Origin of the sequence: Rosenbergiella collisarenosi, from assembly GCF_018494085.1 — a bacterium.
GTDB classification, from domain to species: domain Bacteria; phylum Pseudomonadota; class Gammaproteobacteria; order Enterobacterales; family Enterobacteriaceae; genus Rosenbergiella; species Rosenbergiella collisarenosi.
The window spans coordinates 341,263-396,677 of sequence record NZ_JABBFP010000002.1 but is presented as its reverse complement, the minus strand read 5'-3'; the positions used below and the strand labels follow the sequence as shown (position 1 = coordinate 396,677).

Here is a 55,415-nt window from a genome sequence, read left to right as displayed (position 1 = left end):
ATCCAAGGCTTTACGGATCGTCGTTGAAACGAAGCCTTCAACATTGCTGATAGCAAATTTTAAGTCCTGAGTGCCGTCGGTGTTTCTAGCGGGAAGAGCAACATCTATTCCGCAGGCTGTGAAAGTAACTTTCTCGCCCCCTTCGGTAGTTGCCGTAATATCTTCATAACCCTGGCAAAGGTAATAAACGTCATTACCAATATTAATTTGAAGAGTATTGATCAGCACCTCTGGGCCGGATGATGCATACAGACGATTGAGTATTGTCATGCCAGAGGCCACTCCCGATTGATAGCGATATCGATAATATCTGAACCAATAAGTAACTCAGGGTAGTTGCCCCAATCCACCGGTGGTAGAGGTCTTTCCCACAGCTCAATGTTTGCAGAAAAACGCCAGTACAAACCTCCTTCTGGGGTCGGTCCCTCATAAATATCAGTGAAACGGCAAAGGTAGTTTTTTTTACCGATCGGCGTGAGAAGCGGCATGTTAAACCATAGAGCACCATCCTTGATCACATCCCTAAACCAAGCCTCGAAAACTTGCGCTTGTTTGTCGTCAAAGAGCCACTGAATATCCGTTGCGGATGGCGTAGACGTAAACACTCTCCGTTGCCGCGCTCGCCCAGAAGTTAAATTGGTCCTTCTAAGTGGGGATACTGGCTTAAGTCCAAATCCATCTTTGAGTGGGCACGGGAGATATTTGGTTGGGTAAAAAATATTACTGTTCATGGCCATTACCCAATTTTCCTTCCTGTTTTATAGTTACCGGTTAGCGCTTTATGAACCTTCCCTTCTCCAGACGATAAGTCACGGGTAACCATGTTGTACCCATCTCTCGCGCCTTGTTGCGCCGCTTTTTGTACTAACTGAATGGTTGCATCGGAGGGATTTCCGTTTATCCCAATATGGATAGTAGGAGAATAAGAGGTTCCGCCCCCGCTCTGACTCGCGACACGTTCCAGCGTGGCATCGAGTTTCGCCGATGTCTGTGCTGTGGTAACCCTTTCCCCTTTCTGTAAAAGCCAAGTACCTGTTTCTGGTACCGAGTCAATACCATCATGCGCCATACCATGCAGCGAAGAACCGATCGCAGTCATAAACACCCCCGCACCCGCGGCGGCGGCAGTCGCCTGAGCTGGGGCAACCGCAGGACCAACATAGGGAACGCCAATCCAAGATGTGAACGCACTCAGCGCAGCCATTGCAACCTGAGCCGCAGCATACTGTAATAATGCCGATCCCATAGACTGCAAAAACGTGGCCGCAAAATCTTTAACGTTAAGCTTTCCGGTTTCGGCCCACTGCGTAATCATGTCCGTCAAATTACTAAATGTCTGCGCACCGACTTGCTGCATATTGGAATATAGATCTGCAGAGGCATTAATCTGGTCGCTTAGTCCAGACATAAACCCTGCAGTTCCGTTATTTCTCAACGCGTCGACATTGTTGTAATAATCAGTCTGTATTTTCAGTTGTTCTTCTAAGGAATCAGAAAGCGCTTTTGTCTTCTGATCGTAAAGGTCCTTGTCGATATCGCCAGAGTCATACTGGCTCTGTAGGTCAGTTTGACGCCCGGCGAAATCCTGCCTGATAGAGGCTAATTGTCGGAGCCTATCGCGCTGATCGCTACTGCTATAAGCTCCAATGAAGTCTGCATCTAGTCCCTGTCTTTTCGCCTCGTTCTCTTTGTGAAGGGAACTCACGTACTCGAGCGCTTTAGCATTATCTTCATTGGCTTTTTTTACAGCATTTAGATGATCAACCTCGGCAGCTAATGACTGTAATCGTTTTTGCTGCAAAGCATTTAGCCCTGCAAGTTTCCCAGTCGATAAATCAAAAGCTAATTTTTGCTGTTCGGTTACTACTGCTGATTTTTTCCCGGTAGTATCAATGAGCGCAATCTGCTTGAGGTAAGCTTGCTCGGTACTGGAGAATGAGTTATCCAGTTTTAGTGCTGCGTGGTCAACCTTAGGCTTTGGTGGTTTTGGTGGCTTTTTGTTTTGATTGCTTTCATCCTTACCCAGACCATAGGGATTATCTGAGCTATTCCCGACTCCCATCTGCTCAAGCAAATTTTGCAATCCCTTAGCAGCATTTGCTGCTTGGTTCGCATCTTTAATTTTCCCAGTTAAAGCATTTAAAAAATTAAGCCTACTCTTTAACCTCTTAGCCTCATCAGTGTCGCCATTACCAGTTATATCAAGGAGTTGAACCCTCTGTGAAACCTGCCCTTTATCTGTATCGTCAATTTTTCCAGATAGCGCTGCCATCCTTTGCCCTGTAAGTTGGGCTATGTTTCCCAGACCGGCTGCGACCTTTGAAACAAAATTCGCCAAATCTAAGGCACCGCTAACTAAATTAGACATTCCTTGTAATGTGGCAGGATTGGTTAATACGCTCTGGATATTGCTGAGTGATTCATTAATAGGTGTAAGGTCAATTTGACCTAGTGCGACAACAAATCTGTTTTTAAATCCATCAATGCTATCCCCCCAATCCTGAAACACCTTATTAACTGCTACCAGTTTTTCTATATCAGCATCGTCAGGTGCGATTCCTAAGTCAGTTGCTTTATTTTTTAAATCATCTAAACCCTTTGCCCCATCATTTAATAGTGGCATCAATTTGGTAAGATCATTACCAAGGCTTTCATATATATTGGTCTTTTGCGCTACATTCATCCCATCCATTGCTTTTGCAATAGCAAGCAGTTGCTTGTCTGGACTTAGTTCCTGTAATTTTTTGGCGGATAAGCCTAGAGTATCTAAAGCTTGGGCTGCTTCACCTGACTTATTGAGTACAGCATCACCTATTTTGTCGTTTAAATCCTTAAAAATATCTGCAATATTATCACCGGAAAGCCCCGCTTTTTCTGCTGCATACTGCCACTGTATGAGAGCTGAGGTAGATATACCCAAAGATTTAGCCCAGCGATCTGTTTCGGTCACATGATCAGAGGTAGACTTGATAAGTGATAATGCTGCAACTCCCGCTGTTACGGTTGATGCCGCTAAAGCAGCACCTGCAGCAAGTGTTGATTTACCCAGTGATACTAATGACCCTCGTAGAGAAGAAGCGTTAGTATCAGATTTAACCATGGAATCTGAAATTTTATCTAATTCACTTTTAAGTTTCTTATAATATTCGGGAGAAATTTGACCAGAATTAAGAAGCGAAGATAGTGTTTTTTGTTGGTCTGCTACCTTTTCAAATGCAACAGAGGTAGGATCGAGTTCGGCCCTTAATTGCTTAAACTTTACTGCCAAAGCTTGATTATCTGCTTGGTTCTTTCTCTCAGACTTAGCTAAATCTTCAAGAGCTTTAGCTGCATTTTCAACGTCAGTTGTAAGTTGGATGTATTCATTAGTAGTTATGGCATTACTTTTGAAAAGCTCTTTTATTGCTTTTTGCTTCTCAGCTAGACCATTGAAGGAGTTGCTGGATTGATCTACTATTTTAAGTAAGGTAGAAAATCTATCTTTTTGGCTTTCTGTAGCTTTAGATAAAGTTTCTTGAACTTTTACCGCATCCTTGACTGCAAATTCGTTATCCGACATGGCTTTGGTTGCTAAACCAATGTCATTAATAACAGCTGACCTCCATTTAGCAGAGCTTTTTTCAGCCTTATCCATCCCACTGGTAAAACCACCAGTCGATGCGATTAAATCTATCGTTAGCGTTCCTAATGATCGGCCAGCCATTATCTCACTCCAATAAAAAACCCGCCGAAGCGGGTTGATTCAATCTGCGTACTTATAAAATGTTGTTGCGTTTCCATCGACCCTGAATATCGCAGACCTAATTCCTGGGCCCTTTATAACTGCAACGTAGGTGTAATCGTCTGGAAGCTTTAATCCCAATATTTCATTATTATCACAGCGATATGCTGCGATTTTATATTGCTTTCCGAAGTTATCAATTCCGTCTGTCCCATTATATAAACGGCACCCTATACTCTCTTTATTTCTTATCTTGATTAATACAGTGTGATTTCTCCCAACATAGACAACATCACCATTAGGATACCTTAGCTCAGAGACATTATCGTCAGCTAAAACTAAAGCAGGAAAGAGCAAAGTGATTAATAAAAAAAATTTTTTCATAGTATTCTCCGTGATTAGGCGGAGCAATCGTAAGCAATGGCGCATGAAATAGATAGTATGAAAAATAAATTAAGCCCAATGTCTCTTCGCTTCCTCTAGTGATAGCTCTTCCTTTTCCTTGTCGCCGCCAATATGAGGAGCAAAGTCAGTTAAGGAAAACGCGGGTGTCTTTTTATCTCGGTTGATATTTGCGATAACCGACGACACGAGCGCCGCTCCCCACTCAGTCCGCATAACTGGATTAAGCCCACCATACTTCTGGCGGTACAATATCCACATCTGATATTCGGTAACCGACATTCGTTCCTGAGCTTCTGCAATGGTGCGGCCCCCAATGCCGTTCATGACGAGCTCACACCATATTTCATCTTCTGCAGTTAGCTTTTTGTCTTTCCCAGCTCATTGACCTCACTAATTGCGATCAACAAAGCCACTGTCAAATTACCATCGAGAGCGCCGCGCTCTGGGTCAGCTTCGCCAGTAATATCTTCGGCAGTAAAAACTGGATGGCCTTTTTCATCACAGATCGAGGCTGCAATGCGGCCAGCCACATTATCCACTTTGCCATTACTGGACAGAATATCTGATTTGGCAGAGTGGTAACCAAGAGGACGGATATAAACGGTTGCTACAATATCGTTCTCGCCCTGCTTCCAAGTAATTTCTTTCTCTACTGGACGGCCGGTGAACGCCCCTGTTTCTTTTAAGCTATCAAGAGTCAGTTTCATGAATTTATCCTAAGCCCGAGCGCTCGGGCATTTGTTAAGCTGATTTAGTGAGCCAAGAACCTTTACCAGTACGCTGGATACTTGCAGAGGTTGTTACTACAGCGTTCGCCTGGAAATCGAAGGGGAAATCTGCCGGGTAACCTTGGAAAACATAAAATGTACGATCAGTCGGGTAGATAATCCCGCCAATAGAGTTATTGGCATCTGCCGCGGCAACCGTTGGCAGTGATGTGCCGTCTGCCCACGCCACAATCCACGTTAATGGCGTGTCGTCATCGGCCTCAGCCAGTTGACTCAACATAATGTGGCTTTTATTTTTAGGATCAGCATTCAGCGTTACTGTCGCTTGGCCGGGTGTTTTCAAACCTTTTTTGTAAGTTCGAGAATCACGCTCAGATAAGCAAGTGTCTTCAATTTGGTCTGCTGGGTTCCCACCGGGTGTAAAACCGGTAATACATTCAATTTCTGTGATCACGCCAGCGCTGAGAACTAAAAGCTGTGTCCCCTGGGTTAATACAGACATAGAGATTTCTCCAATAAAAAACCCGCCGCAGCGGGTTGTGTAAGAGTGAAGTGAAATTAACGATGAACAAGCCAATCAATATCGAATGAATAGCGGTACTTCTTAGTTTCACTGTCCATAGTTTGCTGTCCCCACCGAACGACATACGCGACACCTTCAAGTGCATCGCGAATTGCGCTGGCCACGGCCAAAACTTCAGAGTCGCTATTAGCATAAACATCGATCTGTATACTAAAGCGGTCAATGTCAGGACGATTGCCTAAATAGTTTTCAGGCTCTCCACCCACGTTCTGCCATACTACGTAGGGGTAAACCACGTTGTCATAGTGCTGACCAAAGGGATAGAGCCTGACTGGTGAGGTTCCTAATAACTGCTTAACCGTTGCGTCTTTACTGCAGACCGCAAATATTGGGGCAATCATGGGTCAACTCCCTTTTTCTGTGCTCGTTTAATCGCGCGATCGATACCTTTTTCATACTCTGTGGTAAAGGTTGAAATAACCTCATTAACACTCGATTCGATGGCCGGGCGCATAATCGGCTGAGCTTTCATTTTCTCGGTACCAAACTCAAGTAATCGCCAGTGCGGTGTGGGTGCGTTCATCCCCTTATCAGGATGATTTTTCAGTACCGCGCCGTGCAATACGCCGACTCTGAAACCAAGGTTACCAGTACGCTTAAATAATCTACCGTTCCAGCGTAAAGCGATGTTATCGGCAATGCTACGACCCGTGTGAGGATCATCGGCACGTAACGCATTACTTCTTGCTTTGGCAGCAATAACGTTAGCAGCCTTACGCAGCGCAGCTCTTCCGCTTTTTCTGCGTAAGTCGTCCGATATCTCGCTAAGTTTACCCTTTAGCGCTGCAAGCCCCTCGATTTTAAGTTGAACGCCATCAGCCATCACTCACGCCCTCCTTTATCGCCAAGGTGAGGTATTCGATGCCGCTTTCTGGGTCAGGAAGTGCACCAATAATGTCGTAAATTTTACCGCGGTAAACAATACGGTCTTTATTGGTGATATCGGAACGATAACGAAGCGTGATACGCCCTGTTACTTCACTCTGCTCTGATTGCGCAGCGATAAACTCACGCACAGAAGAAGGCACGACTTCCGCCCAGAGTTTAGCCACTGAACTAAACCCTCTGGTGATTGCCCCCGTTTCAGGGTTTTGAGTTTCAATAAATCGCTGTAGCTCAACGCGGTGACGAAGTTTTCCAGCGTTCATCTAGCGATCTCCTAAGAGCCTTTGGCCGTGAAGATAGCCTTGTTGAGCTGCTTCCGAGGAAGCTTTTCGGATCTGAGCAATTTGCTCTTCTTTCGGCTGACCATTTAAGTAAACCTGAACACGATTCGGTTCGTCTTCCACTACGTCAGAATCATCGATTAACAGGGCTATTAGTTGCTGGTTGGATTCAGCCAGTTCCAGTATTGCCTTTGTCTGAGCTTGCTGGGCTTTCGTCTGTTCGTTTATCGCTAGAATTAGCGCTTCGACCATGGAGTCGTTCATTAGCTAACCTCATCATTTCTTTAACCCACGCGCGGCGGCGCTCACAACCTGCACAAGCCATGAGCTACACTCCGTAAATACGATAGGGTTGGAGTAGTGAATCAACAGCGAGATCGACGGCTGAAGAGCTACCATTGGTGATAACGGCTTCTCTGTTTGCGTACCAGTGCCCCACCAGCATAAGCATTGCAGTTTCAATATCAGCATCATAGAGAAGGCGAAACGGCTCACTCAGATAGTTAACATCGTCTGCTGAGTTAAATAGCTTCCTGCGAGTGTAGGTTTCGACATAACGAGAGGCTGCCTTTATTCTTGCCGAGATCCATGCGTCTTCGTCAGTATCACTACCATCGATTCGGCAATGCAGTTTCACCTGCTCAACTGTCAGCATCATCGACCGCCTTTTTGCCGCGAACACGTTGTGATGGTTTCGTTAGGGAGTCATTCTGGCTATCAATCTCGACCTTTTTGCTCACCGCTAACGTTGCGTAGCCGAGTAAAACGAGCTCACGTCCACGCTGCTCGGTAACTGTGAATGATTCACCTTCAGCGATAACGTCACCTGCTACTAACAGTGGTTTTTTCGCTAGTAGTTTCATAGAACCTCGCTTGAAAGGCGGCAGACTGCCGCCTATCTATCATTACTTCCCGGATGAATCACCAGAAGCTGCCGGCACGGTGAAGTCACCGTAAATGAATGCTTCAGGGCGCTTCACTGCAAGAGCCAAACGTTCTTCGCAGCGAATCGAGATCATGTTTTTCTCGAAGTCGTCGGAGTTTTCGGTGGAGATAACGACATTCGCATCTTCACGGTCGAACAGTTGCGCTGCGGCGTTAAATGCGCCGGTTAGGAACTTCCCTTGGAAAGCCGCGGCCTCTGTGGCGACAACAGGTAAGCCCCATAACGTTGGTCCGGTTAACGCGGAAGGATTAGCCAGAATGTAGCGGCCTAAACTGTCTTTAGTCAGTTCTATTTTCGCCCAATCAATAAAGTGCAGCACATGACCCGAGGCAGGGAAACGAGCAAGCTGAGCTTGTAACATAGCAAGACGCAGATCATCGATACCGTTCTGACTCGCAACGGTAAATTGTGCCGCAAACTTAGAGGCTTGCGGGACGATACCTTTTAAGTGCGCGCCAGTACCGTCACCGAACAGAATCTCTTGCTCTTCAACATACTTCAGCCCGTACTGCATCTCAGCATCGACAGTGGACTGTAACTGCGCAAAATCATCAAGGATCTGCTTAGATGCTTTAAACATATGGGCGATGGTGGTAACTGGCGTAATCTGTGTTGCAAACTGGATGTCGCTGTACGGCTTAGTCGTTCCCTCTGGTACAACTGCCGCCTTATTAGTAAAACCAGTTTGTTGAACCCAGAAGATAGCCGGTGCGCTGGTACGTCCCGGAGCGATAAGGTCTCGAATGAAGAGACGCTGTTTAGGTGCAGTGTCGATACCAGGCAAGCGTTGCGGCTGGACAACATCCTTCGCGACGTCAGTAGACAACAGTGCTGCGTTGATCGGGACACTAACCCGCTTTCCGCCTTCGATACTTGCTGCAAACGCCTTAAGTGCCTCAGAGCTAATGACTGTCTGACCAACTGTCTGGACAACTTGCTGCGCGTTTGCAAGTGGCATCTGAGCCACATGCTGCTCTAAATCACCGACTGATGCCTTAAGCGTTTTTAATGCTTCGTTCAGCGCATTATGTTCGGTAGCCAGTTTATCCACCGACTCTTTAGTTTGTGCAGATAACTGCCCAGAGTTTTTCGCTTCGTTAAGTGCTTCCTCAGCTTTTTTACTATAGGTGCCCGATACTTCATCGAGTTTCGCAGAGACTTGTTTTAATAGATCGTTAACTTCAGACATAAATTTTCCTTAATTGCCGAACGCGGCGATCGCGTTTTTGAGTTGAGCAAGATTTTCAGGGTTAATGTTTTCGGCAGCGCTCGGCGTACCCGTTTTATCAGAAGTAGCGCTCGGCATACTTCCTGTTAAGGCTTTAAGTAATTTTCTGCGTTCAGATCGCGGCGTATCAGATTTTGCGAGTAACGCATCAATCTTGCGCAGTGCTGCACTCGGGCTATCGTCTCCATCGGAGATCTCATCGGCAGATAACAATCGGTCAGCAAAACCTTTCTCAACTGCATCGCTGCCGCCGATATAGGTCTCTTCGTCCATCATGTTGGCAATATCCTGATTGCTTAGGCCAGTGCGGGCAGAATAGATATCGGCCATTGCTTGGTCGAAAGGCTCCATGTCGCTCGCAGCTTGAGATAAGTCATGCCGGTTACCCATAGCAATGACCCAGCAATTGTGGATCATCAGGAAAGCCCCTCGCCCAATTTGAATATCGTCACCAGCCATAGCGATCACCGATGCAGCGGAGGCGGCTAGCCCCAACACCTTTACGGTGACTTTTCCTTGGTATTCGCGAAGCAGGTTGTAGATAGCTAACCCCTCGAACATGTCGCCACCGGGTGAATTGATATTTACCGTAACATCGGCCCCACCAAGCGAGCGCAGTGCGCCAGAGATACGGCTAGCTGTGACACCGTCCCCCCAGTAATCAGCACCAATCACATCGAAGATTGAAATACTGTTGTCATCAGTATTGGCAGCTTTAATCGAACCATCCCAGCGCGCCAAGGTTGCAGCCGGAAGATCACGATTTTTAAGCGCAGCAGGTCGCCCCACCGGTGCAGCCGGTAGGCTTTTTATTTTCATGGGGTTCGCTCCTATGCCGCTTTAGTCAGCGGTGATTGCTCGAAGGGTATATCTGGAAAGAGATAACTGTGTAGTGACTTAATTTGTTTTGCCTGAGCTGCCTGGCTGTTCTGCTTGAGATCTTCCAATGGCGTTAAGTTAAGCTGCACAGTGTAAATATCGCCACCTTCAATTGGCGGTAGGTTTTCTAGTCGGCGCACGTCGTTTCGTGACATCCACCCATTTTGAAGGGCCGTAGTGTAGTAGGCAGAGCGCCCTGCACTATCAGCACGCAATAAACCTTCTACTGAAAACTCGGCAAACAAATCATCGTCACTATCTAAGAGGCAGCGGGAGATTTCTTGCTCAATATTTACTAGCATCGGGCGCAGTGTATTGGTGAGAAATTGTAGGTTCATACCTTCAACACTCGATGCCCAGCTACTCTGTTTATCAGCGTGGCCAACCATAAATGGGGGAACTCTGAACCAGCGACATATCTCCTCAATACTGAATGACCTAGACTCAAGCATTTGTGCGGCTTCAGGATTCATCGTGACGTTTTGGTACTTCAGCCCGCCCTCTAAAACCATAATCTTTCCTGCATTGCGCGATCCGGTAAAGGCTTGCATGTAGCCTCTAAGCCGTTCTCTCTGCTCATCATTCAAAGGCGTTTCTGCAGACAGAAAACCGGAGCTTTGCAAACCGTTCTCGAAAATTTTAGCGGCTGACTCTTCAACAGCCATTGCCGAGCCGATAACATCTTTACCAGCCATCATCGGCATCATGCCGCAGACACCATCTAAACCAAATCCGCGGATATGCATGATGTTTTTTACGGGGATGACACGCTGCCCTGAGGACTCGGTATAGGTATACTGCAGTGAACCATCGTCAAGACGCTTAACCACCATATTCTGTGGCAACAACGGGACAAGGGAGACCAACTTAGCGCCGATCATTTTCTTTTCGATGAAAGCGTTACCTCTTAAACACAGGCTAGCGACTAACATCAGCATAAACCGTGATGGTGTCATTTCTAAATTTGGTCGCCTACATAAGATCTTGTAAGCAGGATGATTGATAGCAACTTTACGCGAGCCATCAGCCTCTCGCTGGTAAATCTTTAACGGTAATGTTGATATTGATTCGCTGAGCAGTCGCACGCAGGCCCATACTGCAGAAAGATGGATAGCCTTCTCAGCCGATACAACTTTACCACTACTACTCCGCCCCATCCATTCTTGCCAAAATGTACCGGTGGTTAACTCGATAGGAACCCCCAGCCAGTTCAGCAGCGCGCTTTTTACTTTTCCGGGCTGTTTATGTATTTTCATCAGAAACCTATCATTATCGGGTTATCAAAAAATCCGCTGAGATCAGGCTTATCGTCCCCGCCGTTCAGTATCAAACGGCTTAATCCTGTAAACATGGCCACAGGGCCGTCGATTTTAGCTTCCGGAGTCGACTTATTCGGGAACACGTTGTCGTTTTTATCTGTCTTCGCAGTCACATTGCTCATCATCCAATTCATCACTGGGTGATTATCGTGATGAATCTTCCCGGCAAATGTCAGCGCTTCAACTTCCTTCATCGCTTCTGAGAGGTTACGAACCGTCTGAGCAACTTCTACCATTGGTACGCCTTCCTCCGCCATCGATAGACTAAATTGCACGGCACCCCATGGGTCAAACCCAACCTCACGAAGATTTTCGCCAGCAAGCCAAACAATCAGGTCCTCTTTAATCACTGCATGATCCACAACGTCACCGTCGGTAAGAATCAATGCGCCGGTTTCACTCCAGTTACGATAGAGTTCAGCCATCTGTCGAGAGCACCGATCTAGACGCCCTTCCGGTAGCCAAAATTTAAAATCAGCGTGAACGTGTCCATCGGGTGATCGCCACGTTTTAACGGCTGCGCAAATATCAATTTTGTTTGCCAAGTCCACGCCGACCCACAGTGGATAGGATTTCAATTCATGTTCTGGGGCAAGAGGCGGGCATGCCTCCCACTTCATAATATCCATCCAGGTTGTTTCTGCCGTTACCCAGATGTTTAAATGCTTAGTTAAAAAGTTATTACGAGCTGAAAACTGTTCGCGTGCTTTTTTTGCCAGCCTACGCATATCATCCCAGCGCTTACACACACCTAGCCCTGGGTTAGCTTTAGGCCATACGGTTTCATCGAAAGGGTCATCATCTTCGTCTAGCGTGTAGATAATCCCGAAAAATGAGTCATCATCTACCAGTCCGCTAAGGACTTTGGTTGCGTAGTCTCTGATTTCGTAACAGATCCCCTCTTTATTAAATCCTGATGTAGTGATTCCGAACAATAATGGCTGAGAACGGGCACCAGTAGCCGTTTCAAGAACGTCCCACACAGCCCGTGTTTTGTGTGCGTGTAGCTCATCAACAATCGCGCAGTGAATATTCAAGCCATCGAGGTTATTTGCATCACTGGACAATGGTTCAAACTTGGAGGCAGTGCGTTCTTGGAATATCGCCAGTTTATTGAAGTCAAAGAGTCGGCCAAGTGCTGCCTTTGACTGCTTTATCATGTTTATTGCATCGTTGAATACAATACGGGCCTGATCGCGCGTCGTCGCCGCTGAATATACCTCGGCACCACCTTCACCGTCTGCGCCGGCCATATAGAGCCCAATACCGGATGAGAGCGTAGATTTTGCATTTTTACGAGCAACTTCGCTGTAAGCGGTGCGAAAGCGACGAACCATTACCGGTTTACCTCGCTCGTTTACCACTTGTTTTCCTGTTTGCTCGTTAATCAGCGGCGTAATAAAGCCGAAAATATTGACCAGAATAAAAATATGCCAGTCCATCAGGTCTATGGGTTTTCCAGCAAGGTCGCCCTTAACGTGCGGTACAAATTTATAAAAATTAAGGATGTGTTGCGCGCGGCTTTCACTAAAGAAAATACCTCGCTCTTCACCATGCTGGAGATCGTTCAAAAAGCGGGAGCAGGCTTGTTTAACATATTTACCAGCAACGATATCGCCCGCCACGACTCTTTCTGCGTAGCGTATTCCATCAGCAACTTTAGCCATTAGTCTCTCGCTTTAAGAAATTCTTCCAGAGGATCTATCTCACTCGAGGTATTAGCATTCACTTTACTGCGCGCTGCCGGTGTCATGCCAAACTCAGACATCATCCCGCGTAACCGCTTCCAAGCATCCGCCATCATACCGACCCGGGGATGAGCCTTAATCAACTTATCGCCGGTCATGGTGGTCGTTGTGTAAGTTTCACCTTCCTCATCGAGCACATCGCGGTGTGTTCGCCACTCAACGTAGGCACCGATAAGTAACTCCAGCGCCATACCATCAAGCGTGGTGATCACCCCCATACAATCAAGCTCCTCCCCGAGTCGCTTGAACCAGTATTTTTCTTTTTTGCTGAAATGCTTCGGTGTTGGGGGTACCCCAGTCGGTGGTTTAGGTTCGTTCTTGTTGATGGGACGCTTTGATGGGTTACCGTTAATCAACCTCAATGGTGTCGGGGTTTTCGGTGGTCCTGGCATAATCGAAAACTCCTATTAATGATTGATTGGGGATCCCCATAAAAAAGTTTTCTAACCTGCGGCGATGCGAAAAAAGGTTAGGCGGCGGTCCCAAAGGCCTAAAGCCCTGAACTTTCGACCCGCCCTCCCCTGCAGCCACCCAAATGATATTGATTGTCATTTCTGATGATTTTTCGATGTTTCCGCCCATAGTGATGATAATGATTATCATTTGATGGCGATTTTCATCCTTTCTCGGCTGGTTTTCGCCTTGTGGCAAGGCACGCAGAGGCTTTCGAGGTTGTCCGGATGATCGGTACCCCCATGTGCTTTCGCCTTGATATGGTCAACGGTTGAGGCTGGTGATGGATGACCATCTCGCAAGCATTGCTGGCAGATATAACGATCACGCTTCAACGTTTCGGCTCGGAGTCTTGTCCAGGCTAAGCCATAACCACGCTGATGCCTTGATTGTCCACGTTGATGCTGTGACCAGCTTTCGCCTATATGTTCCGAGCAATAGCCAGAGCGGTCGGTAGTTGTACCACGGCAGCCACGCTTGCGGCAGGCGCGCGGGATTAACGCTGGCACTTGAATTCATCCAGATCAACTCGAACAGGATTCTCTGTCATCTCACCGTCGAGATAGAACACCACCGTCGCTGTCGATAACTCATTAGGACTGGTTGAGATATCTACAGATACCTGCCGATCAACTAACTGACCATCAACTGCTAATCCATAGCCCATAAACTGATCACCTCGATATAGGTGAGCTAGCTGTGCTTTCATAATGAGACTCCGTGAATCAGTATTATCGAGCACTCAATTATGAATGCTCTGTAATATCAACTCGCTTGGCTGCTATCACTAGCGGTCGTCGTTGATGTTGTAGTCACTCCTAACGCGGCAAGGGACTCTTTGGACTCTTGTACCGCTTTAATAGTGCGTGCAACCACGTCAGACTCAGCGTAAACACGACCATATTGCTGAATGAACAACTTATGTTTGAATGTGTCGTTCTGAGTAAAAGCCAACGCCTCGGTTACTGCTGCTGTGTCGTAGTTCAACGTCTGCAGCAACTCTAGCTGATTCTGTTGAACAGTAGTGACTGTCGTGTCTGTCATCTGTTATTGGCCTTCTGTTTTGCTGGTGTCTTTGGCTGCTGCCTTGGCTGCAACCGCGCTTTCAAACTTCGCTGCGATAAAGTTACGGATCACTTTGTACCCGCCGCTAATCAATAACAGCGCAGATACAGCCGTACTAAAACACAGCATTAATAGCTGGATGCCAGTCATTATTGTTTCCCTTGTTCTTGAAGTTGCCGAATGGCAGAGAGTTGGTTGTTGGCCTGCTCAATAGCTGCTAGTAATGGATTAATCCAAAGCACAGCCTGACAGTATGTCAGCTTGGCGGCGGCAGCGGTGTCAGTACCGGATCTGTTAGGCTGGATGGTAGCTTCTGGCACTGCGCTGGAGCGTAAACGGTTCGTGTACTGGAACAACCCGTTAGAAATATCAGTAGGCACAGCGTAATTGCAGGTCTTCTCAAATCGTAACGTCTCACGATATTTAACCACCACATTATCTGAATTAACCTGAACGGTTTGATTATCGCTACTGGTTGCCTTGGCTTGCTCATTGAACAATACCTGCTGAACTTGCTGGGCTTGAATTACTTTACCCTGCAGGGCTACTTGACCAACCGCCTCGTTCTTTTGGTCGATAGCTGATTTATAACGATAGGCAGCCGCTGAGCAAACGAGGATAGCAATAATAATTAAACCCATAATGACGGCAGCGAACAGTGATTCAGCCTTCATTTGTAGGCTTCTGGTATATCGTAGCCACCATGTTTCTTCCTAACGAACACCTTTATATGTCTATCAAAGTCTTTTGCGATAGCGTCTAAATTGGCCTTGTCAGACTCGCTATCATCACTGGTTTTTTGTTTGTATAGCGAGCTTTCAAATAGGTGCTTAATAACATTAGGCGTTGGTAGACAAATGCAAGCAGTATATATCTCGCCTTCTTTATAAAACTCATAATGTAGTTGAGATGGTTGCGTGTTCTTTGAGCATAGCGAGCTCAAAGTTGAGTGGATTTGATAGAGCTTATCGATATCAATATCACCATGTTTCTTAAACATCTCTAAGGCAATCTTACTGACACCGTCCGCAATTATTTCACTACTATTCATGTGACCCTCACAATACTCATACGAGTGCAGATTTAGCAATATTGAAACGCCGCTTGCGATCATCAAGCCCATTACGACCACCATTGATAATCAATGTCACACGCTCAATATCACCGCTATAAAGCATGCAACTCTTACTGGTAAAGAACCAAGCGGCAGACCGCGCTGCATTGATATCACTCTCAAGTAATTGAGGTTCAGACAGCAAGTCAGCTTTGATACCAGCACCGCACTTGGCGTAATTCTCTAGCCCAGTGATTTGGATTAGGCCGCGTCCTCGATACTTCCAACCATCATCACGAGCCTTATTACCCATGCGGTTGTAGTAAACAAGATTAGCAATCGCTTCTTGATTAGCGGGTTTAACAGTAGAACGCCCCAGTGCATAAGCTTGCTGATTAGTGATGCGTGAACCAAAAGTGGTTAATAAGGCCGCTGGCGTGTAATTAAAGCTTTCCTTTAACGCCGTAAATCCACCTGATTCATGTCCAACTTGAGCAATAAACATCGCTTTGTCGTTGCCTGCGGTGATACCAAACTCAGCCATGGAATCCGTGATCGGTTGAAACCAGCGCGTAGCTACTCCGGCGCTGATATTAGCCGCCTTCTGAAATTGTTGAAGATTCATATTAGATTCTCAGATCAACAATCCGCGCCAAGTTACCCCGTACCCTGAATACGGTGACACAGACTATTAGGTTTACGAGGACGATGGACCAGTGAGTGTGGTGATACAAACCAACCAAGTAGCGGATGGGCACGTTACCGTAGATAACAACTACCAACCAAGCCAACCATGAAACATACGGGCGATGACTAGCATCACCACGACGATAGAATGAGATGGCCAACACAATCAATAAGCTCAGGATCGCATTGAACATCGCTGCATATTCATTTATTAGCATTGCCACTTCCCCCGCGGAATCGTCCTAGGAAGTTGGTAAGGTCATAATTACTGATTGTCGTCAGTGCTTTGACTGCTAACGCTGAGACAATTACCGCTCCCAAGGCATCGAGTGGTTGATCGGTGTACCCTGTCCAGTGAGTGAGGTATGAGCCCACCAGCCCAGAACAAAGCACACCAGATAAATATGAGACAAAGAAATAGGCGATACGGCGTATATGGCTGAGATCAGTTGCTGTCGCAATGTAGAACGTCGCGCCAACAAAAGCCCCAAATAACACGCCGTAATCAGCGCCAGTCAGTAAGCCATAAAGACTTACCCCGGTAAGGGCTGTTGCAGCAGCTCCGGTACCGGATATAGGTTCGGACATTACGCCCCCTCAATGTGCGGATTGAATCCTCCCGCTCGGCTGAGGGGATTGTGTGTGGAGTAGAAATAAAAAAACCTCCGAATGGAGGTTTAAGGGTGGTGATTCTTTCTAATGATACTGATTAGCTTCTGTAACCATTTAGGTAATGGTTTCCGCCAAATTTTTTTTGCAGCGTCTTTCGCTTCTGTCTCAGAAAAACCATATTTTTTCATTAAATTCTTTGCTGACTTATACTCAAAAATTCTATTCGCAAGATAGAAAATCACCGGTAAGCAGAATTTGAGTAAAGTTATAGCAAGGATGAAAGGCGTCATAACAGAAAAATGATGCCAGATACTAGACGTTACTGATTCGAGGGATTTCATTAGTTACCTAATAAGCCCTTAGAATAAAGGGCTTCAGAATTTTGTTGCTTCAGCTAGATACAGCACTGCAAGCATACGTATATATGATCATTTCTTGGTTCAAATATCAAGCTTTATTTTTATCAAATGCATCTGATAAAGGCTGGAATAACGCGTAGTCAGCAAACTTTAGCCAGGTATCAATTCTACGGCGACAGGTCATGAAACTTAGTTCTGGGTGTTGTGCTTGCATTTCCTCTGCCAAACTACGAATACTTCGGCCTTTGCCCCTATATTTCCTGTGCAGTAAATCTATCAAACTACCCGGTAGAGTCTGCCCTACCGCTCTATCAATCTTGCACGCTTCTTCATCGGTACAGAATGCAAGGTAACTTTTATTATTCCCGTTCAACATTTCTTGGAAGAACTCCAACAGGTGCTCGCGTGTAGTGCCGGATTTATGCAACTCACGAATAATTTTATTCAGCGCGTCCTTAGATACCTTCTGCGTGGATAGTATCTGGTTAAACATATTCCCGCAGCTACCACCGCCTATCGTAGACCAGCGGACCCACATCTTGATCTTACCCTGTACCCAGATACGGTCCAGCGTGTTTAAGTGGCAATGCTCGTTACTCGTTCCAACTTCTGATGGATATATCATTATAGGTCTCCACACCCAATAATTAACCAATCACACCGACTGCAATCGCGTGATCGAAGAATCGGAAAAACAGCTCAAGCTGCGTTCCGTATTTGTTTTCAAACTTACTCTGGTCTGCGTGTAATTCATCATGATGCTTTCTGCATAGAGGGATCACAAACAGGTCATGCGCTTTGGTACCCATTCCGCCCTGCCCGTACCCGATGATGTGGTGAGGGTCGTCAGCCGGTTGGCCACAGCAAGCACAGGATTGAGATTTTACCCATCGAGTGTATTTCTCATTAATCCAACGCTTACGCTTAGGCCTGCGCATGAATGACTCTGGTGACTCGGGATCAACTCCTATTGCTAATACTTGTTTTACCGCTTCGGCTCCCTCCTCAATGATATGCCGACCTGAATTATCAAATGGCAATATCGTTGATTCCTTTTGTGGACCAGAAAGTATCTCTGCTGGTGGTCGTTTGAGGATCGCCCGCACTGCACCTTCTGGTAGTAAGTGGACCAAGCCCTTTACGAACGACCAGCAACACAGCTCCGGTAAAGTCAGCTGGTGGCCCTCTGGAAGAGTTAGGTTATAAATTACTCTCCCGATCACCCAATTAGCTGTATTCAGCTTTGCAATATCTTGGAGTGGTTGCGGAATGTGAACATTGCGAAAATTATTATCGTGGGTGTAGCACAGAGAAACATAACCGGTACCGGACTTTAAAGTCGTGTAATGCTTATGGTGGTATTCCTCTGACTCAAACTGGCAGCAATGAAATCGCCTTACGTGATCTCGAAGCACTTCACTACCGCCAGCCGCTGCGATTACTTCGTCCTGGCACATGAAATCTATAATTGAAGGGTTATCCATGAGCGGCTGCGCTGAATCACTTAAGCGACCGGCTGGAGTATCTCGCAAATTTTCAGGCACGTTAGAGACCAGTACCTTGCCGGAACGGAATAGAGAAAGCAGCTCATTGCCCGGCTTGAAAATTACGGTACCAGTTAGCGGCGCTACGTCTGGAGTTAATATAGCTCTCACGTAAACCTCAGCTTACTGTCTCAAGTAACTTCAATAACGAATGGAACTTCGACTCAAAGAAATGAGGCTGGGTCTCTCTTGGATTAGCGGGGCTTGTGATATTCTTTCCATACATGCAGCCTTTTGCACTAAGCGACCAGAATTGCTTGATCCCACCAACACCACTTCTACTTGGCCTTTGTTTGTGCTCAATGATCCCTAGCTTCTCAAGCTGCCTATATACCTGATTAGCAGATAACCCGATACCGTGGTCTTTGAGCAAGTAACTCAGCGCCTTGGTCGGCCTACTGGAACCATCAACAGCATCGCTCGGGGCGTCGATAGCGTAGACCGGCATAATGTTTGGGATCCCAGCAAATTGTTGTAATTTTTGGAATCCAGCCAGTTTAGAGGAGTTGGATAAGTTAAGAAGTTTTGATGCTGACTCTAAGAGAATAACACCCGCTTGAATCTGCTCGTTTACTTTGGCAGGGTTGATTGAGGGAGCTGAGCTAATCTTATCGAAAGTACGAATAACTTTGAGGTGAAACGCAGCGCTGACCCACATTGCGTAAGCATAGACCAACTCACGACATACATAGGTACCGCCATTACGCCCTTCTATGGTAACTACGGGAATCACCGTAGTTTCTTTTTCGAGCTCTGCAATCAGATCTTTGGTCTGTTTGAGCCTCAGCCACTCATGGGGATTATCTTTTTTCTCACTGCCAGCTGCTCTATGTAAATCGTTAACCATCATTCGATTTTCGATATCTTCACGTACAGCAACGGCGTCAATAATTAACGTCTTGTTCATACTTTTCTCCACACAGTTTTTATATCGGCCCCGCCCCATCATCTGCAAATGAACGGGACCAACCTTAGCCAGCGAACCTAACCCACCAGCATTACTAATATAACCTTTTTTACTGATCGTGTAACCAGTAGTTTAATGATATTTGAGCTTAAACCCCTCTTCTAAAAGAAGAACCACCACAGCCGAAAGACATGGGTTATTAGTTTTACAAAGTGATCCTGCATAAAGAGCAACCCACAGCTTGATATTTCCATCATCGTCATATTCAGGCGTGATGGTAATCCCCTTCTCAGCAATAACAGGGCCTGATGAAACCCAAGAGTTACAATAATCTGGAATGTTAGAAGTAGGTTCGTGGCCCATAATGATATGAACTTTATGATTAAGCTCTTCTTGAGGCATTTCAAGATAATTCACTTGGCCACCCCCGAAAGACTTGAGCATATTGTTGATGGTGTGAAGGTATGAACTCCCATTGCGTTTAAGGCAGCGCAAACAGAGGGATCATCATCAACAGCGAATAGAATATTATGGCCACCAGCCAGTATCTTTCTGACCACCTCGGCTTTGTACTGTGACGGCGGGCAGGAAACATTATGGGGGCGCATGAATAACTCGGTGGAAGGAACTTCACGGCCGACATTATCTGACAGCCAGTTAACTGTACTTTCCCTAAAGTTTTCCTGACGACTTGTTAGGATCACCGTGTAATGTGCCTTGTTCATCGCCTTATAAAATTCAATACCCGCACCAATAGCTTTATCGTTAACGCATTCAGCAACAAATTCATGCCAATACTCGTTAATATGCTGAACTTCGCGGGGCGGTACCAAGTGAGCTCGATGTGAGTTATCACAGATAACACCATCAAGATCGAAAATAATTACATCCATTGTTTACCTGCCTATTCTTAACATTGCATAACCAATGTGCGCCATTGCGCGCTGGCCTCGTATGGAGAAATTTACTCTTGAATGGAATACATTTTCATCATCTCGCTTGAAATTAAATTCCCTCAACCACACCACATCAATAAGCAAATCACATGGAACAGCAAATTCTATGTAGGACTCAGTTGCAGAAAACAGCCACTCCCTACTGGCGTAATCTATCGATTTCTTGAGTGCCTTAAAGACTTTGGCAAATTCATTAGCTCTCTTAATTACAGCTTCGACTCTTACCCTTTCTTCTTGTCGCTTTGCTATATCTTCTAGTTCGGACCGATCCATTATTCACCACCTTTCTCTAAGCTTCGTTCCAATGATTTATGGCGCTATTAGCTGATTCCATCGTGTGGCCTTGGTTTTGACACTCAGAGCAAGCAACGTAATACCATCTGCCTCTTAATCTAGTTTCCTGTGCCTCGCGGAAGACAAAAGCATCAGCGCCACAGGTACATTTTTTTATATTCATACCCATCCCTAACTTAAGTGGTTAGTCGCTGTAACAACGATCCCAATAGCAATGTTGAGAACTATTAGCCTGAAAATTAATGCTGGCCCCAGTAATTTGAACTGGTTACTCCAATTGATGAAGCTCATGACAAGAACCAAACCCGGAACGAATAATGCCCACAATAAAATCTCTACTAAATCTCTCATACTCTCTCCAATTGATACGTTCCGGTGAATGGTTGAATTGAGATCTCCGCTGCTCCGCCTTTAACGATATCGGCCCAACCTATGTCCATATGCTTAATTTGGCTGTCGTCTTCCCAGACGCCCGCATGGGTCAGGCTGTCGAAGATCGCTTTTAAGTAGTTATCCAAATCACGGCGGCGTTTGTCCGGAGGGCTCAACTTCAATGTAATTTGAACCGGTCCTGTCATAGGCTTAGGGATTCGCTTTAACTGCTCAACGACAGCCGCAATAGCATTCGCTCGGAATATGCGCCCGGAGGCACTGATTAATACTCCCGTTTTAGTAAAACGCCAGTAGGTGTTCACCGTCGGTGGGAAAGGTAAGATTATTTTCATGCTGCCCTTACCTCTCGGCCAATTTGCTCGAGCGTGTGTTTCGATACAGTGGTGATCAGTCGTCTTGGGTTAGTGAATGGGCGCCAGATTAATAGCATTGAGCCCTTACTATTGCCCTTCTTCTCTTTACCGGTACCCGCATGAACGAAATTAACCCGCCCATCGGTGATCACCCTTACCTCGTCCACCGTATCGAGGGCCTTACTGAACCAGCCCACCGACATATCTTCTGGTACCAGGAGAACTACCGCTTTGTGTTGCTTGCGTGATTGCTCAGCGGCTTTCTCAACCCATGGGAAGATTTTGCTATACGGCGGGTTACACCAGATCGCACCATGGCTTTCCCAGTCACGTTCCAGTGCGCTGGTTTCTTCGGTAAAAAATTGCGTGCACAGCGCGTTATGCTTACTCGCTGCAACGTCCAACCAGAAACCGAACTCAATATCTAAAGCGTCGAATAACCACACTGGGGTTTGCCAGCAGTCCTTATCGTCAGCGTCAGTAGTAGATTTAAGTGTCACGTGTTATTCCTTAAAATTGACCTGGTCCAGAACCTAAGCAACTAGAGATATCGTTCAGTGCCATTCGCCCCGCCATCTCGCCCATGCTCTCGTAACACACCCGCTTTACCTTGCTCTCGCAGTTCTGAATGTGTTTAACCGCTTTAGTACGAAGGTGAACCTCGCTGGTGCTATCGAACGCTGCTTGCCATGCTGTTTGCGCGGTACGGTACCGACCAGAGGTTTCGTACTTTTCGGCGGCTTGCGCGTGTTTGTAAAACTCTGGGTTACTCAGTGATAAATTTTCACCTAGTAAAAATGCCCAGCGCCCGGAGTAAATTTTTGCTTCGCCACTCTCAACCAAATCACTAATAAACTTGCTGACTTCTCTGCGTCCGATCCCCGTCTTTTCGCTAATTTCAATCGCAGTTAGCGGCTGGTCAGGGCTTAAAACTTTCAGTATTTCCGCTTTTCTGTCCATCAAACCACCCTGAACCCTGAGATTCCGCCCTGATCGACCTCAGAGACTTTAGTGAAATCTTGTTTATGATTAGCTGCCAGTTTCAGCGTTAATTCATCCCACTTAGCGCGCAGTTTGCATGGGGACTTAACGTTGGTTTTCCAGAAATCATCCTTGTTAGCCAGACTGAATAGTTCACAGATTGACTTGTGGTTTCTCCCGTCTTGTTCGCACATCAAGCGAACCTCATTCGACCAGCTAGTGAAGTCAGGCTCCTTGGGTAACTGCAGCGGAGTTCCGTCTTGAGTGGTGGAGGATTGATATAATTTTGTCACCTTCCCCCATATCCATTTCGCGCAAATTAAATCCGCCTCTGAACCCCATTGGCGTTTTTTGGTGTTGAAAACGACAGCTTCAGGATGCTTAGCAAGAAAATTATTATTTTCGTCCTGGGATTCGTAAGAATTCCCGGACATAGGGGTTTTAGTGATCTGTAAGTCTGTATCTGTGTATGGATCTGTATAGAGATAGGATTCCGCGACTTCGCGGCTATCATTCCCCGACTTCGCGGTTTCCATTTCGTGACTTTGCGGAATGGATTCCGTAACTTCGCGCTTTCCATTCCGCGACTTCGCGGAATCGGAATTGCTAGGAAAAATAGCTCTGATTAGCTTCTTATCATTAATTTTATAATGTTTAACAGGCGTTCCATTTACCTTTCTGCTATCTGTCTCAATCACGCCGGGAAGAAGTTTTTTGACTAGCTTATCGACTAACCTTGCAACCTGATCGTCACTTAGCCCGCCAACTTCTTCACCTAGTTCTTGATGTGTTTTATAGAACCAACCATCAGCAATACTTGAGTGGCCTGACCAAAAAACGAGTTGATTAAGGACTGCAGCAAGAGCATGAGCTTGTTGCTCGCCTTTGAAAAATTTCAGGTAAGGTCTAGGTATCGTTATAGTGCTTCTCTGCCCAGACATTTCTTGGACGATGTCAAAAATTCTACTCATAACTCAACCTTCCTGAACTTCTTAGGCCAGTCACGCCGAGGGCACACGCATTCGTACGGGTAATCTGCATAGCGAAAAATGACTCGGTGATTAACAATGTCGACTCCGACTGTTTCGACTTCGATACCTCTGGGATCTGTATAACGCTGAACCCATGGCTTAATGACTTCGTCTTCCATTGGCTATCCTTTTTCAACATCAACTCAACATCACCCACCAGCCACTCAACCCAGCTGTGGTTAACTTCCTCCCATTGACCCAGTATCATTTGGTCATAGCAGTAAATAAACGACTCATCTGAGGATCTGACTTCCCGTACCCGCAGTTGTGGTAATACCGTTTCTGCTGTTACAATGCTCATGCGATTGATTCTCCACACAATGATTTAGTCGCAACCGGACGCCCTGAGCTGCAACTTGGGGCGTTCACCTTTTCTGGCTTACAAAAAATCTGATAAACCAATGTCGAGTGCTCCTGAAGCTTGCTGATTACTTGGTAAAGATCTTGTTCAATAGCTTCCTTCTCATGTCTCTCAACAACACCATCGCTGATCGCGTCACGAACCTGCTTTGAATAGGCAGAAACCTGCTCTAATGCTTCAAGTAAGCGCTGATTGATGTCCGCATTTTCTATCTCGTCTAAATCATCCGGGACCGGAACGAATACTCCACCAGCTGCCTTAGCTACTGCGTGAGATACAAAATTCGTGTTGCCTGCCTTTTCTAAAACAGCAACCCATCCCATTGGGAAAACCTGATCTCCATCAGCACGCAGGCGGTTGAATAGTGAGTTTTCAGTAACGCCTAACCATTCAGCGGCTTCCGCATAGCCACCTGGTAATTCAGTGATAGTTTTCTTCACTGCTTTAATATACCAATCGGGTTGTTTCTCTACTTTCCAGTTTTTCTGATCCACGGTTACTACCTCTCTTCTGTGGTGCTTAATAATCTAAAAAACAGTTACCCTAGCTTGGGTAGAGGTCTGGTCTCAGCTTGCTCCTTGAAACACCCGTCACTGACTCAATGGCGATCACGTGTTTCGATGGTGTTTTCTGAGAACGGTTTACCCAGTTCCAAACCTGTTGCTGCTTAACATTGGTACAGGTCAATTTAGAGATTCTTCTTGCTAGCTCAGACTGGCTTCCGGCTAATGCTATAGCCTCTTTTAGTGCGCTGAGTTCAGTGGTCATGGGTTTTCCTATCTAGTTAACCTTAAGTTGTGAATATACAACATATACAACCAATATAACAACTTTTAGGTGTTGGAAAGTTAAAACGTTAAGTTGTAATGTGCGCATAGAAGAGGAGATAGTTGTGGGCACATTGGCAGAGCGATTGAAAATCGCGAGAGAAAAGCTAGGTTTGAGCCAGCAGCAGTTGGCTGAGCTGGTAGGTGTATCCCAGCAAGCTATAGGGAAAATAGAGGGTGGCGTTACCCTTCAGCCTAGAAATTTAAAAACTATTGCGGAGAAGCTGTCAGTTTCTGCTCATTGGCTTCAATTTGGCGAATTAGACTCTAACGGTCAGAAAACCACTTTTGTTATTAAAGAGTGGGAGGAAACTCAGCAGGATCAGAGCATCTTTACGGAGATACCTATTTTGGATGTAGAACTTGCTGCTGGAAACGGTTGTATGGCGGAAATCATCGAAAATGAAGAGTCTACATTCCCCTTTAGGAAAGATGATTTAAGATCTTCCGGTGTTTTTGCTGATAATGCCAGAATAGTAAAAATAAATGGTAGCAGCCTGTATCCGGTTCTAAAAAATGGGGATCTAGTTGCGGTAGACTTGAGTAAGAAAAAGCCAATTCGTGATGGTGACTTATACGCAGTGCGAGACGGTGTGTTATTACGGGTCAAGGTTCTGATAAATAGGCCTGATGGTGGGGTAATACTGCGATCCTTTAACAAAGAAGAATACCCGGATGAAGTTCTTACCCTCAAAGAATCTTTCGAGAGAATAACTGTTATAGGCCGGGTATTCTGGTCATCAAGAAGTTGGTAAAAACTTTATAAGATCATCTTCACCGATGATCTTAATACCTGATATTTTTATATCTCTGTATTCAATGGCTTTTTCAATTTTTCTTCCATGTGAAGAAAACTTCCAATCTCTCGAAGATAGGGTCCCTACTACTAGAAAATTAGTTTTTTTAGTGATTGAGTCACTTATTCTACCGCCGTGCTTTTTAATCAGCGATTCGACGCTAGTTCTTCTCCCCATGATGAACTCACCGGTTAAGCAGAATGTTTGCCCGTCTAATTTTAGATCATAGATTACATCGCATGGTAGCCTTGTGGCCATTCCATCCGTTACGCCATCCTCTAGGCTAGCACCACTAAATAAATTTACAGCCTCATAAAGTTGTTTGCTTTCTTCTGGGGTTATTATTCCATCCGACAATATCTCGCTCACCAAACGGTGCAGATCTTTACCGGGATAGTTATTTCTAAGCATTGAGTTTTGAGCTAGCCACCAATCAAGGTAACGCACCTCACTATCTGAGATTTTTTTATCAGCGGCTATACCTTTGCAAAGACCAAGTAAAAGGTTCACGTCTGCATCAATGCTGTAAAAATCAATACCAGGTAAATCTAACAACTCTCTTTGTATCGCATGAAGAGATGCCTTTAGCTCTATAAGGTCCTGAGTGTTCATTCCCGATACCAAAACAGATTCAACCTTATAAACAAGTGACTTTACCGTTGAGTTACTTGATATCTGCTGAGCTTCAGCTAACCAGTTATCTAAAAAAACAACCTCGGCCTTATCTACTAAATCGTCCGCCAATATCCCATCGATAATACTAACTAAGTTATTGAACAGCTTATCTCTGATCGATGAATAGTTATAAATTTCAGTTTGAGTTGTCATGCTTTCTCCATTTTTTAACCATCCTCTACCTAAAATTAAAAGCAATCAAACCACATAAAGTTGTTGACGGGATCATTTATAACAACTAAATTACACCTTAAAGTTGTTGAGCAATATAATCCATGCACCCATCCGACGATAGAAAGGTGACGGTATGTACAAGAGAAAGGCTAGCAAGAGAAGCTTTATCAAAGCACCTGGTGGTTTTGTGTGGAAACCGATGTATGAAAAATGCCCGTGCTGTGGATTTGATTTAAATAAGGTGCCAGATTCCCTTGTAAAGAAGGTAGAGACCGAAGAGGCAGAGGATAGTACCAGTAAGGCTATAAGCTCTTTTATAGCCCTCGCCTTTAAATCTCTGTCCTCCTACTTCCGTAATAACGGTCATTAATGGGTGGTTTTTCCATTCGCCGAGACCTAAAAATATGCCACCTAAGCAAGACTGTAGCGTTTCTTTAGTTGGTAAATTAGGAAGTAGGCCTGATGCACAGGCTAAAAATACAACGGTACAGATTGAAATAACAACTTTGTACCAACTGTCTAGTTTTAGTGATGGTATGGGATTGTTCATAGTAATAATCAGTGTGTAAGTGAACAAACAACTTATCACTAAGATAAATGATTTATAAGTTAAATCCATGCACCCAGCCGGCGGTGGTGAGAAACACCGGCAGTGACAGCAGAACGTGTGACCTAACCGGTTTGACGATTAATCCGGAGCTGGGCGACTCCGCACAAGGTTGTTTATCTGAGATGTCACCGACTTGCCAGCGTTACTGGCAACACAACGGAAAGAGCGCGGGCGTTAAAAACCACAACGACCTCGGCAACGGTAGTCCGAACCCGGTGAGGGTTGCCAATAGTAGGCGTGGATCGCTCTTTTTCCGTTGTGGCGTTCTCAAGTGAGATGCAACGTAGGCCAATGCAAAGACCCGAATAATCGGCTGAGTTGCAGAAGTTGGCAACCAATACGAAAACTGAGCGGCGGGAAGTAAGTGAGTTAACGCCTCAGTGTCACAACATCCTCCATGTGTGGAGACCCGCAGGCTGTGGGCTTTTGCAGTAGGTCCACCAGCCAATTTTTCCAAATTTAATTATTGCCATTACGGCAAGGGCTTTCTGCAGCCTGAAATTGGAGAGTTAATCGTGAAAATACCAAGTTTTAAGAACGCTATCGTTTATAAAGCAACGCTTCCTAGCCAAGAACCGTTGGCCAAGCACCTAGAAGAACTACCCTACTCCCCTGTTGGTGAAACTGAGTTCTCTCGCTCGTCGTTCGTACCGCATCCTGTCACCGGCGAACTAGTAACGCCGATCACTGGCGGTTTTATGTTTGTAGTGCGTGTAGATCAGAAAATTATCCCTACCGACGTGATTAACGAAGAAGTGAACAAGCGTGTATCCGCAATTGAAGGGCTACAAGAAGCTAAAATTACCAAAGACGAGAAAGCGGCAATTAAAGATAACGTGACTGTGGATCTTTGCCGTCTGGCTTTCGTTAAATCCACTCTGGTCTTGGCGCTGTACCACGAAGAATCAAAGCTGCTATTCGTTAATACAACCAGCAAAAAATTAGCATCCTTAACCTGCTCGATGCTAGTCAGAGTAGTGGGATCTATTAAGACAGAAACCATCCATATCAGTGACATCAAAAATGGCCTTACTACCCGTTTAAAAAATCATTTATCCGGTGATGCGGACGCTTTTGATGGGTTCAATATTGGTAACTACATCCGTTTATCTCGCCTAGCCGACGATAAAGAAATTATCACCTACTCTGCAGGCCTCGACTCAGTTTCAGAAGAGGTGTCGGACAGCCTTAACACAGGTTTCATAGTCGAGAGCATGGAGCTTTGCCTCAGTAAAGCTAGTTTCGTTTTAACGGATAAATTTCAATTTAAGAAAATTACTACTTATAGCGAATATTCTCCAAGAGATGAAGACGATGAAGCGGGTGCATACCGTAATGCCGCTAGTGCCGATCTGTTCATCATGACTAAAGCCGTTGAAGGTCTCTGTAGTTTGCTTGAATACAAAGAGCCTGAAGAGTCTAGCGAATAATTCACCCATGGCGCTCACTGAGAGCGCTTAAACCGATTGCAGTCGAGTGTGGAGAGTAAAGTGGAAAAACAAACTAAAGAACGCGGCATTATCTTCAACGGTGAAATGGTTAGAGCCATTCTTGATGGGCGTAAAACGCAGCACCGTATTCAGGTCAATCTTCCTGTGATAGGTATCAACATGGGCTGTGAAATTGCAGGTAACGAGCTTGCTGGAGAAATAAATTCAGGGTGCTACTGGAACAGTAAGCTAGGAAAACCAGGTGACCGCCTATGGGTGAGGGAGACGTGCTATGCAACTAAATCTACCCCTCATGGAATCAGAGCAGTTGCCTATCCGGCAGACAATGAAATCAAAATTATTGAATACGCTGATCAACACATAGAGAAGTGGGAAACCCTCTTTAACTACTGTAATGCTGTTGCTGAGCAAGTGCCATCAACCCTAATGCCCCGATGGGTTTCACGCATAACGCTTGAGATTACTGATATTCGGGTAGAGCGGTTACATGCCATTACGTTGGGTGATATTTGCAAAGAAATAGGATGTGGTCTTTATGACTTCATACCGGCTACCCACGGGTTTTTAGTATGGGAAGAAACTTGGAAATCAATCCACGGCCAAGATAGCTGGCAGTCTAACCCTTGGGTGTGGGTCGTCGAGTTTAATCGAGTGGAGGCAGCATGATTGCATTAACACAAGAGAAGCGTGAAGAGTTGAACACCTTCATCAATGCCAGTATCGAGCAACGATGCACGGTTTACACGTTGAAAAAGCAACGTGAATTAGAAGAACTACGCGACCAAATAGCCCTAGGGGTGCTAACGGCAGAGCCAGTGGCAGAAATTAAATGTCTTGAGGATTTATCACTAGAGGTTCTCAATGTGTCTGACGGCTTTAATTTGGGTCGCCACGCGGTCTTCACCGCCCCGCCAGTGCCGGAGATTAATTTGCCCCATGAGTTAATGGATTTAGTCAAAGCAGTAGAGTTTTATCACTCGGTTAAAGCTGAAAATCCCGACACTGAAACAGGTATGTGGAGGGATGCTTACGATTGGATAAAGAAGGCAGCAGTAGAAGCCGCACCAGTGATTAAACGCCTAAACGGATTGGGGGAGTGATATGTCATCTCAAATATTAGATATGTGCTGCGGCTCACGCATGTTCTGGTTCGATAAGCAGGACGATAGAACAACGTTCTGCGACATCAGAGAAGAAGAGCATATTTTATGTGATGGTCGCCATTTGGTAATTAGCCCAGATGTCGTGGCCGACTTTAGCAACTTACCCTTTAAAGATGAATCATTCGCCCAAGTGGTATTCGATCCCCCTCATCTAGTCCGTGCCGGAGAGAACAGCTGGATGCGTAAAAAGTATGGTTGCCTTAACAAAGAAACATGGCGGAATGATATTACCGCTGGATTCAAAGAAGCATTTAGGGTGCTGCGGACACACGGCACTTTGATTTTTAAATGGAACGAAACACAGATACCAGTGAGTCAGATAATTGAGCTTACCGACCAGAAGCCAACAATCAGACAACGCGCCGGAAAAGGTGATAAGACGCACTGGATTATATTCTTGAAATCCGAAGAATTGGGGGATTGATGGACCGTAGAGTTGAGATAGTTAACCAGGCCATTAAGCTGGCTAATAGATTTTATCAGCAGCACGGTTATGTTAGCCGAGAAGGGTTTAAATTCTGGCTATCACCTCACCCTCAAGAGAGGCTCATGTTCGAAATGGCCTGCGCAGCATTTGATTTTTTGAAGGGTACCGAGGTGATGGACATCGTAAACGAACTGGAAGAAGAAGGGTTATTATGAAAACTCAAATGCAATTAGCCAACCGCGCAAGGAGTGGAAAGCTTTCTGTCGGGAAAATGCGGAAGTTACGGTGGTAGAGAGTGATGGTCAATTTGATTCACAAGAGGCCGCAAATGATGCAGTACGTGAAGAATTAAGCTGTTGGGGGGATTAAGATAATGAAACACTTAATGGTAGACATCGAAACAATGGGTACCGCACCTGGTTCCCCTATCCTCACGATCGGCGCCGTATTTTTCGAGCCGTCGACCGATGAGCTTGGTCCACAGTTTTATCAAGTGGCAACTCTGCGTAGTGAGATGGCTAACGGCGCGGTACCGGATGCAGATACCATCATGTGGTGGATGCAGCAAAGCGAGGAAGCTAGAAAAGCTTTATCAAGCAATCCCAGCCATATCAATGAGGTTCTGTTGGCTCTATCGTCGTTTGCGCTTTCAACGAGCACAACTAGAAACATTCAGCTTTGGGGTAACGGCGCCAACTTCGATAATGTACTACTGCGTGATGCTTATCGACGAGCACAGCTACGACCATTCTGGAATTTCTGGAACGATCGGGATGTGAGAACCATCGTTGAGCTCGGTAGACAACTTGGCTATGACCCAAAGCGAGAGATGCCGTTTGTTGGTGATCAGCATAACGCCCTTGATGATGCTATTCATCAAGCTAAGTATGTATCAGATATTTGGCAAAAGCTGGTACCGACCACCAGCGACTAATCAAAACCGTTGCAGCGGGTAATGTGGAGGACGTATGAGCAAATTAATGAGAGCCAGCGCATGGGCTAAGAGGGAGTTTGAATCGGGGTCAGAACCTGATAATCGCACCATTAAAAAGTGGGTAAGAAATGGCGTATTACAAGGCCGTATTGTTGACGGAAGTGTGTGGGTCATTTCAGCTGAGCGCTGGGGAATTAGCAGTGTTGTATCAAGCGCTGTTCATCATCTTATCAATGAGGCTTAAATGTTAGGGCGTCCCCGCAAAAGAGAAAATAGGCACCTTCCCGATCATCTTTTTTTTGATAAATCAGCAAATGTTTATCGTTTCACACTCATAACAGGAAAGCGTAAAAGCTTAGGCTCTGATAGAGCCTTGGCTATTGCCATCGCGCGCGAATATAACAACAGAATGCGGCCTGATACCGCACCATCCTTAGATAGTCTGATTAGGGAATCAGGTGGAGAGAATGGTGAGGCTAAACCATTTGCTGTTTATGCTGAGAAGTTATTGGACCGGGCTATTGTTGATGAGAAACCAAGCTCAGACACGGTTGCCGTTTGGAAAAATGATATCGTCCGCGTGAAAAATTTCTTCTCCGATATCTATGCCTGTGACATCCAGCTTGAGCACGTAAATGCATTTATCACAAAGTACCATCAAACCTCTTCTGCCAACGTACAGAATAGGAAAGTTAGCTTCCTGAAAAAGCTATTCAGCTATGCTGTCGATGAGTCCCTGATGATCGATAACCCTGCTGAAAGAAAGAAAATGCGCAGAGTTGATAAAAAGACCAGAAGAAGACTTAGCCTTACCGATTACAGAAAAATTCATAATGCTGCCCCTCTTTGGCTTAAAACAGCAATGGATCTAGCTCTTCAGACGAGTCATGCAAGGCTTGAGGTCTCACGTATAAAATATTCAATTAAGAAACCTGCCCAAGGTGTATGCGGGTGTATATGGTTAGATAGCCCAGAGAATGATCTATATGGAACGCTATATATTCATAGGCAGAAAGTACAACACAAGGAAGCCTCTCATGTAGCGATCCCTATCGGCCCAGCGCTAAAATCCATCATAGAGAGTAGTCGAGATAATGTTGCTAGCCCATATGTGGTGCACAGAATACCTTTAAAAAGAAGTAACCCAATTAGCCAGGAGGTTGGGCATCCGACACAAGTAGCACCAGATTATATTAGCCGTTCTTTCTCGAAATTAAGAGATCAGGTTGGCGTGGCTTCAACATTGCCTGAAGATCAGCGCCCTACGTTTCACGAAATAAGGGCTCTTTCAGCGTTCTTATTCAACCAGCAAGGTATCGACCCACAGGCAAGAATGGCTCATAGCGATGCCAAGTCGACGCGCATATACACTGAAAATCATATTGAGTGGGTTTGTGTTCCTCACGGTGAAATAAAGATCGCATAAGCGATGGTATAAGTCACCCCAAGTCATTGATGTATATAATGCACTTTTTGTATTTTAGGTACTGTTTGTTTATACAGTTAAATCTACATATCCACATGATTTAATTGGACTTATTTAATTAACGCCAGCTAACATGGGGTGTCAGGGGTCGGAGGTTCAAATCCTCTCGTGCCGACCAAAAATCCCAAAGAAAAGCAGCCACTTACGGCTGCTTTTTTTGTGGCTGTGATTTGTGGATGGGAAAAATTGACATCCCCTCAAAACTTCCACTGCAAAGGCTCGATCGGCTATACCACTTCAAAGTATTACTGGCCTTCTCCCCCTAACGAATACCGTGTGTTGATGATATCCGGTTCTGTCGACATGAGTCTTGGCCTGCTAACCACAAGACCTTCCGGAGAGTATAGCGCGCAGTATTCCGCGAATCGGGGGAGATAGGATATGGTACGAACTCTATCGCGAAGAGTAAAAAAATCGAAACTAGCCCTTATATCACCAGTCTTACTACTCGGCATCGCACACCGCCCGCTGACGGTGTGCTCTATAATTTTTAATGACGGTTACGCATTAGAAACCTGTAACTCACGCGCGACTTCCCGTGGTTGAGAGTAGTCGGCTATTTTTTGGAGCTGGTGTTCAATATCGGCTTTCATCTGTTGGCGCAGCGCTTCACGTTTACGGAAGGCAGACCGGTGTTTACTTTCCACAAGTTCAACGTCACGCGGTGCTTCATAACGCGGTAATTCATACCACCCCTGGCTATCGATCGTGGGTGAGACCTCTTCCCAAAATGTGTTATAGCTCGATTTCAGATGATGAGATTTGATATGGTGACTGTCAGCAATCCCCCTTACTTTCTCAACCCCATAGCCATCGGCCAATGCGTAGGCTGCAGACAACAAAAGGTTCTTCGGCCTTAATCCATACATTGCCTTGGTTATCGCTCTAACTTGATCCTGCCCCTCACCGGGTTTAGGCCCTTGTAAACCGCATAGGCATAGAATTTTACCCGTCGTATCGAAGGAGAACGTTAAACTGTAAAGCGGTGAATCGCTCTGTGGGGTGAAAAGATAAATACCCATTTCCCCTTCTCGGACAAAACGAGAATGCATCAGCTTGAGTGTGGCCTGCTCTTCAGTCTTAAGCTGAAGGGTCGCGAGCGTAATGCCGGTCGCTTGCGGTCCAAAGAGGGTAGAAACGAAGTTCGGGTCGATACTTTGCTCAAGGCGTTGTAACGTGACGGATGCCGCCTCAAGCTTCTGTTTAATCGTCCAGCATTTGTTAAGGTACTTATTGAAGGGCCGCGAGACGAGGCTAACAACGTCATCGCGCTGTCTGATCTGTTGTGCGATAGATGAGTGTCGACACTGCTGGAAATAATGCCAATATAGGATGGGATGTGTTGCCACCGTGCGACACAGACGCTTAGAAAAATTAAATTTCCTCAGCACCTCATTACATGTCTCGTTATTTTTTCGCCACTCTCTTAAACGTCCCATCGAGATATCCCACTCTGATAAATTGCGCGTGTTAACGCGATATTTGCCTAGAGTAATAAGATAATTCTCAACAGACTCTCAACGAAGAAGCGAATAGCTTACGGAATCCTTACAATGTGTGTACATCATGACCGGGGAATGAGGCAGCCGTGGCTGCCCTGAAGATCTTAACTTTCTTGTTCTTGATGATTAATCTCAATCTCAATGTTTTGGATTGTTGCATCAATACTTTCGAGTAATTTACCTTGTGCATTAAGCAGCGTATTAATTTGCTCTGCAAACTCTGCATGCTTGTAATCACCTGCGTCAAACGCTAACCACTGTGCCGAGAGCGTCTCTGTATTATTTTGTGCGTAGTGACGCATCTCTTTAAGCTGTGAGGTAACATCACGAAAATAATCTAATTGTGTTTTTTCAACTTCACTCATTACGATAACTCCTCTATCGTGGTTTAGGATAATTGTATTAAGCTTGGCAAAAATTTAGCATATTACCTTCAGATTTTTCCGGTTTGGCGGATCACCGATTTTTCTCGCGGCAAGTCGGCTTAGCGGGTATCCTCAAACCATTCACTATTGCCATGAACTGTTTATGTCTCAATTACTCCCCCCGCACTTTACACTTGCGAAGTCTAAGGCCGACTTGCCCTTTATCACTCAGGCAGAATTCAGCACCCTGCCCTACCCAAGCGCCTGTTGTCATTTTAACCTGGCTGAATTTTCACCCACGCTCATCAAACACTTCGGCTTTGTATTACCTGAGTCGCTACGCCATGCTGTAAAAAAAAGACAGGCAGAATATCTGGCAAGTCGTTGGCTGGTCGCAGAACTTCTCGATTCCATGAATATCAAGGGTTTTCAACTCCTCAATCGAGAAGATCGTTCACCGATTTGGCCAACTGGGGTCTATGGTTCACTGTCTCATCACGCAGACAAAGTCTTCGTCATCCTTAATGGCGTACCTAGCCTCGTCGGTAATGATATTGAACTGACGCTCAGCGAGGGTAAAGCGGCAGAGCTGTATTCGATGATCATGAATGATAACGAAGTCGCGATCATGACTGCGGCGGGTTTTAGCTTAGCTCAGGCCACGACCTTGGTGTTTTCGGTGAAGGAGACGGTATATAAAGCGGTCTATCCTCGTGTCCAGCGCTTATTTGGCTTCGAGCAGGTTACGGTTCAAGCGGTAGATACACAACGTTGTCAGATAACCGTTACGCTATCTTCCGTTGCACAGCCCGCTGAATATCCCTGCGTACCTTGGCATATCCATTACTGGCAAACTGCATCGGAAGTAATGAGCTGGCAAGTAGTAGACTCTCTATAGCGCTTTACGAAATGTCAGATTAAAACGATAGGGTCCGGTCAATGGATGAATACCCGGCTTTAGGGGAGAAATTCCATGAAAGCAAAGACGGGACGCTCCACCCCACACGACAACATCACCATGTTCCAACAACACTTTTGCCGTTTTGTCGCTACGTGATAGGCCACCAAAAAGAAAGACTGCGGGCAATCCTAGAGATACCGAAACGATAGGGTGAGAAAGAGAGCGTTCATTTTTATCTTGATGGAGTGTCATTTTACTGTCTGGTGCGTAGCGATTAATCAAGCAGCTATCCGGTATAAAGTGCGGATAACCTGCTGCGGTTGCGGCGCTTTGGGCAAAATGAAGAAGCAAGGGACTTAACGCAACGTGTTGGGACTGGCTTAAGTATCCTTCGCGCCCAGATACCCATTGTGCGGCCCCACAGCCGGTCATTGCGACCGACATGGTAAAGCCACCGGGAGTGACTCGATGAACGAACGGGGCTTGCTCTGCGACACGTATGAGTTCTCGATACAGGGCATCCACGTCATATTGTGCGAAACGGCGGAGGATAACGGCACCGGCGGCTAACGGCTCTTGCCAAGGCGCTTCATCTTGGAAAAAATCAAACATTCATCCTTCCTTACCTGTCTGAGTCGTCGACGATAAACGTTTTGAAGGTCGGTGATGCCCAACCGACAAAGTTATCCCCTTGTTTAGTGATCAAATAGACGGCTAAATGATGACGTAAGGCTAGCGCTTTAGCTTTATCGGTCCCAAGCACCATTAGCCCTGTATCCCAGGCATCGGCTTCCAAGGCGGTGGTCGCAATCACCGTAGCAGAAACAAGATGATGATTGATCGGCCGACCACTATTCGGGTCAATGATATGTGATATCCGTTTACCATCGAGTTCGTAATAATTCCGATAATCTCCAGAAGTACTAATACCATGACCTTGCAGATCCACCACAACCTGAGCCTGGTTAAGCTTATCCGTCGGCTTTTGTACCGCCACGCGCCATGAATGTCCGGCTTGATGCTGCCCGCGTGAGATAAGCGCTCCGCCTACAGACACCAAATAGTTCCTTACGCCTTGTTGTTCCATTAACCTTGCAAGATGATCGGCGGCAAACCCTTCGCCTACCGTCGAGAGGTCGACGTAGAGATCAGGAATATCTTTACGCAAGAAGTTACCGTTTGCCGTTTCACTCAGCGTTAAATGCGCTAATCCGATTTTTTCTCTAGCCGTAACTATTTGTTGATCAGTTGGCGTATGCGTGGGAAGGGCATTAGGACCAAACCCCCAGAGATTAACCAGCGGTCCCACCGTAATATCCATTGCTCCCTCAGTCGCTCGCCCGACATTCATCGCACTGGAGATAATAGCGGCGACATTATCGCTCACCGGTTGAGGGCTGAGGCTTGGGTTCTGGTTAAATCGTGACAGCCATGAATCCTTTTTCCACGTCGACAGCTCTTGGTCGTCCTGATCGAGTTGGTGTTGGATTAACTCGGGGAGCTGTTTCGCTTGCTCTTGAGTCAAGCCGCCCACCGTCACCCGCCAGACTGTGCCCATAGTCTTCCCCTGAAACACCTGGTCGGGTTTCGTCGCAGAATCACATCCAAGTAAACTGCAACATAGAATAAGTAATGATGTTAAGCGAAATGTGGGGTGTACCATTATGTCTCTCTTGAACGGTGAAAGGGCAACGCCCAGTAGATGCGCACCAAAATAGAGCCATTATTTTACCGCTTATCGAAACGTCCACGTATCTTCCGGTGCGGTAAGTTGGCATTGTCTTTGCAAGAACTACTCTGCCCCCCTTCTGCGGAGATGACATATGCAACGATTCCAGCAATTTTTTACTCAGTGTCGTGCGCTCTATAACCAATGGCTTCAGTCTGGCGGATTTAGCGCGAGTGGGATGTATATGGAAGGTCATTATTGTCTGCGGCATTCGGACTCTTCAGCCAGCGAGCCCCCTCACCACTGAGTCTATAAAGAAACAGGATGCCGAGGCATCCTGTTTCTTGAGTACTCACTACACTATTAGCGCAGATTAGAACTGGTAAACAAGTCCTAACGCAACAATATCATCAGTTGTGATGCCCGCTGCTTGAGTAAACTCATTGTTTTTCATCAAGTTAATTTGATAATCAACATAGGTAGACATATTTTTATTGAAGTAATAAGTCGCTCCAACATCAACATATTTTTTCAGGTTCTGGTTGCCGTATTGACCAAGATCGGAACCGCGTGATGTCACGTAAGCTAAAGAAGGACGCAGACCAAAGTCGAATTGATACTGAGCCACTAACTCCCAGTTATCTGCCTTGTTAGCGTAACCATATACACTATTTTTATCGGTAGAATCGCCGAACTTAGTCGCGTTATAAGAGCGAGTATACATCGCCGCTAAATAGACGCCGTTTGCATCGTATTTTAAACCGCCTGAGTAAGCCGTTGCTTTATCGCCACGCCCTTGGATCGCGCTATAACCATTGCGACCGTTTTGTTCGTTAGTCCGGTCTGAAGCAAACAATGCACCACCCAGAGAAAGGCCGTTGCCTAGATCATAAGTGGAGCTAAGACCCCAACCGTCGCCATTCTGACCCAGTACGTCGCGGCCGTTCGGTGATTCAGTCGCGCTACCGTTCTTGCCTTGGTACTGAATAGCGAAATTAAGACCGTCGACTAAACCAAAGAAGTTATTGTTGCGGTAGGTTGCGAGGCCATTACTACGCTGGAATAAGAAGTTGTCTGCACCATAGGTATCACCGCCGAATTCAGGTAAAACGTCGGTCCAGCCAGCGATGTCGTACATCACACCATAGCTACGACCGTAATCGATTGACCCTGCATCACCAAAACGTAAACCTGCATAACCGATACGCGTATAGTTATCCGCAGTCCCTTGTGATTCCGCGTTGTTGAGGGCAACTTGGTATTCCCACTGACCATAACCTGTCAGTTGGTCGGTGATTTGTGTTTCGCCTTGGAAACCGAAACGTAAGTACGATTGGTCACCGTCGGTGCCATCGTCTTTTGAAAAATAATGTAAGCCGTCAACCTTACCGAATAGATCTAATTTATTACCATCTTTATTGTAGATTTCTGCAGCATGAGCAGAACCTGCGATGATCAGTGCGGGAACAAGCAGGGAGAGCGCGCGGATTTTCATCTTTATTTTCCTCGAAAACCGTTAATCCTGAAAAAAAGTCAATAAGTCATGCAAAAAAAGCTTCGGTGACTATAATTAGAAGTTGAAGCGGAAAAATCTCAATACGGAAGTTACTAAAGCACAGAATATATTTCAATGTGTTTCTTATTAATGTCTAAATGTAAATTTAGACATATAAATTTTATCAATGTATCCCCCTGATGACACTTCATAACGCAAATTGACGAACATTCTTATCATCCACCAGAAACTTCCGCACTCAATGTTTAAACGATTAGCGGTCTAAGTATTACTATCTACGCGCTATCATCATTTATATTCATTATTGTTTTATTAGCTTATTTGATAAGTTTGCAATCACTTCCTACCGAGCTTTTGCTCGGTTTTTTTTTTTATTTGAGCATAAGTCATAGATGGCTGGCATTCTCCTCAATAGTTACACCTACCGTTCAGATCTGTCATAATCAGCTAATACTCTTTACGCTTCCTATTTGAGACTTGTATGCTGTTAAAAATGCCAGAAATGACACATAATAATTTGCGTAGGCTCCTCATTTTACTGCTCACGCTACTGATCATTTCTTTTATAAGTCTTTTATATAGCAGCAGCGCCGCGGTCATTGGGCAGCAAGGCTCGGCACTCAGCAGTTTTACGCACTCCTTACAAAATCGTATCGATAAATACCGCTATATCTCTTGGCAAATTTTCGATTCAGCGACGCGCGAGACCCTGACTCCCACTATCGATGGTTCCTCACCCCACCAGACAACCTTGCAGCCGGGGGTTTTTGCCATCGATCCCCCCTCCTCCAAGGTGGAAACGCTTATATTTGGTGAGCATACGGTTGCTACACAAAATCTTGCCTCACAGATTTCGCAGTACACGGAAACGCTGTGGGCGTCGGCAAAGATGACGTGGACGTTGTACTATCTTAATGGCGAAGACAATAGTTTATCGGTCGTGACTAACGGTCAACTTACCGATAAATTAAATCGCTATGAAGGACGTAATATTACCTCGGCGATCGCCGCGCGGCGGAATGAAATGTTACAACAGGCGAATACGCTAGACGAAAAAGAGAGTTTTTCGACGCTACGCCGTAATCAGCAAATAGCTAATGGGACATTTATTACCCTACGCACCACGTTTAATCAACCCGGCCATCTTGCCTCGATTCTCGCCGTTGATTTACCTCTTGAGGACTTAAATACGACCTCTATGACCCTCTCAGCATTACAGATTCGTAACGAGGAGACGGCAACGAGAAAAAACGCACCCGTTAGCTATTCACTGAATCTCTCTGCATTGAGTATCGATCTTCTCTGCCCCGTTTCCAGTGCCCCACTCTCGACGGTTTATCATCTCCCACTAACATCGGTCGCCAGCGTGGTGCTCGATGAATTATTACCTGTATACCTTATTTTATTATCACTGATTGTTGTGATTATTTTTTGTCTTACCTTTTTACGGGAAAATAAAGGCTCATCTGCCACTAAAGTGGATCCTTGGGTAGAGAAACTTCAGGAGTTTACTCATGAGTTAGTCAGGAATTTTCCCTTAGGCTATCTCATTTACGATGCCAACCAAGGGAAAATTCTATTATCTAATGAGCTGGCTGACCACCTAGTGCAGCATCTGAACTTTAAGAAAATGGTCGATATGTCGTCAAATCCGTTCGAGCTCCTACAAGTGACGGTTAATAATGAGATCTATCAAGTTCGCCACCATACCAGCCAAGTTATCAGCCATTACCATATTTTTACTTTCCGCGAACAAAACCGTGAGCAATGGGTTAATCATCAACTCCAGCATGCACAAGAGGTGCTGGAGAAAAACCATTTATTACGGCGTCAATTTTTCGAACAACTGAGTGAGACGTTTGATTCTCCCCTGCGCCAAGTAGAAAAAGCGTTAGCACACTCGACGACAGCTATCCCCGCAGAAATGGTTCAGGGTCTTGGTGTTATTACAAAATTAATTAATAACATTCAAACGCTAACCGCTCTCGAGTCTGGACGCTTATCCGCCACACAACAGGATATCGATCTGCAAACTATTCTTGATGACGTCATTAGCGAAAACCAGGCCGCCGTCACCGAGAAAGCGATACTATTAGTGGTTGATAATAGTGAGTTGGCACAGAGTGCAAGAGTGGGCGATGCCGCACTTATTTTTCAGATAATTACAACTATACTTCGCTACTCGATAGAAAATACAGTATGGGGCAAGATTAAACTAAAGATTACGCAAAGTCCGGAATTTGCTGATCGACTTTTTCTTGAAATTGTTGATACTGGCCCGGGGTTATCTGTGCAGGAGCAGGAAAATAGTGATTTTCCCTTTATCGGTGCGGTCAGCGCCGAAGTGGCTGAGACCTCAACGAGCCTCGACCTGTTTTTTTGCAAACAGCTATTAGCACTTTTCAAGGGTGACCTAGTCGTTGAGTCGAAGAGCCATATAGGGACTCGTTACAAGATGCAAATGGATTTACCGCCCTCGCTCGCTATTCATCAGGACGAAGAGCCGATTCTTGAGGACGTGAGAATCCTTGTCACTATCGTCGCAGATGATATCCGCCATATTGTCTGCCGCCAGTTGCTGCGTTGGGGAGCCAAGTATGATTTCCCTGAAGATAGATACTCAGGCCAACAGTGCGATCTGATGATTACCGACGATGTGGAACAACTTGATGATTGGGGGGTCTTACTCTCTACAAAGAGTGAGCAATTTGTTAGCCACCCCCACCATAAGCAGGCTAATGCTAATATTAGCCGTTCTATCCTCAATGCCATCATGGAGTTGATTGAACAGCAGATTGGAGAAGATGATTTAACACAGGGAGGGGTAAATGTATCGACTTCATTGTGGGGGAATCCAGAGTACTATTCTATCTTTGAACAGACCGTCACAGAAGATATGGATAAGTTGCAGAGTGAGGTCGCCTACGACGATTACTCTGCGCTTGCTTTGACAGTTCATCGACTCAAAGGCGTTTTTGCTATGCTTAATTTGCAAGAAGGAAAAACGTATTGCGAGGAGATTGAGACACAGATTGAGCAACACCACAAAACGAACATTATGAATAGTATCAGTGAATTACAGAAACACGTAGCGTCACTGTTACAGCAAGGTAGCCAAAAAAATGAATAATATGAATGTAATTATCGCCGACGATCACCCAATTGTACTCTTTGGGATCCGCAAATCCTTGGAACAAATCGAATGGGTGAATGTGGTTGGCGAATTTGAAGATTCCACTACGCTCATCAATAATCTCGGTAAGCTGGACGCACATGTACTCATCACCGACCTCTCCATGCCTGGAGACAAGTATGGCGATGGGATCACCCTGATCAAATATATCAAGCGTCATTACCCGGATCTTTCGATCATCGTGCTAACGATGAACAACAACCCTGCCATTTTAGGCTCCGTGCTTGACTTGGATATTGAGGGAATTGTGCTTAAGCAAGGTGCTCCCACTGACCTTCCTAAAGCACTCGCTGCACTACAGAAAGGGAAAAAATACACACCCGATTCTGTTGCCCGTTTGATCGAAAAAATCAGTGCTGGCGGCTATGGCGATAAACGTCTTTCTCCTAAAGAAAGCGAAGTACTGCGCCTTTTCGCTGAGGGTTTCCTCGTTACAGAGATCGCCCGTAAACTTAACCGAAGTATCAAAACAATCAGTAGCCAGAAGAAATCAGCCATGATGAAACTGGGTGTTGATAACGATATTGCGTTATTAAATTACCTCTCTTCCGTCGGTAATTCCTCTAGCGAGAGCTAATATTAAAACGACTAGAAGCTTCTCCCAGGCTTCTAGTCCCCTTTCGCCTCAATCAAATAACTTTCCAACGCCTGTTTTAACTCTTCCAACGTAATCGGCTTCGAAAGGCAATCGTCCATGCCTGCCTCGAGACACTGCTGTTGCTCCTTAACTAGGGCATTTGCCGTCAGCCCGATAATTGGGTAGGTTTTCCCTTGGCGACGAAGTTCTCTTGCTAAACCATATCCATCAAGATTTGGCATATTAATATCAGTCAGCACCAAGTCTGTATCATCGATTTTCAGTACCTCTAAAGCGTCGAGTCCATCTTTTGCTGTCCGTGTACGATAACCTAATGTCATCAGTTGCTCGCTGAGCAGTAAACGGTTAATAGGATGGTCATCAACCACGAGGATGACATGCTCCGAATACTCGTCAGATGAAGAATAGTGAGTAGTGACATCGCCTTTGCTACTTTCAGGGGGACTCAGCCAAATCTGTGCGAGCAACTCAGGAAGCTGATAGGCTTTTGCTGTCGAAGTCAGCCAATACCCTTCAGCGGTGCGCAGGGGTTTGTCATTATGCAGCGCAGAGAAGAGGACCCACTCTACTCCCGCATGGCGAAGAGGCAGCAACTCGTCATTATCGGTAATTACCGCCTGCACGCGTTGAGGATCAGCGGGTAGCTCAGTGCTAACCGATAACTGTAAGGCTTCCAGAAGACGAATAAGATAGGCCGAAAAATGTCGGTTACTCACCAGCACAACGACGCGCTCTGCGCTAAATGCCGTGCTGAGTGTACCTTGTTCCCCCTGCCAAATAGGTAGGCGTAACGTAAACTCGCTTCCGATATCAGGCTCGGAGAGGACTGTAATATCCCCATCCATCATATTGATAAGTTTTTCGCAGATTGCCAATCCTAGCCCTGTCCCTTGGAAATTACGCTGTACCTTCCCTTCGACTTGGAAAAATGGGTCAAATAATTGCTGCACGTCGCGCTGACGAATGCCAATACCCGTGTCACGAATCCGAATATAGAGATAGCCATCTTTACACCAAAGATGTAATAAAATTCCCCCTGTATGGGTGAACTTAATGGCATTGCTCAAGATATTTGAAATGACCTGTTGTAGGCGGATGGGATCGCCAAACATGGTGTGCGGAACATCGGCCTCAATCATGCACCAGAGACTTAGCCGCTTACGGATCACCAGAGGCAGATAGTTCATTTGGACGTGCGAAACGACTTCGCTTGGAGAAAATTTAACCGGTGATATTTTCAGCTGTTCCGATTCGATTTTCGAGAAGTCGAGGATATCGTTAATAATCTTTAAGAGTAAGCCCGAGGAGTTATTCATCCCCTGCACCAGACTAGAGATATTATCTGGAAGTTCTCGCGTCTGTAATAAATCTAAGTTACCAATAATACCGTAAAGTGGCGTACGTAATTCGTGACTAACGGTCGCTAAGAACATCGATTTAGACTGATTAGCCTGCTCAGCACTGTCGGCAATTTCTTGCAGAGACTTCTCCATCATCACGCGGGCACTGACGTCGATCAATACACAAATCGCCACATCTTCATTACGATAACGGCTGTGCACAAAACTCATCTGTAGATTAGTCTTCGATGCCGTTAATACATCCATAAAATTAACTTCTTTACCGCGAATAATCTCACCAATTCTAACGCGATCCTCAGGCGTTAATACGCTTAGATAATTATGAGCTAGCTCATTACTGAGGATGTTGCTCCCATCGCTTGTGCGTAGAATACAGATACCAACAGGTGCGGAGGCTACGATTTTACGATTAAATTGCTCATGTTCTTCTAAACGTAGTGCGTTGTTAAACGCCGGTATAAACATACGTTTCTCAAACATCAGGGTAAGACAAATGAGAAATAACCCACTAAAAAGATTGAGCAGTAGTGTATTGAGTAACATCAACCGCATCTGGTCGAAGAGAATGGTCGTAGGCGCCAAATACACCATCGCAAACGGGCCTGGAGTGAGACTATTTTTTAACGCTAAGTAACGGTAATTATCAACATAGCCAAACCACTGTTTGCTCGTTGGAAGGGAAGCTACAATTGATTGTAACGACCAATTATTACTGGCCAGCAATAGGCGATTATTTCTATCTGTCACCATTGATTCAATGGCAAGGTTACCCGATGCTAATGCATCATCGAGCCTAATATTTTGCTCAACCACTACTTCAGCGATGCGCTCAGTGCCCGAATAGATCGGCATACTCATAAAGAGGCTACCTGTAGCTTTGGCGCTACCATTTGCCATCCAGTACATTGGATTACGTAAGGCGTCGTTATTAGTCGTTCGGAACACCCGATGGTGGTCCCGTAACAATGCGCGGCTCCCTGACTGTCCTAAGCTGCTCTCATTGAACATAAAGTTACCGGCACAGCTACTTTGTTGATCAACGAGATAGATATTACTAATTTCATACGTCGACGCATATTGACTATCGAGGATACGCAGATAGTGACTGAGCGTGAGTAATGTACTACGCCATGGCGAAAAGGGCTGCTGGCAGTCCGCCCCGGCTGAAAGTGGGAAGATCGCGGAGGTATTAATTTCGAGTGCCTGATTGTTTGGAGGGGCAGTGTTGCCCTTCCCTTCCTGCACAGTTGACCGATTTAAGGGATTTTCCGCGACGTACTTTAGCCCGCGAGAGGCTTCAGCCAGATGGGCGATATGCGACTGAGTCTGTAAAAATGAGGTAAATAACTGTTCGCGCAGGTGATTTTCTTTCTCGTGTAATACCTGAGATAAGATGGTTAGCGAAAGTAGAATGCCCACAAGCCAAATAAAGAAAGCGAGTCCGCGAAAAAGATAACGAGATACACGTAATGCGGTTCTAAATGAGACGAGATATTTCACTTTGAAGCGCTCTCTTTTTGTCAGTAATAGCGACAGTGGGGGTAAAAAAAAGGCATCTTTACGATGCCTTTTTATCTTTATGTCGAGAGTTTATCACTCATCGTCAATAACGTCATCGTCCTCGTTATCGACTTCAGGAGGTAACGCATCTTCCCCCTCAGGCACTGACCCATCGATAGTGTCGAGTTCTTCTTCCGCAACAGGCTCTGCAACGCGTTGTAGTCCAACGACGTTTTCGTCCTCTGCGGTACGGATAAGGATAACGCCCTGTGTATTACGACCTACGATGCTCACTTCTGATACGCGGGTTCTGACTAAGGTTCCCGCATCCGTGATCATCATAATTTGATCAGAGTCGACAACCTGTACGGCACCAATCACTGGACCATTACGCTCAGTCACTTTGATAGAGATAACACCCTGTGTAGCCCGTGACTTGGTTGGGTACTCTTGTGTTGCCGTACGCTTACCGAAGCCATTTTCGGTAACCGTTAGGATTGCGCCTTCAGCATTAGGAACAATCAACGATACGACCTGGTCGTCAGCGGCTAGCTTGATCCCACGAACCCCCGCAGCAGTCCGGCCCATCGTTCTTACCGCTTGCTCAGAGAAGCGCACGACTTTACCGGCCGCGGAGAACAGCATGGCTTCATCATCACCTTCGGTCAACGCAACGCCGATCAGTGAATCGTCATCACGAAGATTGATGGCGATAATCCCCGCACTACGTGGACGGCTAAAGTCAGTCAGAGCCGTTTTCTTCACCGTACCGCTCGCCGTTGCCATAAAGACATTAACCCCTTCTGCATACTCTTTCACTGGCAGAATAGCGGTGATCCGCTCATTCGCCTCAAGAGGTAGCAGGTTGACGATAGGTCGTCCTCTCGCTCCGCGACTCGCTTCTGGTAATTGATAAACCTTCATCCAGTACAGGCGTCCGCGTGAGGAGAAGCACAGTATCGTGTCGTGGGTGTTCGCGACGAGTAACCTATCGATAAAGTCTTCGTCTTTAATCCGTGCGGCAGACTTCCCTTTACCCCCACGACGCTGAGCTTCATAATCAGAGAGCGGTTGGTACTTAACGTATCCTTGGTGAGAAAGCGTAACGACGACATCTTCTTGATTGATCAAATCTTCAATATTGATATCGGCAGTATTAGCCGTAATCTCCGTACGACGCGCATCGCCAAATTGTTCACGTACCGCGACGAGTTCTTCGCGGATCACTTCCATCAAGCGCTCGCCGCTACCTAAAATGTAGAGTAGCTCAGCGATCTCTTCGAGCAGCGCTTTATACTCGTCGAGTAGCTTCTCATGCTCAAGACCCGTCAGTTTTTGCAGACGAAGGTCAAGAATAGCTTGGGCTTGTTGTTCCGTAAGATAGTAAGTCTCTCCGCGGATACCGTATTGCTCTTCCAACCACTCAGGACGCGCTGCATCGTTGCCCGCTTTTTCAAGCATTGCCGCAACATTACCCATCGCCCAACCTTGCGCAATCAGACCGGCTTTAGCTTCAGCAGGCGAAGGCGCTCGACGGATAAGCTCGATAACCGGATCGATATTCGCGAGGGCGATAGCGAGACCTTCTAAGATATGTGCACGGTCGCGGGCCTTACGTAATTCAAAGATAGTTCTACGCGTAACGACTTCACGGCGGTGGCGCACAAAGGCTTCGAGAATGTCCTTCAGTGGCATAATCTTAGGTTGGCCTTGATGTAGGGCAACCATATTGATACCGAAAGAGGTCTGTAATTGCGTGAGGGAGTAAAGGTTGTTTAAGACCACTTCTCCGACCGCATCACGTTTGATCTCGACAACGATACGCATACCATCTTTATCAGATTCATCGCGTAGTGCGCTGATCCCTTCGATCCGTTTATCTTTGACCAGCTCGGCGATTTTCTCGATGAGACGGGCTTTATTGACTTGATAAGGGATTTCATGGATGACAATAGTTTCGCGGCCCGTTTTGGCATCCGCTTGGACTTCGCCACGTGCACGAATATAAATTTTACCCCGGCCCGTGCGGTAGGCTTCTTCGATCCCACGACGTCCGTTGATGATTGCAGCAGTAGGGAAATCAGGGCCTGGAATATGCTCCATCAGGCCTTCTAGCGTAATATCGTTATCGTCGATAAAAGCCAGTGTCCCGTTGATCACTTCCGTCATGTTATGCGGAGGAATATTCGTCGCCATACCGACGGCAATCCCTGATGACCCGTTTACGAGCAGATTCGGAACACGCGTCGGTAATACGTCTGGAATTTGTTCATTTCCGTCGTAGTTAGGAACGAAGTCTACAGTTTCTTTCTCAAGGTCAGCGAGGAGCTCATGAGTAATTTTCGCCATACGCACTTCGGTGTAACGCATTGCGGCGGCAGAGTCACCATCGATAGAACCAAAGTTACCTTGTCCATCCACCAGCATGTAGCGCAGCGAGAAAGGCTGAGCCATACGTACAATCGCATCGTATACGGCAGAATCACCATGTGGGTGATATTTACCGATTACGTCACCGACAACACGGGCAGACTTTTTGTAGGGTTTATTCCAGTCGTTACTTAATTCGTTCATCGCGAATAATACGCGACGGTGAACAGGCTTCAATCCATCACGGACATCAGGTAACGCGCGGCCAACAATGACCGACATGGCATAATCGAGATAAGAGGTCTTTAGCTCTTCCTCAATATTAACCGGTGTGATTTCTCTTGCAAGGTCGCTCATGGAGCCGCTATCCCTCTAGAATATTACCTAATATAAAGAACGGAATCATAACACATTTCCCCTATCAGGTGCACCTCTCTCCGCCACTTCCTCCACTTATCGTAATCCTTAGGTGATGAACCGCGGTGAAGCGTTTATACTTAGCCAACATTTCCCAGGAGTAAGTGTCGATGAGTGACCAATTTGAAGCCGAAAGACAAAATGTTGACCAACAAGAGATTGCAAAATTTGAAGCGGTTGCAAGTCGCTGGTGGGATCTAGAAGGTGAATTTAAGCCTCTCCACCGTATAAACCCCTTACGCTTAGGCTATATCACTCAACAAAGCCAAGGGCTGTACGGCAAGAAAGTCCTAGACGTCGGTTGCGGTGGGGGGATCCTTGCTGAAAGCATGGCGAAAGAAGGCGCCGAGGTGGTCGGCCTCGATATGGGTGCCGAACCGCTGGCGGTCGCTCGGCTTCATGCCCTTGAGAGCCAGGTAACGATCGACTACGTGCAACAAACGGTCGAAGCGCATGCCGCGGAGTATGCCGGGCAATATGATGTCGTCACGTGTATGGAAATGCTTGAGCATGTCCCGGACCCACGCTCTGTCGTGCTCGCCTGCGCGCGTCTCGTGAAGCCAGGAGGAGAAGTCTTCTTCTCGACTATCAACCGTAACCCTAAAGCCTGGCTCATGGCTATCTTCGGCGCAGAATACGTATTGCGAATGGTTCCTAAAGGGACCCACGATATTAAAAAATGTATCCGCCCTTCCGAGCTCCTAGGCTGGGTCGACGAAACCCCATTAAAAGAACGCGACATGATTGGATTACATTACAATCCTTTCACTAATCGCTTCTCCTTGGGCGGTAACGTCGATGTGAATTACATGATCCACACGCATTACCCTCTCCCCGCTTAACCTCCCCGTTCCCCCTGTTTAAGGGGGGAACGTTGTCGCGCGAATAATCAATTTGACCGAAATCTCATCATACGCATCCATGATGAAAAAAAAGCGGAAATTGTTGACAGCTCGCCCCCCCTTTTCCCATGCGGTTTTGGCAAAAAACAAGAGATCCTTAGCATTTTTTTGTGCTTGTATCCTCCTTAATTCCCTCTACAATAAAACACCATATTGTTACCGCATTGACAGCAAGACACTACATGTAGTGTTTATCCACAGTCTTATTCACAATAATGTGACTGTGCATAACCCTGTTAATAGGTAGCCTCCTAAGTCTTTCGAAACAACAGGACACCGCCGCATGAATCAAAGTCTGCTCGTGACTAAACGCAATGGCCAGCAAGAACGTATCGATTTGGACAAGATACACCGAGTACTTGATTGGGCAGCTGAGGGATTGAACAACGTCTCTGTTTCACAAGTTGAACTGCGCTCACATATTCAGTTTTATGATGGTATCAAGACGTCAGATATCCATGAGACGATAATTAAAGCGGCGGCGGACCTTATTTCACGCGATGCACCGGACTATCAATACCTCGCGGCGCGCCTTGCCATCTTCCATCTACGTAAAAAAGCGTACGGGCAGTTTGAACCGCCGGTCCTTATCGATCACGTAAGAAAAATGGTAGATCTAGGCAAATACGATGCCCATCTGCTGACTGATTATACTGAAGCAGAATTTGCCGAGTTAGAGAGCTACATCGACCATTGGCGCGATATGAACTTCTCCTATGCGGCGGTTAAGCAGCTCGAAGGTAAATACCTAGTACAAAACCGGGTCACTGGCGATATCTATGAGAGTGCTCAATTCTTATATATCTTGGTCGCCGCGTGCCTGTTCTCTGCTTACCCTAAAGAGACGCGCCTCGATTATATCCGTCGTTTTTATGACGCAGTCTCCACGTTTAAAATTTCATTACCTACGCCAATTATGGCGGGTGTGCGTACTCCGACGCGCCAGTTTAGCTCTTGCGTTCTTATCGAATGTGGCGATAGCCTAGACTCCATTAATGCGACCTCAAGCGCTATCGTGAAATACGTTTCACAGCGTGCTGGAATCGGGATTAACGCGGGGCGTATCCGTGCTCTAGGTAGCCCGATTCGAGGTGGTGAAGCGTTTCATACCGGCTGTATCCCTTTCTATAAGCACTTCCAAACGGCAGTGAAATCGTGCTCACAAGGTGGCGTCCGTGGCGGAGCTGCGACACTGTTTTACCCAATGTGGCATTTAGAGATAGAAAGCCTGCTAGTCCTGAAAAATAACCGTGGCGTTGAAGGCAACCGCGTTCGTCATCTCGACTACGGCGTACAGATCAATAAATTGATGTACCAACGTCTGGTTAAAGGCGGTGATATCACGTTATTCAGTCCGTCAGATGTTCCCGGTCTCTACGATGCATTCTTTGCCGACCAAGCCGAGTTCGAGCGTCTTTATACGCAATACGAAGCGGATGATTCGATTCGTAAGCAGAAAATGAAAGCCGTGGATCTGTTTGCCTTAATGATGCAAGAACGTGCCTCGACCGGCCGTATCTACATCCAAAACGTTGACCACTGTAATACTCATAGCCCGTTTGATCCGGCGGTCGCACCAGTACGCCAATCTAACCTATGTTTAGAGATCGCACTGCCGACTAAACCTTTAAACGATATCAATGACGAAAATGGCGAAATCGCACTGTGTACTCTGTCGGCTTTCAACCTCGGGGCGATCGATGACCTCAGCGAGTTAGAAGAGCTAGCGACCTTAGCTGTACGTGCGCTAGATGCCCTACTCGATTACCAAGATTATCCTCTGATTGCTGCAGAACGCGGCGCGATGGGCCGTCGTACGCTGGGTATTGGTGTGATCAACTTCGCTTACTACTTAGCGAAACACGGTAAACGTTATTCTGATGGCTCTGCCAATAATCTGACGCATAAAACGTTCGAAGCTATCCAATATTATCTATTGAAGGCCTCAAACCAGTTAGCCAAAGAGGCGGGAGCCTGTCCTTGGTTTAACGACACCACCTATGCGGCAGGTATCTTACCTATCGATACCTACAAAAAAGATTTGGACGCGATCAGTAACGAGCCCCTGCATCTTGATTGGGAAAGCCTACGCCAAGAAATTAAGACGCATGGCTTACGTAACTCTACGTTATCAGCCCTGATGCCGTCAGAGACCTCATCGCAAATCTCTAACGCTACCAATGGTATCGAGCCACCGCGTGGCTATGTCAGCATCAAAGCGTCGAAAGACGGTATATTGCGTCAGGTTGTTCCGGAGTATGAGCGCCTCCACGATCAGTACGAGCTGTTATGGGAGATGCCTTCGAACGACGGTTATTTGCAACTCGTTGGGATTATGCAGAAGTTTGTTGACCAAGCGATCTCTTCAAACACTAACTACGATCCAACGCGTTATACCGGTGGAAAAGTTCCGATGCAGCAACTATTGAAAGACCTGCTGACCGCTTATAAATTTGGCGTTAAGACACTTTACTACCAAAACACGCGTGACGGTGCGGAAGACTCCCAAGAAGATCTATTACCCGAAGCGGAAGACGATGGCTGCGCAGGTGGAGCTTGTAAGATCTAACCACTACGACGGCTAAGGTAAGCAGGCAAATGCCTGCTTACCTTCACTCTTTTCTTATTTGCTAATGATTGGGATACCTCAATGGCTTACACCACATTCTCACAAAATAAAAATGACCAGCTCAAAGAGCCGATGTTCTTCGGTCAACCGGTTAACGTTGCCCGTTACGATCAACAAAAGTATGAAATTTTCGAAAAGCTGATCGAAAAGCAGCTCTCCTTCTTTTGGCGTCCAGAAGAAGTCGATGTATCACGGGATCGGATCGATTTTCAAAAACTCCCTGAACACGAACGTCATATCTTTCTGAGTAACTTAAAATACCAGACACTATTGGACTCGATTCAGGGCCGCAGCCCGAACGTTGCGCTACTTCCTATTATCTCTATTCCAGAATTGGAAACGTGGGTCGAAACCTGGGCATTCTCTGAGACTATTCACTCACGATCCTATACCCATATTATCCGTAACATCGTTAACGATCCGGCCCTGGTCTTCGACGATATCGTCACCAACGACCAAATCCTGCGTCGCGCAGAAGATATCTCTAAGTATTATGATGACCTGATCGAAATGACCAACTATTGGCATCAACTCGGTGAAGGGCAGCATCAAGTCGCGGGTAAAACAGTGATCGTCTCACTGCGTAATCTGAAAAAGCAGCTTTACCTGTGCTTAATGAGCGTTAATGCCTTAGAAGCTATTCGCTTTTACGTCAGCTTTGCCTGTTCATTCGCCTTCGCGGAACGCGAATTGATGGAAGGCAACGCGAAAATCATCCGTCTGATCGCACGAGATGAAGCGCTACACCTTACGGGTACGCAGCATATGCTTAACCTGTTACGCAGCGGCGAAGACGATCCTGAAATGAAAGAAATTGCCGCTGAGTGCGAGCAAGAGTGCTTTGAGCTGTTCAAGAAAGCCGCAGAGCAGGAGAAAGAGTGGGCAGAATATCTGTTCCGGGATGGTTCGATGATCGGGATGAATAAAGATATTCTTTGCCAATACATCGAGTATATCACTAACATTCGTATGCATGCGGTGGGACTTGAACTGCCATTCAAAACCCGCTCTAACCCGATCCCTTGGATTAATTCGTGGTTAGTCTCCGATAACGTGCAAGTCGCTCCACAAGAAGTTGAAGTCAGCTCTTACCTCGTCGGCCAGATCGATAGCGTCGTCGACACGGATGGTTTCAACGATTTCGAACTGTAATCATGACCAATAAACCCGCGCGGATAACACTCAGCCACTCTGGGAAAATGGTGGAGCGAGAGCTTCACCACTCCAGTTTATTACAGACCTTAGAGCATCATCAGCTCGAGGTCGAGTATCAGTGTCGCGAAGGTTACTGCGGATCATGTCGTGTGAAGCTCTGTAAAGGCCAGGTCTGCTATGCAAGTCAGCCCCTGGCCTTTATCCAGCAAGGGGAGATCCTCCCCTGCTGTTGCCAACCCAACGGCGATATCGAGATCGAGCTTTAAGTTTCGTCGACGCGGTTAAGACCCTGATAAATGATTTGTACTGTTTGCCCGGTTAGCCAGCGGTGAACGAGGTACATCGCCTGTATCACTAGAATAGCCTGCAGTCTTGCGGGTGACGCTGTCAGCGACTCACTCACACTGACCTTAAAGATATAGCGCTGCTCCGGCGTTACCAGTCCCAATTCGATATAACAACCGTCGATTAACCCACTAATCGTGACAGAAAGGGTTGTGGTGCGATCGCCATCAGGTAAATACGTCTCTAGCGCTTGCGACCCAAGGTCACTTTGATGACCCATAGTGAGTGCACTGCGCAGGGGGGCCTGTGCGCTGCTGAGCGTCCAACAGAGTAATCCCGCAGAAAACCCCTCACGCAACTGTAATTGATACTGCTGCGCCTTGAGTAACGTCGTAATTTCGGTAGCGAAATCACTCTTCCCTTCAAACAGAAGGTAATCGTGCATCAGAATTTTAATAGTCTGCCAACAGGCTTGCATCTCAGCGCGTTGCGCTTCCTGACCGCTTAGCTTTACTTCAACGATAGGAGCTGCGGCACGGTAGCCCAAGGTCACTCCAGCAGGAAGGGCAATATCGGCGAGTTGTGACGCAATGAAGCTTTCCCCGCGGCCAAACGTCGTCAGGCGCAGGCAGAGTAATTTCTCGGGTGCTGGGCAAAGATAACGCAGGCGCGGCATTACCTGTTCAGTAATCATTAACTGAAACTCAGAGGGTGGGCCGGGTGTGAAAAAGATCTGACAATCGTTGAGCTGTAAGCGGAATCCGCAAGCGGTGCCATTACCATTAGGTAGCATTTCCGCCATTTCGGGGATATCGGCCTGTTTTAAGTTGATATCCGCCATCTCGCTACCACGGCGTGCGAAGAAAGCCCTGATTTGCGTTAACCATTGTTCATTGCGAACAAGCCCTACTCCTGCCGCTTGTGCCGCAGCTTGCGAGGTGAAATCGTCGCTGGTCGGGCCCAAGCCACCGTTAACAACCAGTATATCGGCTACTTGGCTACGCTGTTTTAACGTGTCGACCAGTGTAGCGAGCGAATCGCCGGAGGTGGTTCGAAAGGTCATTGCATAGCCAGCCTCATAAAATGTACTGGCCAACCATACCGCATTGGTATCAATGATTTCACCATGCAGCACTTCATCACCCGTAGACAACATTTCGACCTTCACAAACACCACCTCCTAACCGCTAACGTTTAGTGGTCACGATACCGCAAATCATGCCGGCCGCCCAGCCTAACGCTAAGGTTCGCCACGGTCGCTCGGTCACGAACTGGTTAATTTTACGTATTCTACGCCCACTCCGTGCGATAACGGTTTCTTTGCCGACCTCTAGCGCCTCTCGCGCTTGGCTCAGTGCTAGCTCGGCCTTAGCTTTTAGACCTAGGTAATAGGTATCTGTCACGTCAACTTCTGCTGCCAATAACGCCTCAACGCTCTCCGTAAGCGCGGAAAGTTGCTGTTGTAATTGCTCCTGCTGATTCCTCTTAGACATACTCTCTCCTTTTGCGATCAAGACACATTAAGAATACTAAGCCTAGTACACCTTTATTTAATCGGTGCTACGCTGTTATAAGCATAGCACACGCTGTTTATCCGCTAATTTTATGTAAGAATGCTGACGAACAGGATTACTCTGAAAAGCAGTAGTAAAACGAATTTTAAGCACGCTATAGTATCTGAATAATTATCGACACGGAGGGTAAACCCTCCATTCATCCCTAGCTTTAAGGAAATGTTTTCGGCATGAATCGTAGAAAGTTTGTTAAGGCGTCAGTCGCACTCTCAGCTTTTGGTGGTCTTTCGGGGATCTCAGGATTACTCTCAAACCAAGTATGGGCGGCGGATGGTATTGCCGACGGCACAGCCAAAAAATTCAGTTTCGATAAGCTAAAGGCGCATGCAAAGCAGGTAGCCGCTGCTCCATGGAGCGGTGCCCCAGCCGCCCTCCCCGCTACCTTAGCTAATCTGACTCCACAGGCCTATAACAGTATTCAGTACGATGCTAAGCATTCGCTATGGGCCAATGTCCCACATCGCAAACTGGACGTACAATTTTTCCACGTCGGTATGGGATTTAAGCGCCCTATTCGTATGTTTTCCATCGATACCGCCAGTCAAGATGCACGCGAAATCCACTTCCGTCCGGAACTCTTCAACTACCACGACGCCAACGTTGATCTAAAACAACTGCAAGGAAAAACGGATCTCGGCTTTGCGGGATTCCGTGCCTTTAAAGCCCCTGAATTAGCACGCCGAGATATCGTCGCTTTTCTGGGTGCGAGCTACTTTCGTGCAGTAGACGATACCTTCCAATACGGCTTATCTGCTCGTGGCGTGGCAGTCAATACGTTCACACAACACGAAGAGTTTCCTGACTTCACCGCCTTCTGGTTTGAAACGCCGAAGGCCGATGCCACGACGTTTGTGGTCTATGCGCTACTCGACGGCGCGAGCCTAACCGGTGCCTATAAATTTACCATCTCTTGTGACGATAAGCGTACGGTGATGAATATTGAAAACAGCCTCTTTGCCCGTAAGGATATTGAGCAGCTGGGCATTGCACCAATGACCAGCATGTTTAGCTGCGGGACAAATGAGCGGCGCATGTGCAATACCTATCACCCGCAAATTCATGACTCCGACCGCCTCGCCATGTGGACGGGTAAAGGAGAGTGGATTTGCCGCCCACTGAACAACCCGCGTCAGCTCTCGTTTAATGACTTTAGCGACGAGA

The 55,415-nt window shown here is 46.3% G+C and carries 69 protein-coding genes (2 of these 69 only partly in view); 18 read left to right on the top strand and 51 right to left on the bottom strand.

What is annotated here, in order from left to right; all coding sequences use genetic code 11:
• The 40 genes from HGT70_RS04815 to HGT70_RS04620 all read right to left on the bottom strand — a co-directional run.
• Nucleotides 1-270: the 5' portion of a DUF1833 family protein gene (locus tag HGT70_RS04815; RefSeq protein ID WP_214195076.1), read on the bottom strand. It extends 213 nt beyond the left edge of the window; 270 of the gene's 483 nt are visible here — the first part of the coding sequence; the start codon lies at nt 268-270; its stop codon lies beyond the left edge, outside the window.
• Nucleotides 267-737: a hypothetical protein gene (locus tag HGT70_RS04810; protein WP_214195075.1), complete on the bottom strand. Its 471-nt coding sequence runs from the start codon at nt 735-737 to the stop codon at nt 267-269. The genes HGT70_RS04815 and HGT70_RS04810 overlap by 4 nt, the downstream gene beginning before the upstream one ends.
• Nucleotides 737-3,703 (bottom strand): phage tail tape measure protein, encoded by a 2,967-nt coding sequence (locus HGT70_RS04805; protein WP_214195074.1) that lies wholly within the window; start codon nt 3,701-3,703, stop codon nt 737-739. Before HGT70_RS04805 ends, HGT70_RS04810 begins: the two co-directional genes overlap by 1 nt.
• Nucleotides 3,704-3,742: 39 nt before the next feature.
• Nucleotides 3,743-4,105, bottom strand: a complete 363-nt coding sequence (locus HGT70_RS04800) for a hypothetical protein (protein WP_214195073.1) — start codon at nt 4,103-4,105, stop codon at nt 3,743-3,745.
• A 69-nt stretch (nt 4,106-4,174) separates the two neighbouring features.
• The gene (locus HGT70_RS04795; protein ID WP_214195072.1) at nt 4,175-4,450 is read right to left on the bottom strand and encodes a phage tail assembly protein T; all 276 of its coding nucleotides are present in this window, start codon (nt 4,448-4,450) and stop codon (nt 4,175-4,177) included.
• Between the two features lie 32 nt (nt 4,451-4,482).
• A complete protein-coding gene (locus HGT70_RS04790) occupies nt 4,483-4,833 on the bottom strand; it encodes a phage tail assembly chaperone family protein, TAC (protein ID WP_214195071.1) in 351 nt (116 codons plus the stop codon).
• 34 nt (nt 4,834-4,867) lie between these two features.
• Complete coding sequence (locus HGT70_RS04785) at nt 4,868-5,356, bottom strand: phage tail tube protein (RefSeq protein WP_214195070.1); 489 nt, start codon at nt 5,354-5,356, stop codon at nt 4,868-4,870.
• 56 nt (nt 5,357-5,412) lie between these two features.
• On the bottom strand, nt 5,413-5,778 hold the full coding sequence (locus tag HGT70_RS04780) for a DUF3168 domain-containing protein (protein ID WP_214195069.1): 366 nt from the start codon (nt 5,776-5,778) through the stop codon (nt 5,413-5,415).
• Nucleotides 5,775-6,260 (bottom strand): HK97-gp10 family putative phage morphogenesis protein, encoded by a 486-nt coding sequence (locus tag HGT70_RS04775; RefSeq protein ID WP_214195068.1) that lies wholly within the window; start codon nt 6,258-6,260, stop codon nt 5,775-5,777. The genes HGT70_RS04780 and HGT70_RS04775 overlap by 4 nt, the downstream gene beginning before the upstream one ends.
• Nucleotides 6,253-6,585 (bottom strand): phage head closure protein, encoded by a 333-nt coding sequence (locus HGT70_RS04770; protein WP_214195067.1) that lies wholly within the window; start codon nt 6,583-6,585, stop codon nt 6,253-6,255. The genes HGT70_RS04775 and HGT70_RS04770 overlap by 8 nt, the downstream gene beginning before the upstream one ends.
• A complete protein-coding gene (locus tag HGT70_RS04765; RefSeq protein WP_214195066.1) occupies nt 6,586-6,867 on the bottom strand; it encodes a hypothetical protein in 282 nt (93 codons plus the stop codon).
• 64 nt (nt 6,868-6,931) lie between these two features.
• Nucleotides 6,932-7,258 carry a head-tail connector protein gene (locus tag HGT70_RS04760; RefSeq protein WP_214195209.1) on the bottom strand — a complete coding sequence of 109 codons (327 nt, stop codon included), beginning with the start codon at nt 7,256-7,258 and terminating at the stop codon, nt 6,932-6,934.
• The gene (locus HGT70_RS04755) at nt 7,245-7,466 is read right to left on the bottom strand and encodes a hypothetical protein (protein ID WP_214195065.1); all 222 of its coding nucleotides are present in this window, start codon (nt 7,464-7,466) and stop codon (nt 7,245-7,247) included. Before HGT70_RS04755 ends, HGT70_RS04760 begins: the two co-directional genes overlap by 14 nt.
• A gap of 42 nt (nt 7,467-7,508) precedes the next feature.
• Complete coding sequence (locus HGT70_RS04750; RefSeq protein WP_214195064.1) at nt 7,509-8,738, bottom strand: phage major capsid protein; 1,230 nt, start codon at nt 8,736-8,738, stop codon at nt 7,509-7,511.
• A gap of 9 nt (nt 8,739-8,747) precedes the next feature.
• The gene (locus HGT70_RS04745; RefSeq protein ID WP_214195063.1) at nt 8,748-9,596 is read right to left on the bottom strand and encodes a head maturation protease, ClpP-related; all 849 of its coding nucleotides are present in this window, start codon (nt 9,594-9,596) and stop codon (nt 8,748-8,750) included.
• A gap of 11 nt (nt 9,597-9,607) precedes the next feature.
• On the bottom strand, nt 9,608-10,912 hold the full coding sequence (locus tag HGT70_RS04740; RefSeq protein ID WP_214195062.1) for a phage portal protein: 1,305 nt from the start codon (nt 10,910-10,912) through the stop codon (nt 9,608-9,610).
• Nucleotides 10,912-12,642, bottom strand: coding sequence for a terminase large subunit (locus HGT70_RS04735; protein WP_214195061.1), 1,731 nt, complete (start codon nt 12,640-12,642; stop codon nt 10,912-10,914). Before HGT70_RS04735 ends, HGT70_RS04740 begins: the two co-directional genes overlap by 1 nt.
• The gene (locus HGT70_RS04730; protein ID WP_214195060.1) at nt 12,642-13,115 is read right to left on the bottom strand and encodes a phage terminase small subunit P27 family; all 474 of its coding nucleotides are present in this window, start codon (nt 13,113-13,115) and stop codon (nt 12,642-12,644) included. Before HGT70_RS04730 ends, HGT70_RS04735 begins: the two co-directional genes overlap by 1 nt.
• A gap of 207 nt (nt 13,116-13,322) precedes the next feature.
• Nucleotides 13,323-13,685, bottom strand: a complete 363-nt coding sequence (locus HGT70_RS04725; RefSeq protein WP_214195059.1) for an HNH endonuclease — start codon at nt 13,683-13,685, stop codon at nt 13,323-13,325.
• Nucleotides 13,673-13,885 (bottom strand): hypothetical protein, encoded by a 213-nt coding sequence (locus HGT70_RS04720; protein WP_214195058.1) that lies wholly within the window; start codon nt 13,883-13,885, stop codon nt 13,673-13,675. The genes HGT70_RS04725 and HGT70_RS04720 overlap by 13 nt, the downstream gene beginning before the upstream one ends.
• A gap of 56 nt (nt 13,886-13,941) precedes the next feature.
• Nucleotides 13,942-14,220 (bottom strand): DUF2560 family protein, encoded by a 279-nt coding sequence (locus HGT70_RS04715; protein ID WP_214195057.1) that lies wholly within the window; start codon nt 14,218-14,220, stop codon nt 13,942-13,944.
• Between the two features lie 3 nt (nt 14,221-14,223).
• On the bottom strand, nt 14,224-14,391 hold the full coding sequence (locus tag HGT70_RS04710) for a DUF1378 family protein (protein WP_157725269.1): 168 nt from the start codon (nt 14,389-14,391) through the stop codon (nt 14,224-14,226).
• Nucleotides 14,391-14,915, bottom strand: coding sequence for a hypothetical protein (locus tag HGT70_RS04705; RefSeq protein ID WP_214195056.1), 525 nt, complete (start codon nt 14,913-14,915; stop codon nt 14,391-14,393). Before HGT70_RS04705 ends, HGT70_RS04710 begins: the two co-directional genes overlap by 1 nt.
• Nucleotides 14,912-15,292 carry a hypothetical protein gene (locus HGT70_RS04700; protein ID WP_214195055.1) on the bottom strand — a complete coding sequence of 127 codons (381 nt, stop codon included), beginning with the start codon at nt 15,290-15,292 and terminating at the stop codon, nt 14,912-14,914. Before HGT70_RS04700 ends, HGT70_RS04705 begins: the two co-directional genes overlap by 4 nt.
• A 16-nt stretch (nt 15,293-15,308) precedes the next feature.
• On the bottom strand, nt 15,309-15,920 hold the full coding sequence (locus tag HGT70_RS04695; protein ID WP_214195054.1) for a glycoside hydrolase family 19 protein: 612 nt from the start codon (nt 15,918-15,920) through the stop codon (nt 15,309-15,311).
• Nucleotide 15,921: 1 nt separating this feature from the next.
• Entirely contained in the window at nt 15,922-16,200 is a 279-nt protein-coding gene (locus HGT70_RS04690) for a phage holin family protein (RefSeq protein WP_214195053.1), read from the bottom strand.
• A complete protein-coding gene (locus tag HGT70_RS04685) occupies nt 16,187-16,570 on the bottom strand; it encodes a phage holin family protein (RefSeq protein ID WP_214195052.1) in 384 nt (127 codons plus the stop codon). Before HGT70_RS04685 ends, HGT70_RS04690 begins: the two co-directional genes overlap by 14 nt.
• Before the next feature lie 471 nt (nt 16,571-17,041).
• Nucleotides 17,042-17,578, bottom strand: a complete 537-nt coding sequence (locus HGT70_RS04680; protein ID WP_214195051.1) for a DUF1133 family protein — start codon at nt 17,576-17,578, stop codon at nt 17,042-17,044.
• A 22-nt stretch (nt 17,579-17,600) separates the two neighbouring features.
• Nucleotides 17,601-18,608 (bottom strand): DUF968 domain-containing protein, encoded by a 1,008-nt coding sequence (locus tag HGT70_RS04675; protein WP_214195050.1) that lies wholly within the window; start codon nt 18,606-18,608, stop codon nt 17,601-17,603.
• Between the two features lie 7 nt (nt 18,609-18,615).
• Nucleotides 18,616-19,404, bottom strand: a complete 789-nt coding sequence (locus HGT70_RS04670; RefSeq protein ID WP_214195049.1) for a KilA-N domain-containing protein — start codon at nt 19,402-19,404, stop codon at nt 18,616-18,618.
• A gap of 132 nt (nt 19,405-19,536) precedes the next feature.
• The gene (locus HGT70_RS04665) at nt 19,537-19,821 is read right to left on the bottom strand and encodes a hypothetical protein (RefSeq protein WP_214195048.1); all 285 of its coding nucleotides are present in this window, start codon (nt 19,819-19,821) and stop codon (nt 19,537-19,539) included.
• Nucleotides 19,818-20,297: a phosphatase domain-containing protein gene (locus HGT70_RS04660; protein WP_214195047.1), complete on the bottom strand. Its 480-nt coding sequence runs from the start codon at nt 20,295-20,297 to the stop codon at nt 19,818-19,820. The genes HGT70_RS04665 and HGT70_RS04660 overlap by 4 nt, the downstream gene beginning before the upstream one ends.
• A gap of 3 nt (nt 20,298-20,300) precedes the next feature.
• Nucleotides 20,301-20,633 carry a hypothetical protein gene (locus tag HGT70_RS04655; RefSeq protein WP_214195046.1) on the bottom strand — a complete coding sequence of 111 codons (333 nt, stop codon included), beginning with the start codon at nt 20,631-20,633 and terminating at the stop codon, nt 20,301-20,303.
• 368 nt (nt 20,634-21,001) lie between these two features.
• Complete coding sequence (locus HGT70_RS04650) at nt 21,002-21,379, bottom strand: RusA family crossover junction endodeoxyribonuclease (RefSeq protein WP_214195045.1); 378 nt, start codon at nt 21,377-21,379, stop codon at nt 21,002-21,004.
• Entirely contained in the window at nt 21,376-21,900 is a 525-nt protein-coding gene (locus HGT70_RS04645; RefSeq protein ID WP_214195044.1) for a phage N-6-adenine-methyltransferase, read from the bottom strand. Before HGT70_RS04645 ends, HGT70_RS04650 begins: the two co-directional genes overlap by 4 nt.
• Before the next feature lie 10 nt (nt 21,901-21,910).
• Nucleotides 21,911-22,360: a hypothetical protein gene (locus HGT70_RS04640; RefSeq protein WP_214195043.1), complete on the bottom strand. Its 450-nt coding sequence runs from the start codon at nt 22,358-22,360 to the stop codon at nt 21,911-21,913.
• Nucleotides 22,360-23,352, bottom strand: a complete 993-nt coding sequence (locus tag HGT70_RS04635) for a replication protein 15 (RefSeq protein WP_214195042.1) — start codon at nt 23,350-23,352, stop codon at nt 22,360-22,362. The genes HGT70_RS04640 and HGT70_RS04635 overlap by 1 nt, the downstream gene beginning before the upstream one ends.
• Nucleotides 23,349-23,531, bottom strand: a complete 183-nt coding sequence (locus HGT70_RS04630; RefSeq protein ID WP_214195041.1) for a DUF4222 domain-containing protein — start codon at nt 23,529-23,531, stop codon at nt 23,349-23,351. The genes HGT70_RS04635 and HGT70_RS04630 overlap by 4 nt, the downstream gene beginning before the upstream one ends.
• 178 nt (nt 23,532-23,709) lie before the next feature.
• Nucleotides 23,710-24,267 (bottom strand): YmfL family putative regulatory protein, encoded by a 558-nt coding sequence (locus HGT70_RS04625; RefSeq protein WP_214195040.1) that lies wholly within the window; start codon nt 24,265-24,267, stop codon nt 23,710-23,712.
• Between the two features lie 49 nt (nt 24,268-24,316).
• A complete protein-coding gene (locus HGT70_RS04620) occupies nt 24,317-24,541 on the bottom strand; it encodes a transcriptional regulator (RefSeq protein WP_048913400.1) in 225 nt (74 codons plus the stop codon).
• 124 nt (nt 24,542-24,665) lie between these two features.
• Between HGT70_RS04620 and HGT70_RS04615 the strand changes: the two genes are divergently transcribed.
• A complete protein-coding gene (locus tag HGT70_RS04615; protein WP_214195039.1) occupies nt 24,666-25,355 on the top strand; it encodes an XRE family transcriptional regulator in 690 nt (229 codons plus the stop codon).
• On the opposite strand, the gene HGT70_RS04610 is transcribed toward HGT70_RS04615, so the two are convergent.
• Nucleotides 25,341-26,225, bottom strand: a complete 885-nt coding sequence (locus tag HGT70_RS04610; protein ID WP_214195038.1) for a BRCT domain-containing protein — start codon at nt 26,223-26,225, stop codon at nt 25,341-25,343. The genes HGT70_RS04615 and HGT70_RS04610 overlap by 15 nt on opposite strands.
• A 253-nt stretch (nt 26,226-26,478) precedes the next feature.
• Nucleotides 26,479-26,865, bottom strand: a complete 387-nt coding sequence (locus tag HGT70_RS04605) for a hypothetical protein (protein ID WP_214195037.1) — start codon at nt 26,863-26,865, stop codon at nt 26,479-26,481.
• 506 nt (nt 26,866-27,371) lie between these two features.
• Between HGT70_RS04605 and rdgC the strand changes: the two genes are divergently transcribed.
• From rdgC to HGT70_RS04565, 8 genes are all read left to right on the top strand, one after another.
• Nucleotides 27,372-28,286, top strand: coding sequence for a recombination-associated protein RdgC (rdgC, locus tag HGT70_RS04600; RefSeq protein ID WP_214195036.1), 915 nt, complete (start codon nt 27,372-27,374; stop codon nt 28,284-28,286).
• A gap of 105 nt (nt 28,287-28,391) precedes the next feature.
• Nucleotides 28,392-28,973 carry a hypothetical protein gene (locus tag HGT70_RS04595; RefSeq protein ID WP_214195208.1) on the top strand — a complete coding sequence of 194 codons (582 nt, stop codon included), beginning with the start codon at nt 28,392-28,394 and terminating at the stop codon, nt 28,971-28,973.
• On the top strand, nt 28,970-29,407 hold the full coding sequence (locus HGT70_RS04590) for a hypothetical protein (RefSeq protein ID WP_214195035.1): 438 nt from the start codon (nt 28,970-28,972) through the stop codon (nt 29,405-29,407). Before HGT70_RS04595 ends, HGT70_RS04590 begins: the two co-directional genes overlap by 4 nt.
• Before the next feature lies 1 nt (nt 29,408).
• Complete coding sequence (locus tag HGT70_RS04585; RefSeq protein ID WP_214195034.1) at nt 29,409-29,894, top strand: class I SAM-dependent methyltransferase; 486 nt, start codon at nt 29,409-29,411, stop codon at nt 29,892-29,894.
• Entirely contained in the window at nt 29,894-30,112 is a 219-nt protein-coding gene (locus tag HGT70_RS04580) for a hypothetical protein (RefSeq protein WP_214195033.1), read from the top strand. Before HGT70_RS04585 ends, HGT70_RS04580 begins: the two co-directional genes overlap by 1 nt.
• 158 nt (nt 30,113-30,270) lie before the next feature.
• Complete coding sequence (locus tag HGT70_RS04575; protein WP_214195032.1) at nt 30,271-30,831, top strand: 3'-5' exonuclease; 561 nt, start codon at nt 30,271-30,273, stop codon at nt 30,829-30,831.
• Nucleotides 30,832-30,865: 34 nt separating this feature from the next.
• Entirely contained in the window at nt 30,866-31,075 is a 210-nt protein-coding gene (locus HGT70_RS04570) for a hypothetical protein (RefSeq protein WP_214195031.1), read from the top strand.
• Nucleotides 31,076-32,257, top strand: coding sequence for a phage integrase Arm DNA-binding domain-containing protein (locus tag HGT70_RS04565; RefSeq protein WP_214195030.1), 1,182 nt, complete (start codon nt 31,076-31,078; stop codon nt 32,255-32,257). It begins immediately after the preceding gene.
• A gap of 560 nt (nt 32,258-32,817) precedes the next feature.
• Here HGT70_RS04565 and HGT70_RS04560 read toward each other — a convergent pair.
• Together HGT70_RS04560 and HGT70_RS04555 are read right to left on the bottom strand one after the other, a co-directional pair.
• Entirely contained in the window at nt 32,818-33,756 is a 939-nt protein-coding gene (locus HGT70_RS04560; protein ID WP_214195029.1) for a DUF535 family protein, read from the bottom strand.
• A 167-nt stretch (nt 33,757-33,923) separates the two neighbouring features.
• The gene (locus tag HGT70_RS04555; RefSeq protein WP_071430751.1) at nt 33,924-34,184 is read right to left on the bottom strand and encodes a hypothetical protein; all 261 of its coding nucleotides are present in this window, start codon (nt 34,182-34,184) and stop codon (nt 33,924-33,926) included.
• 163 nt (nt 34,185-34,347) lie between these two features.
• Here HGT70_RS04555 and HGT70_RS04550 point away from each other — a divergent pair, with 163 nt between their 5' ends.
• Complete coding sequence (locus tag HGT70_RS04550) at nt 34,348-35,082, top strand: 4'-phosphopantetheinyl transferase family protein (RefSeq protein WP_214195028.1); 735 nt, start codon at nt 34,348-34,350, stop codon at nt 35,080-35,082.
• On the opposite strand, the gene alkB is transcribed toward HGT70_RS04550, so the two are convergent.
• Both alkB and apbE read right to left on the bottom strand, forming a co-directional pair.
• On the bottom strand, nt 35,077-35,697 hold the full coding sequence (gene alkB, locus HGT70_RS04545; RefSeq protein ID WP_214195027.1) for a DNA oxidative demethylase AlkB: 621 nt from the start codon (nt 35,695-35,697) through the stop codon (nt 35,077-35,079). The genes HGT70_RS04550 and alkB overlap by 6 nt on opposite strands.
• Before the next feature lie 10 nt (nt 35,698-35,707).
• Nucleotides 35,708-36,748, bottom strand: a complete 1,041-nt coding sequence (apbE, locus tag HGT70_RS04540; protein ID WP_214195026.1) for an FAD:protein FMN transferase ApbE — start codon at nt 36,746-36,748, stop codon at nt 35,708-35,710.
• 160 nt (nt 36,749-36,908) lie between these two features.
• On the opposite strand from apbE, the gene HGT70_RS04535 reads away from it, so the two are divergent.
• Nucleotides 36,909-37,061, top strand: coding sequence for a hypothetical protein (locus tag HGT70_RS04535; protein ID WP_214195025.1), 153 nt, complete (start codon nt 36,909-36,911; stop codon nt 37,059-37,061).
• Between the two features lie 66 nt (nt 37,062-37,127).
• Here the strand turns inward: HGT70_RS04535 and ompC are convergent, their stop codons facing one another.
• Nucleotides 37,128-38,249: a porin OmpC gene (gene ompC / locus HGT70_RS04530; RefSeq protein WP_214195024.1), complete on the bottom strand. Its 1,122-nt coding sequence runs from the start codon at nt 38,247-38,249 to the stop codon at nt 37,128-37,130.
• Nucleotides 38,250-38,751: 502 nt separating this feature from the next.
• On the opposite strand from ompC, the gene rcsD reads away from it, so the two are divergent.
• On the top strand, nt 38,752-41,400 hold the full coding sequence (gene rcsD / locus HGT70_RS04525; protein WP_214195023.1) for a phosphotransferase RcsD: 2,649 nt from the start codon (nt 38,752-38,754) through the stop codon (nt 41,398-41,400).
• The gene (gene rcsB, locus HGT70_RS04520; RefSeq protein WP_214195022.1) at nt 41,393-42,040 is read left to right on the top strand and encodes a response regulator transcription factor RcsB; all 648 of its coding nucleotides are present in this window, start codon (nt 41,393-41,395) and stop codon (nt 42,038-42,040) included. The genes rcsD and rcsB overlap by 8 nt, the downstream gene beginning before the upstream one ends.
• Before the next feature lie 32 nt (nt 42,041-42,072).
• Here rcsB and rcsC read toward each other — a convergent pair whose 3' ends face one another.
• Both rcsC and gyrA read right to left on the bottom strand, forming a co-directional pair.
• Nucleotides 42,073-44,922: a two-component system sensor histidine kinase RcsC gene (rcsC, locus tag HGT70_RS04515; protein WP_214195021.1), complete on the bottom strand. Its 2,850-nt coding sequence runs from the start codon at nt 44,920-44,922 to the stop codon at nt 42,073-42,075.
• A gap of 93 nt (nt 44,923-45,015) precedes the next feature.
• Nucleotides 45,016-47,649, bottom strand: a complete 2,634-nt coding sequence (gene gyrA, locus HGT70_RS04510) for a DNA topoisomerase (ATP-hydrolyzing) subunit A (RefSeq protein ID WP_071430767.1) — start codon at nt 47,647-47,649, stop codon at nt 45,016-45,018.
• 170 nt (nt 47,650-47,819) lie between these two features.
• On the opposite strand from gyrA, the gene ubiG reads away from it, so the two are divergent.
• The 4 genes from ubiG (at nt 47,820) to yfaE (ending at nt 52,661) form a co-directional block, all read left to right on the top strand.
• Complete coding sequence (ubiG, locus tag HGT70_RS04505; RefSeq protein ID WP_214195020.1) at nt 47,820-48,551, top strand: bifunctional 2-polyprenyl-6-hydroxyphenol methylase/3-demethylubiquinol 3-O-methyltransferase UbiG; 732 nt, start codon at nt 47,820-47,822, stop codon at nt 48,549-48,551.
• Nucleotides 48,552-48,894: 343 nt separating this feature from the next.
• Nucleotides 48,895-51,180 (top strand): class 1a ribonucleoside-diphosphate reductase subunit alpha, encoded by a 2,286-nt coding sequence (gene nrdA / locus HGT70_RS04500; protein ID WP_214195019.1) that lies wholly within the window; start codon nt 48,895-48,897, stop codon nt 51,178-51,180.
• A gap of 81 nt (nt 51,181-51,261) precedes the next feature.
• On the top strand, nt 51,262-52,392 hold the full coding sequence (gene nrdB, locus HGT70_RS04495; RefSeq protein WP_071430773.1) for a class Ia ribonucleoside-diphosphate reductase subunit beta: 1,131 nt from the start codon (nt 51,262-51,264) through the stop codon (nt 52,390-52,392).
• Nucleotides 52,393-52,394: 2 nt separating this feature from the next.
• The gene (gene yfaE, locus HGT70_RS04490) at nt 52,395-52,661 is read left to right on the top strand and encodes a class I ribonucleotide reductase maintenance protein YfaE (RefSeq protein ID WP_071430775.1); all 267 of its coding nucleotides are present in this window, start codon (nt 52,395-52,397) and stop codon (nt 52,659-52,661) included.
• Here yfaE and HGT70_RS04485 read toward each other — a convergent pair.
• Nucleotides 52,658-53,848, bottom strand: coding sequence for a CinA family nicotinamide mononucleotide deamidase-related protein (locus HGT70_RS04485; protein WP_214195018.1), 1,191 nt, complete (start codon nt 53,846-53,848; stop codon nt 52,658-52,660). The genes yfaE and HGT70_RS04485 overlap by 4 nt on opposite strands.
• Nucleotides 53,849-53,867: 19 nt before the next feature.
• Entirely contained in the window at nt 53,868-54,173 is a 306-nt protein-coding gene (locus HGT70_RS04480; protein WP_071430777.1) for a DUF883 domain-containing protein, read from the bottom strand.
• 251 nt (nt 54,174-54,424) lie between these two features.
• On the opposite strand from HGT70_RS04480, the gene HGT70_RS04475 reads away from it, so the two are divergent.
• Nucleotides 54,425-55,415 carry the 5' portion of a glucan biosynthesis protein D gene (locus HGT70_RS04475; protein WP_214195017.1) on the top strand. The gene runs 668 nt beyond the window's last position, so only the first 991 of its 1,659 coding nucleotides appear in the window; the start codon lies at nt 54,425-54,427; its stop codon lies off the right edge, out of view.

Bases quoted from the DNA above. Each gene is read 5' to 3' on its own strand.
- HGT70_RS04685 (WP_214195052.1), bottom strand. From the start codon at position 16,570: ATGTCCGAACCTATATCCGGTACCGGAGCTGCTGCAACAGCCCTTACC.
- HGT70_RS04750 (WP_214195064.1), bottom strand. From the start codon at position 8,738: ATGTCTGAAGTTAACGATCTATTAAAACAAGTCTCTGCGAAACTCGAT.
- HGT70_RS04720 (WP_214195058.1), bottom strand. From the start codon at position 13,885: ATGAAAGCACAGCTAGCTCACCTATATCGAGGTGATCAGTTTATGGGC.
- HGT70_RS04800 (WP_214195073.1), bottom strand. From the start codon at position 4,105: ATGAAAAAATTTTTTTTATTAATCACTTTGCTCTTTCCTGCTTTAGTT.
- HGT70_RS04535 (WP_214195025.1), top strand. From the start codon at position 36,909: ATGCAACGATTCCAGCAATTTTTTACTCAGTGTCGTGCGCTCTATAAC.
- HGT70_RS04690 (WP_214195053.1), bottom strand. From the start codon at position 16,200: ATGCTAATAAATGAATATGCAGCGATGTTCAATGCGATCCTGAGCTTA.
- HGT70_RS04795 (WP_214195072.1), bottom strand. From the start codon at position 4,450: ATGAACGGCATTGGGGGCCGCACCATTGCAGAAGCTCAGGAACGAATG.
- HGT70_RS04745 (WP_214195063.1), bottom strand. From the start codon at position 9,596: ATGAAAATAAAAAGCCTACCGGCTGCACCGGTGGGGCGACCTGCTGCG.
- HGT70_RS04770 (WP_214195067.1), bottom strand. From the start codon at position 6,585: ATGAACGCTGGAAAACTTCGTCACCGCGTTGAGCTACAGCGATTTATT.
- HGT70_RS04810 (WP_214195075.1), bottom strand. From the start codon at position 737: ATGGCCATGAACAGTAATATTTTTTACCCAACCAAATATCTCCCGTGC.
- HGT70_RS04715 (WP_214195057.1), bottom strand. From the start codon at position 14,220: ATGACAGACACGACAGTCACTACTGTTCAACAGAATCAGCTAGAGTTG.
- HGT70_RS04585 (WP_214195034.1), top strand. From the start codon at position 29,409: ATGTCATCTCAAATATTAGATATGTGCTGCGGCTCACGCATGTTCTGG.
- HGT70_RS04740 (WP_214195062.1), bottom strand. From the start codon at position 10,912: ATGAAAATACATAAACAGCCCGGAAAAGTAAAAAGCGCGCTGCTGAAC.
- HGT70_RS04655 (WP_214195046.1), bottom strand. From the start codon at position 20,633: ATGGATCGGTCCGAACTAGAAGATATAGCAAAGCGACAAGAAGAAAGG.
- HGT70_RS04635 (WP_214195042.1), bottom strand. From the start codon at position 23,352: ATGAGTAGAATTTTTGACATCGTCCAAGAAATGTCTGGGCAGAGAAGC.
- yfaE (WP_071430775.1), top strand. From the start codon at position 52,395: ATGACCAATAAACCCGCGCGGATAACACTCAGCCACTCTGGGAAAATG.
- HGT70_RS04670 (WP_214195049.1), bottom strand. From the start codon at position 19,404: ATGAACAAGACGTTAATTATTGACGCCGTTGCTGTACGTGAAGATATC.
- HGT70_RS04695 (WP_214195054.1), bottom strand. From the start codon at position 15,920: ATGAATCTTCAACAATTTCAGAAGGCGGCTAATATCAGCGCCGGAGTA.
- HGT70_RS04580 (WP_214195033.1), top strand. From the start codon at position 29,894: ATGGACCGTAGAGTTGAGATAGTTAACCAGGCCATTAAGCTGGCTAAT.
- ubiG (WP_214195020.1), top strand. From the start codon at position 47,820: ATGAGTGACCAATTTGAAGCCGAAAGACAAAATGTTGACCAACAAGAG.
- HGT70_RS04790 (WP_214195071.1), bottom strand. From the start codon at position 4,833: ATGAAACTGACTCTTGATAGCTTAAAAGAAACAGGGGCGTTCACCGGC.
- HGT70_RS04610 (WP_214195038.1), bottom strand. From the start codon at position 26,225: ATGACAACTCAAACTGAAATTTATAACTATTCATCGATCAGAGATAAG.
- HGT70_RS04595 (WP_214195208.1), top strand. From the start codon at position 28,392: ATGGTTAGAGCCATTCTTGATGGGCGTAAAACGCAGCACCGTATTCAG.
- HGT70_RS04760 (WP_214195209.1), bottom strand. From the start codon at position 7,258: ATGCTGACAGTTGAGCAGGTGAAACTGCATTGCCGAATCGATGGTAGT.
- HGT70_RS04590 (WP_214195035.1), top strand. From the start codon at position 28,970: ATGATTGCATTAACACAAGAGAAGCGTGAAGAGTTGAACACCTTCATC.
- ompC (WP_214195024.1), bottom strand. From the start codon at position 38,249: ATGAAAATCCGCGCGCTCTCCCTGCTTGTTCCCGCACTGATCATCGCA.
- HGT70_RS04730 (WP_214195060.1), bottom strand. From the start codon at position 13,115: ATGCCAGGACCACCGAAAACCCCGACACCATTGAGGTTGATTAACGGT.
- HGT70_RS04560 (WP_214195029.1), bottom strand. From the start codon at position 33,756: ATGGGACGTTTAAGAGAGTGGCGAAAAAATAACGAGACATGTAATGAG.
- HGT70_RS04650 (WP_214195045.1), bottom strand. From the start codon at position 21,379: ATGAAAATAATCTTACCTTTCCCACCGACGGTGAACACCTACTGGCGT.
- HGT70_RS04605 (WP_214195037.1), bottom strand. From the start codon at position 26,865: ATGGATTTAACTTATAAATCATTTATCTTAGTGATAAGTTGTTTGTTC.
- HGT70_RS04705 (WP_214195056.1), bottom strand. From the start codon at position 14,915: ATGAAGGCTGAATCACTGTTCGCTGCCGTCATTATGGGTTTAATTATT.
- HGT70_RS04480 (WP_071430777.1), bottom strand. From the start codon at position 54,173: ATGTCTAAGAGGAATCAGCAGGAGCAATTACAACAGCAACTTTCCGCG.
- HGT70_RS04765 (WP_214195066.1), bottom strand. From the start codon at position 6,867: ATGAACGACTCCATGGTCGAAGCGCTAATTCTAGCGATAAACGAACAG.
- gyrA (WP_071430767.1), bottom strand. From the start codon at position 47,649: ATGAGCGACCTTGCAAGAGAAATCACACCGGTTAATATTGAGGAAGAG.
- HGT70_RS04660 (WP_214195047.1), bottom strand. From the start codon at position 20,297: ATGGATGTAATTATTTTCGATCTTGATGGTGTTATCTGTGATAACTCA.
- HGT70_RS04550 (WP_214195028.1), top strand. From the start codon at position 34,348: ATGTCTCAATTACTCCCCCCGCACTTTACACTTGCGAAGTCTAAGGCC.
- nrdA (WP_214195019.1), top strand. From the start codon at position 48,895: ATGAATCAAAGTCTGCTCGTGACTAAACGCAATGGCCAGCAAGAACGT.
- HGT70_RS04735 (WP_214195061.1), bottom strand. From the start codon at position 12,642: ATGGCTAAAGTTGCTGATGGAATACGCTACGCAGAAAGAGTCGTGGCG.
- alkB (WP_214195027.1), bottom strand. From the start codon at position 35,697: ATGTTTGATTTTTTCCAAGATGAAGCGCCTTGGCAAGAGCCGTTAGCC.
- HGT70_RS04785 (WP_214195070.1), bottom strand. From the start codon at position 5,356: ATGTCTGTATTAACCCAGGGGACACAGCTTTTAGTTCTCAGCGCTGGC.
- HGT70_RS04620 (WP_048913400.1), bottom strand. From the start codon at position 24,541: ATGACCACTGAACTCAGCGCACTAAAAGAGGCTATAGCATTAGCCGGA.
- HGT70_RS04570 (WP_214195031.1), top strand. From the start codon at position 30,866: ATGAGCAAATTAATGAGAGCCAGCGCATGGGCTAAGAGGGAGTTTGAA.
- HGT70_RS04640 (WP_214195043.1), bottom strand. From the start codon at position 22,360: ATGGACAGAAAAGCGGAAATACTGAAAGTTTTAAGCCCTGACCAGCCG.
- HGT70_RS04780 (WP_214195069.1), bottom strand. From the start codon at position 5,778: ATGATTGCCCCAATATTTGCGGTCTGCAGTAAAGACGCAACGGTTAAG.
- rcsB (WP_214195022.1), top strand. From the start codon at position 41,393: ATGAATAATATGAATGTAATTATCGCCGACGATCACCCAATTGTACTC.
- HGT70_RS04755 (WP_214195065.1), bottom strand. From the start codon at position 7,466: ATGAAACTACTAGCGAAAAAACCACTGTTAGTAGCAGGTGACGTTATC.
- HGT70_RS04710 (WP_157725269.1), bottom strand. From the start codon at position 14,391: ATGACTGGCATCCAGCTATTAATGCTGTGTTTTAGTACGGCTGTATCT.
- nrdB (WP_071430773.1), top strand. From the start codon at position 51,262: ATGGCTTACACCACATTCTCACAAAATAAAAATGACCAGCTCAAAGAG.
- HGT70_RS04630 (WP_214195041.1), bottom strand. From the start codon at position 23,531: ATGGAAGACGAAGTCATTAAGCCATGGGTTCAGCGTTATACAGATCCC.
- HGT70_RS04555 (WP_071430751.1), bottom strand. From the start codon at position 34,184: ATGAGTGAAGTTGAAAAAACACAATTAGATTATTTTCGTGATGTTACC.
- apbE (WP_214195026.1), bottom strand. From the start codon at position 36,748: ATGGTACACCCCACATTTCGCTTAACATCATTACTTATTCTATGTTGC.
- HGT70_RS04575 (WP_214195032.1), top strand. From the start codon at position 30,271: ATGAAACACTTAATGGTAGACATCGAAACAATGGGTACCGCACCTGGT.
- HGT70_RS04805 (WP_214195074.1), bottom strand. From the start codon at position 3,703: ATGGCTGGCCGATCATTAGGAACGCTAACGATAGATTTAATCGCATCG.
- HGT70_RS04700 (WP_214195055.1), bottom strand. From the start codon at position 15,292: ATGAATAGTAGTGAAATAATTGCGGACGGTGTCAGTAAGATTGCCTTA.
- HGT70_RS04565 (WP_214195030.1), top strand. From the start codon at position 31,076: ATGTTAGGGCGTCCCCGCAAAAGAGAAAATAGGCACCTTCCCGATCAT.
- HGT70_RS04680 (WP_214195051.1), bottom strand. From the start codon at position 17,578: ATGATATATCCATCAGAAGTTGGAACGAGTAACGAGCATTGCCACTTA.
- HGT70_RS04775 (WP_214195068.1), bottom strand. From the start codon at position 6,260: ATGGCTGATGGCGTTCAACTTAAAATCGAGGGGCTTGCAGCGCTAAAG.
- rcsD (WP_214195023.1), top strand. From the start codon at position 38,752: ATGCTGTTAAAAATGCCAGAAATGACACATAATAATTTGCGTAGGCTC.